Here is a 57671-nt window from a genome sequence, read left to right as displayed (position 1 = left end):
TCACCGCCACGGGTCAGAAACACCACTTGGCAGCGATGCTGCAGCCAACCTTCCATAACCCGCGCCGGATCCTGCTCGGGGTACAGCAGGTTCAAATCCTCGTCGCTGACTTTGATCAGGTCCACCAACGGCACCAGCGTGGCGATCCGCTCGCGCCACAGGTCGATGTTCGGCTCGGGGTTGAGGCGCACGTTCGGGTCGAGGCTGATCAGGCGTTTACCGCTTTCGCGTTGCACCAGCGCAAGCAACGTATCGGCAACCGGTTGCACCACCAGCGAGAACGAACCGAAGTGCAAGCCGCGCACTTCCGGGCCCAGCGATGGCAGATGGGTCAGGCTCAGCTGACGGTCGGCGCAGCCTTCACCCCGGAAGCTGTAATGCGGCGAGCCGTTGGCACCCACCGCGACCATCGCCAGGGTGGTCGGCGCAGCGAAATCCACCAGATAGTCCGGGCGCACGCCTTCATCCTGCAGCACTTGATGCAAGCGTCTGCCGAGGTAGTCGGTGGACAACCCGCCAAACAGCGCCGAATTCACGCCCAGACGGCGCAAACCCACCGCCACGTTGAACGGCGAGCCACCGGCAATCGCCTTGAAATTGACTTTCGATGCCTGTCCGCCGGCATCGTCTTCGCTGAAGAAGTCGAACAGCGCTTCGCCACACACCAGGTACATAGTTGTTTGCTCTTTATAAGGTTGCGACATGCAGTCGATAGCGTTCATAGGCCTGCTGGAAGGCCGCGACATTCGCGGCAACCGGCAGGGTTTCACTGTTCAGGTCGAGCTTCACGCAGCGCTGACACAGGTCGGCCAGGGTGTCTTCGTGGCCGTTCGACCACGATTTGCACCACGCCGCCTGAATCGCCGCGCCCAGGGCTGCGGCTTCGCTCTGCTCGGTGCAGATCACCGGGGTGTTCATGATGTCGGCGACGATCTGCCGCCACACCGCGCTTTTCGAGCCGCCGCCGATCAGGCAAATGCTGCGGCTTTGTAAACCATTCTGGCGCAACAGATCCAGTCCATAACGCAGGCCGAAGGTGGTGCCTTCGACGGCGGCGCGGCACAGATTGGCCTGGGTCAGGTTATCGATGGTCAGGCCATGCAGGCTGCCGGTGGCGTGGGGCAGGGGCGGCACGCGTTCGCCGTTGAGGAATGGCAGCATGCTTACGCCTTCGGCACCAATCGGGGCCTGGGCCACCAAGGCGTTGAAGGCGTCGAGATCGAGGTTGAACAGTTCGCGGATCGCGCCGGTGGCGTTGGTCAGGTTCATGGTGCAGATCAATGGCAGCCAGCCGCCGCTCGAGGAACAGAAGGTCGCGACCGACGCATCCGGGCTGACTTTCGGTGCCTCGGCGTAGGCGTATACCGTGCCGGAAGAACCGAGGCTCATGGTGATCGCCCCCGGCTGAATATTGCCGGTGCCGATGGCGCCCATCATGTTGTCGCCGCCACCGCTGGACACCACCGCGTTGGGGTTGATGCCCAGCTGTTCGGCAATGGCGGGAAGGATCGTGCCGACCGCTTGATGGGCGTCGATCAGTTCCGGCAGCGCGGATTGCAGACGACCGCTGGCGTCGATGTCGCGCAGCAGCTGCAAATCCCATTGGCGGGTGCGCACATTGAAATAGCCGGTGCCGGATGCATCGCCGTATTCGCTGCACGCACGGCCGGTGAGCCAGAAATTCAGGTAGTCGTGGGGCAGCAGGATCCGTGCGATGCGGGAAAACACATCCGGATGTTGCTCCTTGGTCCACAACAATTTGGAGACGGTGTAACCCGGCGCGATGACCACGCCGAGGCGTTCCAGCGAACCTTGTTCACCGCCCAGATGAGTCAGCAGGCGATCGTTTTCAGGCGTGGTTTCGGTGTCGCACCAGAGCTTGGCCGGGCGCAGGACCTGGCCTTGATCGTCGAGCAACACCAGGCCGTGTTGCTGGCCGGAAACGCCGATGCCCTGGATTGACTGACCGTCGACATTTGCCGCCAATAAAGCGCGGCGGGTGGCGAGGGCGAAGGCTTCCAGCCATTGCGCGGTGTCTTGCTCGCGACGGCCGTTGGCGCCGCTGATCATCGTGTGGGCGGCGGCGCCCTGGCCGAGAACCTGACCGCTGACAGCGTCGAGGATAATGGCTTTGGTGCCTTGGGTGCCGCAGTCGATGCCGAGGAACAGTTGCTGTGTTGTCATGTGCGCTCCACACAGATCGAGGGACGCGGAGCGTCCCGTGCTGCATTCCCACGCAGAGCGTGGGAACGATCAGGTCAACAGGTGTTCGAGGGTGCGAGTCACGCCTTCTTCTCGCAAGCTGTTCAGGCACCACTCAAACGCTGCCACAAACTCCTTCGAACGCGGTATCGCCGTACCGAAGATTTCTTCAACCCCCAACAACCGCTCAGTGATCAAAGCATCCTCCGCCACCAACCCCTGACAGAACGCCGCCCGAGGATCCGGAATCGAGTAAGTGTCGCCATTCTCGTCCACGCCCTTCAAGTAAAGTGCCCAAGCCGCCACCACCAAAGCCGCGCGTTTGGTCTCGCGTCCATCGGCAATCAACCGATTGATCGTCGGAATGGTGAACTTGGGAAACTTCGACGAGCCATCCGAGCAAACCCGCTCCAACTGATCGGCAATCGCCTGATTGGAAAACCGCGCCACCAGCGTGTCCTTGTACTCGGTCAGGTCGATGCCCGGCACCGGCGCCAGTTGCGGGGTCACGTCCAGGTCCATGTAGGCGCGCATGTAGCGCACGAACAACGGGTCGTTCATGGTTTCGTGAACGAAGCGGTAGCCCTTCAAAAAGCCCAGGTAAGTCAGCGCCAGATGGCTACCGTTGAGCAGTTTGATCTTCATCTCTTCGTAGGGGGAAACATCGTCGGTGAACTGCACGCCGACCTTTTCCCACGCCGGGCGGCCGTTGACGAACTTGTCCTCCAGCACCCATTGCACGAAGGGTTCGCAGACCACCGGCCAGGCGTCGTCGACGGCGTGTTTGTCCGCCAGTTGCAGGCGATGCGCGGTGCTGGTCATCGGCGTGATGCGGTCGACCATGGCGTTGGGGAAACTGACATTGGCGTCGATCCAGCCACGCAGGTCCGGATCGAGCAGCGCGGCGAAGGCCAGCAGTGCCTTGCGGGTCACTGCGCCGTTGTGCGGCAGGTTATCGCACGACATCACCGTGAACGCCGGAGTGCCCGCCGCACGCCGCTTGGCCAACGCCGCACAGAGGAAACCGAACACGGTTTTCGGCTGTTGCGGGTTCGTCAGATCGTGCTGAATCTGCGGCAGGTGCGCCATGAATTCGCCGTTGCTGTCGTCGATGCAGTAACCGCCCTCGGTGATGGTCAGCGAGACGATGCGGATCTGCGGTTCGGCGAGTTTGTCGATCAGCACCTGGGCGCTGTCCTCGGCCAGCAGCATGTCGCGGATTGCGCCGATGACGCGGACTTCGGTGTCGTCGCTGTCGCCCAGTTCGAACAGGGTGAACAGGTAGTCCTGCTCCTTGAGATCGTCGCGGGCGCGGCGGTCTTCGGCGCGCAGGCCGACGCCGCAGATCGCCCAGTCCAGCGCTTCGCCGGTGTTCATCAGCGCGTCGGTGTAATACGCCTGATGCGCGCGATGGAAACCGCCGACGCCAATGTGGGCGATGCCTTGGCGGGTGTCGCTGAGGCTGTAGGCCGGCAGTTTCACTTCGGTGGCCAGGCGGTTGAGGTTTTGCTTGTTCAGTTTCATCGGGTCAGTCTCGAAATCAGGCGGCCGCGCGCAACGGGCGGGTCAGCGCCACGCCGTCGGCATCGAACAGATGGCAGTGGGCAGCGTCCAGGTGCAGGTTCAGTTGTTCGCCGTAACGGCTCGCCAGATCACCGCGCACACGCATGGTCAGGGCTTCGCCGGCGTTGGTCTTGACGTGGCAGAAGGTGTCGCTGCCCAGCCGCTCGCTGACGTCGGCGATGACTTGCAGGGTGCAGTCGCCCGCTTGTGCCAGCTCCAGATGTTCCGGGCGAATGCCCAGGGTCACGGCGCTGCCGACACTCAGGTTCGCCGCGTTGAAGGGCAGGGTGATGCGGGTGCCGGCATCCAGCGAGACTTCGCAACTCGCGCCGTCGATGCGCGCGATCTGCCCTTTGAGAAAGCCCATTTTCGGCGTGCCGAGAAAACCGGCGACGAACAGGTTGGCGGGGTTGTGATACAGCTCCAGCGGCGAGCCGACCTGCTCGATCTTGCCGCCATTGAGCACCACGACCTTGTCGGCCATGGTCATGGCTTCGACCTGATCGTGGGTCACGTAGATCATCGTGGCTTTGAGGTCCTTGTGCAGGCGCAACAGTTCCAGGCGCATCTGCACCCGCAGGGCGGCGTCGAGGTTGGACAGCGGCTCGTCGAACAGGAAGATTTTCGGGTTGCGCACGATCGCCCGGCCGATGGCCACGCGCTGACGCTGGCCGCCGGACAGTTGTTTCGGCTTGCGTTCCAGCATCGGGCCCAGTTCCAGAATGCGCGCCGCTTCGCCGACTTTCTTCTCGACTTCGGCTTTCGGTACGCCGGCCAGGTCGAGGGCGAACGACATGTTTTTCTTCACGGTCATGTGCGGGTACAGCGCGTAGGTCTGAAACACCATCGCCAGATCGCGCTTGGCCGGGCTGACTTCGGTGATGTCGCGCCCATCCAGTTCGATGGTGCCGCCACTGACTTCTTCAAGGCCGGCGATCAGGCGCAGCAGGGTGGATTTGCCGCAGCCCGACGGGCCGACGAACACCACGAATTCCTTGTCGTTCACCTCAAGGTCGATGCCCTTGATGATGGAAAAACCTTCGAAGCCTTTTTGCAGATTCTTGATTTTCAGGTTGGCCATGGTGGCGCTCCTCATGCGAATTCTTATTTCACGGCGCCGAACGACAGGCCGCGCACCAGTTGTTTCTGGCTGATCCAGCCGAAGATCAGGATCGGCGCGCAGGCCAGCGTCGAGACGGCCGACAACTTGGCCCAGAACAAGCCTTCGGGGCTTGAGTAGGAAGCGATCAACGCGGTCAGCGGCGCGGCTTTGGACGAGGTCAGGTTCAGCGACCAGAACGCCTCGTTCCAGCACAGGATCAGCGACAGCAGCACGGTCGACGCGAGGCCGCCCTTGGCGATCGGCAGCAGCACGCGGAGCATTTCCTGAGCCAGGGTGGCACCGTCGAGGCGGGCGGCTTCGAGGATGTCTTTGGGGATGTCCTTGAAGTAGGTGTAAACCATCCAGACCACGATCGGCAGGTTGATCAGCGTGTAGATCACGATCAGCGCGATGCGCGTGTCGAGCAGGCCGAAACTCTTGGCCAGCAGGTAGATCGGCATCAGCACGCCCACCGGCGGCAGCATCTTGGTGGAGAGCATCCACAGCAGCGTGCCCTTGGTGCGCTGGGTTTCGTAGAACGCCATCGAGTAGGCCGCCGGCACCGCGATCAGCAGGCAAAGAGCCGTGGCGCTGAAGGAAATCACCACCGAGTTCCAGGCAAAACTGAAGTAATCGCTGCGCTCGTTGATGTGCAGGTAGTTCTCCAGTGTCGGCGTGAAGATGAACTGCGGCGGCGTGGCGAAAGCGTCGATTTCGGTCTTGAAACTGGTCAGCACCATCCAGAAGATCGGGAAGAAAATGATGATCGCGATGGCCCAGGCCAGCGTGCCGAGCAGCAGGCTTTGCAGCCGGCGGGATTGTTGAAGAGTCATGGCAGGCCTCAGGCTTTGTCAGTCAGGTTTTTGCCGATCATCCGCACCAGAATGATCGCGGCGATGTTGGCGATGACCACGGCGATCAGGCCGCCGGCCGAGGCCATGCCGACGTCGAACTGCACCAGCGCCTGGTTGTAGATCAGGTAGGCGAGGTTGGTCGACGCGTAGCCGGGGCCGCCGTTGGTGGTGGTGAAGATTTCGGCGAACACTGACAGCAGAAAGATGGTTTCAATCATCACGACTACCGCAATCGGCCGCGCCAGATGTGGCAGGGTCAGGTGCCAGAAAATCGCGATCGGGCCGGCGCCGTCGAGGCGGGCGGCTTCCTTCTGTTCCTGGTCGAGGGACTGCATGGCGGTCATCAGGATCAGGATCGCGAAGGGCAGCCATTGCCACGACACAATGATGATGATCGACAACAGCGGGTAGTGGGCCAGCCAGTCCACCGGCTGCGCGCCGAACAATTTCCAGATGTAGGCGAGGATCCCGGACACCGGATGGAAAATCAGGTTCTTCCAGATCAGCGCACCGACCGTGGGCATGATGAAGAACGGCGAAATCAGCATCACTCGCACGATGCCGCGACCGAAGAATTCGCTGGCCTCCAGCAGCGCACTGATCAACACGCCGAACACCACGCTGATCAGCAGCACGCTGCCTACCAGCAGCAACGTGTTGGTGGCGCCAGGCATGAAGCCGGAGTCGGTCAGGAAGTAGGTGAAGTTTTCCAGCCCGACGAATTCGTTGGTGCCCGGATCGAGCAGGTTGTAGCGGATCATCGAGAAATAGACGGTCATGCCCAGCGGCACGATCATCCACAGCAGCAACAGGGCCACCGAAGGGCTGACCAGAAACCAGCCGGGATTGGCCACGCGGCTTTTGCGCCGGGGCTGCGACAGGTCGATGTGGGCTTTGGCAGTTGAAGTATTCATGGCGTTTACAACCGAGTCATACAGACCTATGGAGATCCCATGTGGGAGCGACGGTGCGACGATTCGACTTGCTCGCGAAGGCGTGGTGTCAGACAACAAATGTTTCACTGATACACCGCTTTCGCGAGCAAGCCCGCTCCCACAGAAGGCAGGAGAGGCTTTCGCAGGATTACTTCGGATAACCCGCGCGCTTCATCTCGCGTTCGGTGGTTTGCTGCGCGGCGGTCAGTGCCTGGTCGACCGTGGTCTGGCCGATCAGCGCCGCCGAGAACAGCTTGCCGACCTGGGTGCCTACACCCTGGAATTCAGGAATGGTCACCAGCTGGATGCCGATGTACGGCACAGGTTTGAGGGTCGGTTTGCTCGGATCAGCCGCTTTCAGCGATTCCAGCGTGACCTTGGCAAACGGCGCGGCGCTCATGTACGCGTCGCTGTAGGTCGAGGCGCGAGTGCCCGGCGGTACGTTGGCGATGCCGTCGGTCTTGGCGACCAGTGCGCCGTACTCTTTTGAGGTGGCCCAGGCGCTGAATTCCTTGGCGGCATCCTTGGCCTTGGAGCTGGTAGGGATCGCCAGCGCCCACGAGTACAGCCACGCCGAGCCTTTGTCGGTGACCTGATGCGGCGCGTAGGTGAAACCGACGTGATCGGCGACCTTGCTTTGGGTCTTGTCGGTGACGAACGAGCCGGCGACGCTGGCATCGACCCACATCGCGCATTTGCCGCTGTTGAACAGCGCGAGGTTTTCGTTGAAACCATTGCTGGAGGCGCCCGGTGGGCCGGACTTCTTCATGGTGTCGACGTAAAAGTTCAGCGCGTTTTTCCACTCTGGACCGCTGAATTCGGGTTTCCACTGCTCATCGAACCAGCGTGCGCCGTAGGCGTTGGCGATGGTGGTGATCAACGCGATGTTTTCACCCCAGCCGGCCTTGCCGCGCAGGCAGATGCCGTACTGTTCCTTGTCCTTGTGGGTGAGTTTTTCGGCGAAGCCAGCGATCTGTTCCCAGGTCGGACGTTCGGGCATGGTCAGGCCGGCGTCCTTGAACAGGTCGGTGCGGTAGTAGGTGATCGAGCTTTCGGCGTAGAACGGCAGGGCGTACAGCGAACCTTTGACTGACAGGCCTTCGCGCACCGATGGGAACACATCGTCGAGGGCGTAGCTGGCCGGCAGATCCTTCATCGGTTCAAGCCAACCCTTGGCGCCCCAGAGTGCAGCTTCGTACATACCGATGGTCAATACGTCGAACTGTCCGCCCTGAGTGGCGATGTCGGTGGTCAGGCGCTGACGCAGGACGTTTTCTTCCAGCACCACCCAATTGAGCTTGATGTCCGGATGCTCGGTCTCGAAGGTTTTCGAGAGCTTTTGCATGCGGATCATGTCGCTGTTATTGACGGTGGCGATGGTCAGGGTCTGGGCGCCAAGGCTGACGCTGCTGAGGGTCATGCAGGTGAGGGCCAGCAGAGCTTTTGCAGTGGGTTGCATCGTGCACTCCTTTTCTGACCCGGCGGGGGCAGAAGGACAGTTATTGTTTTTGTGTTCTTCCAGCGGGGAAGAATGTGCACTGATTACAGCCTTCTGACGCAGGGCTGACAAATCATCCGTAGCACTTGAATCGATACTTTTTTGCACTCGGGATTGGTGCGGCAAACGCAGGGAAGGGCGTTTCAGAAGGACGGCCTGCATTAATCCGTACAGGTTTTCCGGCGTCAGCCGTGGTTTTGCTCGGTCAGGCGCTGTACCACCAGTCGCCGATAATGCGAAGGCGTCATGCCTTTGAGCTGCTGAAAGCGCCGATTGAAATTCGAAATATTGTTGAAACCCGACTCGAAACACACCTCGGTCACCGGTTTGTCTCCATCCGCCAGCAGTTCGCAGGATTTGCTGATGCGCAGGCGATTGACGAATTCGATGAAGTTGCGCCCGGTGGCCTGCTTGAACACGCGGCTGAAATAGGTCGGCTTCATGCCCAGGTGCTCGGCGACTTCCTCCAGCGGCAACTCACGGGCGTAGTGGGCGAAGATGTAATCCACTGCGCGGTTGGTGCGGTCAATGTTGTGCTCGTCGGCCAGTTGCGGGGTGGTTGCGCCGGACAGCAGCTGGTAGTCGTCGCAGGCCGCCAGCAATTCCATCAGGATGAAAAAGTGCCCGAGACGGGTGATGCCGTTCGAATCGGCGATACGTTGCATCAGGGTCATGGCCTGGCGGATTGTCTGTGGGGAGCGGAATTCGATGCCGTATTGCGCACGCTCGAGCAGCGGCGCCAGGGTCTTGAGTTCGGCGAACACCTGATGACCGCTTTCGAACAACTCATCGGTGAAGTTGACCAGCATGTCGCGTTTCTCGACCACTTCGTCTTCGGCCACCTGGCTGATCCAGTTGTGCGGCAGATTGGGGCCGGTGAGAAACAGGGTCTGCGGGTAGAAGTTGCCGATGTAGTCGCCGATGAACACCTTGCCCGAACTGGCGACGATCAGGTGCAGCTCGTACTCCTTGTGAAAATGCCAGCGCACCAGCGGGCAGGGGAAGCCATGCTGGCGATAGATGATGGACAACCCGTTGTGGTCATCCATCAGCTCATAAGAAGGGTCGGTGACGCGGGCGGTTCGGGTCATGGCAGAGCGCTTTTATTGTTATCGCCCGGTGATCATGCCTCTTGTCACGTCGGTTGCGCCAGTTTCCATTGCGGCTCAGAGCGAGCGTTGTTCGGCCTTAATCACGTTGGCGACTCGGCAAAACTCCATCAGGTCGGACTCTTCCATGAAGTCGACGTTAATGATGTTGCACTTCAATGCCCAATCACTTTTATCCAGGTCGAACCACTCATTCAGCTGGTCATGAATGTCGACGGGACCACCAATGGAGGTATAACTGGTGGCGGATAACGACCAGGTATTCCACGTGCCTGGAGGGTTTTTCATCACTTTTTCAATGAATTGGCGCAATTCATCAGGACTGGTGATGTCGTTTTCCGACCATTTATGACTGATTTGATCGTGAAACACTCTGTAGTCGAGTTTCCAGTGCGATCTTGCAGCCGCAAAAACTCGCTGTTTCGGGCTGACGCGTTTTAGTTCTTGAAGAGTGAGAGACTGGTTGATACGGGGTACAAGGCGGTCTCCCAGCAAGTTGATGATCGTGTTGTTGAAGTATTCGAAATCGAAGTCATTACCCTTCAGTTCGTGAAAGTCCAGGATGATGAACTCATCCGGATTCTTTGCAAGGAAGTTGTTTATGTCATTGGCCAGGTCTTCCAGTGTTCGGGAGTTTGTATAGCCGCCGTGGTGCATGACGAACTTTCGCGCACCTTTACCATTGGCTTCATATTTCAGACGAATGTCGAGCGCACGGGCGCCGTGGTTCAGTTGCGCGTGAAAAGTATCGTGCTGACACGCCAGCCAGTGACGTGGAGGGCTAAAAAGCGGATAGGTGGCGCGCCAGTCACTGCCCGCGTTGTGAGTGCCGGGCAGTGTCAGTTCGCAGATGTTCAGCGAATCGATGTCGGGGGTCGTGCTCATCCAGTTGTAAGTTGCCATTAATGCGTCCTGCATAAGTGATCGAAAAGAGTGGCGATATGCTGATTGTTTAAAGAGCCACTTGCAGGATGTTTATAAGGTTTAAATCAGTGACGGGCTACGTGAGTGTTGATGCAATTTATTGACGATTGTTTGTAGAGTTTTCCGATGGTGCTATTTATTCCGGTTTTTAGCCTCGATCCACTGAGACATGTATTGTGTGCTCTTGTGTAAATGATGGCGCAACATGCTGCCGGTGAAGTTGTCGAGTCTTCGTTGTTGAATGTTTTTTCGGCATTCAAGCAACTTGTCGATCAGTGCCGGCCCATGAACGGCTCGCTGATAAATGTCTTCGAGCAGCGTTTGTCCACGGGATTGGGTTGCTTGCCAGAGTATTTCGTCGCGATAAAGCTGGACCGCGGCATTGGCGAAATCCTGCGCGGTGCGGCAGATTGCCCCCGGCCAGGGTTGGTGGGTATGCATGCCTTCAGCCCCTGTCGGCGTCGTGACACTTGGCGTTGCGCAAAGCATTGCATCGATCAATTTGCCCTTGATTCCCGCGCCGAAACGCAGGGGGGCCAGACAAACACGCGCATCAGACATGACCTGCAAGGCGTCTTCCGCCCAGTTCATGATATGGAACCCCTGTGAGGGATTGTGCAGGGCTGCTGCCTTGGGGGGCGTGTAAGCCCCGTAGATACGTAGCTGCGCCTTGGGCAGTTGCTCGCGGATCAGCGGCCAGATTGTCGATTTCAGCCACAACACGGCATCCCAGTTCGGCGCGTGACGGAAATTGCCGATACTGAGGAAGTCGACGCGTTCATCAAACTTTTTTGGCGATGCGCTGGGCGGTTCGACCATCAACGGGCACCAGTGCAACAGTTCGGGTGGCAACTTGAATTGCTGTACGAGCAGGTCGATTTCCACTGGCGAGATCATCAGATTCAGATCACAGCGATACAGCGCGGCAATCTCGCGCCTGGCCAGGTCGGTGTCAGCCATCAGCCTGAACTCTTCATGCAGTGCAGGCGCGAACAACGCATTAAAGTCGTTCGCGTCATCGCTGGCCTTCAACCGGTCCCTCAAACGCTGATGCCTGGCATGGCGCAAGCTCTGCAAATCCGAGGTTTCCAGAACACGCAACGCGTCGGGACAGTGTTTTTCTACCCGCCAGCCGAATTGTTCTTCAATCATGAATTGATCGAAGAGCACGATATCCGGGCCAAGTTCGCTGATGAATGTGTCGAAACTGCTGTTGTTCAGTTCGATCGGGACCGTATGGATCCCAAGTTCGCCCAAATCGGCCGGATGTTCGCCAACGCCGGCAGGGCTGGCAAAGGTGATTTGCCAACCCTGGTGCAGGAACGTTTCGAGAATTTGCATCACATGCCCGCTTGCCGCAGAGGAACGAGGTTCCGGCCAGACGTAACCAATGACGAGGACTTTGGTTGCGGGCTGACTCATGAGAAACGGTTCCTGGAACGAAGTGACGGAAAAAAGGCGCGCGGATTAGACCATAACCCAGGCATCGGGTGATCCGTTTTTATCGGGTTTGCATCGGATGAGGCCGAGGGAGAAGGCGATCGACAGGGCGCGTGAAAGCTTCATTCAGACATTGAAGTCTCGTGCTCAGGATTGCCCGAGAACGGCTTTGACCTTGTCTCGCAGTTGATCAATGGAAAATGGCTTGCCGATCACATGCATGTCCACCGGTACTTCAATGGTCTCGGCATAACCGCTGGCAAACAGAATCGGCAGTGCGGGGCGAATATTGCGGGCTTCGGTGGCCAGTTGACGGCCATCCATGATCGGCAAGCCGACATCGGTCATCATCAGGTCGATGTGCTGATTCGTATCCTTGAGGATTTCCAGCGCCTGCTCGCTGCCATCTGCCTCCAGAACCTTGAACTCCAGCTCCTCCAGCACATCGACGATCAGCATGCGCACGATGGCATCGTCTTCTACTACAAGGATGGTGGACACAGGGTTGGACATAATGGCGGCTCTCAAGAATGGGGGACGGGGCGCCGGTCGATCAAAAATGCCGGGCTCTTGCATGAGTAAGTGGCGCATAGCCACAAGTTCCCGACTGCATACAAAAAAAGGATAGGCGCAAACGGGCGGGCAAGGATAACTGTTGGGCCCCGATTCGGCGTAGGCAAATGTAGGAAAACAGTATTAAAGCTGTGAGAAAAATGGATCCATGGTGCCGTTTTGGGGCAAACTCCCTGGTTTTCAACAGTTCGACAAGGCTGCCACATGTCCTCTCCGTCTTCGGTTGATGAGCAACGGTTTCGCAAACTCCTGAGCCGCAACGTCAGTTTGCCGTTGGGCGTCGGCGTCATCAGTGCCGTGTTCTTCATTTCATTGATCACCTATTTGTTGTCTGTGATCCAGTGGGTGGAGCACACCGACCGGGTGATCAATAACGCCAACGAAGCGGTGAAACTCACCGTGGATCTGGAAACCGGCATGCGCGGGTATCTGCTCAGCGGCGACGAGCATTTCCTCGATCCGTACGAAACGGCCAAGCCTCGCATCGCCGTGGCTCTGAATACCTTGCTCGAACTGACTGCGGACAATCCGGCTCAGACCGATCGCCTGCGTCGACTTCAGGCGCTGCAAATCGAGTGGGCGACCTATGCGCAGTCGATGATCGATCTGCAACGCGCCAGTGGCGATTACAAATCGGCGGTCAAAGCGGGGAAGGGCAAGCGCCTGACCGACGAAATACGTAAACAGTTCGAAGATGTGATTGAAACCGAACAGTTGCTGCGTGCCTCCCGTAATGAGGATGTGCGCCGCACCACGGTCTGGAGCATCAGCCTTTATCTGCTGTTCGTGGCGGGCATCAGCGGTCTGTTGGCCTATGTCGGTCGGCGCGATCTGCTCAACCTGTCGCAAAGCTATGGCGCGACCCTGGCGGCGCAAGAGGCCAGTGCAAAGCGTCTGGAACAGCAAGCCTGGTTGCGCAACGGCCAGACTCAGCTCGCCGAGCAAGTGCTGGGGCAACTGACGGTCAATCTGCTGGGGCGCAATATCCTGCAATTCTGCGCCCAGTACCTCGGCACCGCCGTGGCCGCGTTGTATGTGCGCGAGGAACATGGCGGCCTCAAACGTGTGGCGAGTTACGGTTTCTCCCGCGAACAGGAACAACAGGATCAATTGATCGGCAGCGATGAAGGCATCGTCGGGCAGGTCGCCCAGCAGGCTCGGCTGATCCGTCTCGACTCGGTGCCATCCGATTACTTCAAGGTCAGCTCCGGTCTGGGCGAAGGCCTGCCGCACAGTGTGCTGGTGGTGCCGACCAGTGATGACGACCGGGTCAACGGCGTGATCGAACTCGGGTTCCTGCGTCCGCTCACCGACCGTGATGTGGCGCTGCTGGAACTGATCGCCGGCAACATCGGCACGTCCATCGAAGCGGCGCGTTATCGCCAGCGTTTGCAGGAAGTGCTGGCCGAAACCCAGCAACTGAATGAAGAGTTGCAGGTGCAGCAGGAAGAGCTGAAGACCGCCAACGAAGAGCTGGAGGAACAGTCGCGGATTCTCAAGGAGTCCCAGGCTCACCTGGAAACCCAGCAAGTCGAGCTGGAGCAGACCAACGAGCAACTGGCCGAGCAGGCGCAGACCCTGGCCGAGCAGCGCGACGCCATGGATCAAAAGAACAACGAGCTCAATCGGGCCCAGGTGCAGCTCGAAGAGCGTGCCGAGGAACTGCAGCGTTCGAGCAAATACAAGTCCGAGTTCCTGGCCAACATGTCCCACGAACTGCGCACGCCGCTGAACAGTTCGCTGATCCTGGCCAAGCTGTTGGCAGAAAACCCGCAGGACAACCTCAGTGCCGAGCAGGTGAAGTTTGCCGAGTCGATCTATTCCGCCGGCAACGATTTGCTCAACCTGATCAACGATATTCTCGACATTTCCAAGGTCGAAGCCGGCAAACTCGAAGTGATCCCGGAAAACACCAGCGTGGCACGTCTGGCCGACGGCTTGCGCGGTATGTTCGAACCACTGGCGGCAGACAAGCAACTCGCATTCAGTGTCCAATTGCAGCCCGATGCGCCGATTACGCTGTTCACCGACCGCCAGCGTCTGGAACAGGTGATCAAGAACCTGCTCTCCAACGCCGTGAAATTCACCGAGCAAGGCGCGGTCAGCCTGACCATCGCCGGCCAGCCGGACGATCACATTGCCTTTATCGTGCGTGATTCGGGGATCGGGATCGCAGCGGATCAACAGGAAAGCATTTTCGAGGCCTTCCGTCAGGCTGACGGCACCACCAACCGCAAATACGGCGGCACCGGCCTGGGTCTGTCGATTTCCAGGGATCTGGCGACGCTGCTGGGTGGTTCGATCAGCGTCACCAGTGCGCCGGGGCAGGGCAGTGTCTTCACCCTGGTGCTGCCGCAGCAATACCGCGAGCCGGGCGACGCGCCGGTCGCGCCGCTGACGTTCAGCCCGCCCGCTGCCGCTCCGGTCATTGCACCCGCCGTGACGGTTTCGCCGCTGGCCTCTGTCGACATTCCGCGTTTCAACGATGACCGCAATAAAGCGCCGTTTGATACCCGCTGCATTCTGGTGGTGGAAGACGAGCCGAATTTCGCCCACATCCTCTATGACCTGGCCCATGAACTGGGCTATCAATGCCTGGTTGCCCACGGTGCCGACGAAGGTTATGACCTGGCCAAAGAGTTCGTGCCGGACGCGATCCTGCTGGACATGCGCCTGCCGGATCACTCGGGCCTGACCGTCCTGCAGCGTCTGAAAGAACACGCCGAAACCCGGCACATCCCGGTGCACGTAATTTCCGTGGAAGACCGCGTCGAAGCGGCCATGCACATGGGCGCCATCGGTTACGCGGTCAAGCCGACCACTCGCGAAGAGCTCAAGGACGTGTTTGCCCGTCTCGAAGCCAAGCTCACGCAGAAGGTCAAACGTGTGCTGCTGGTGGAGGACGACGATCTGCAGCGGGAAAGCATTGCCCGCCTGATCGGCGACGATGACATCGAAATCACCGCCGTCGGCCTGGCGCAGGACGCGCTGGAACTGCTGCGCACGACGATCTTCGATTGCATGGTCATCGATCTGAAGCTGCCGGACATGCTTGGCAACGATCTGCTCAAGCGCATGTCCACCGAGGACATCTGCTCGTTCCCGCCGGTCATTGTCTACACAGGGCGCAATCTGACCCGCGACGAAGAAGCCGAACTGCGCAAGTACTCGCGTTCGATCATCATCAAGGGCGCACGCTCGCCGGAACGTCTGCTGGATGAGGTCACACTCTTTCTGCACAAAGTCGAATCACAGTTGTCCCATGAACGGCAGAAGATGCTCAAGACCGCCCGCAGCCGCGACAAGGTCTTCGAAGGACGCAAGGTGCTGCTGGTGGACGACGATGTACGCAACATATTCGCCCTGACCAGCGCGCTGGAAACCAAGGGTGCCGTTGTGGTGATCGGCCGTAACGGCCGCGAAGCGATTGAAAAACTGAATGAAGTCGAGGACATCGACCTGGTGCTGATGGACGTGATGATGCCGGAGATGGATGGTTTTGAAGCCACCATCGAAATCCGCAAGGATCCGCGCTGGCGCAAGTTGCCGATCATCGCGGTGACGGCCAAGGCCATGAAGGACGATCAGGAGCGCTGCCTGCAGGCGGGCGCCAATGATTACCTGGCCAAGCCTATCGACCTGGATCGTCTGTTCTCGCTGATTCGCGTGTGGTTACCCAAGATGGAACGCATTTAGTGGAACGTAGTAATTCCGTTGAGCGGAACAGTGAAATCGAACTGCGGTTGCTGATCGAAGCGATTTATCTCAAGTACAGCTACGATTTTCGCGATTACTCCGGCGCCTCGATCAAGCGCCGTGTGCAACATGCGTTGAGCCAGTTCGAGTGCGCGACCATCTCGGCCTTGCAGGAGAAAGTCCTGCATGACCCGACGGCGTTCATGCAGTTGCTGCAATTGCTGACGATCCCGGTCAGCGAGATGTTCCGCGATCCATCGCACTTCCTGGCAATCCGTCAGGAAGTGGTGCCGCTGCTCAAGACTTATCCGTCGATCAAGATCTGGATCGCCGGTTGCAGTACCGGCGAGGAGGTCTACTCGATGGCGATCCTGCTGCGCGAAGAAGGCCTGCTTGATCGTACGATCATCTACGCCACCGACATCAACCCGCGCTCGCTGGACAAGGCCAAGCAAGGGATCTTTTCGATGGAAAACGTGCGTGCCTACACCGCCAACTATCAGCAGGCAGGCGGCCAGCGTTCGTTCGCCGACTACTACACTGCGGCCTATGGCTACGCGATTTTCGACAAGAGCCTGTGTGAGAACGTTACGTTCGCCGATCACAGCCTGGCGACCGATAGCGTATTCTCCGAAACTCAATTAATTTCATGTCGTAATGTATTGATTTACTTCAATAAAAAACTTCAGGATCGAGCTTTCGGGTTGTTCCATGAATCGTTGTGTCACCGTGGATTCCTGGTGCTGGGCAGCAAGGAAACACTCGACTTCTCAGGCTATGCCAACCAGTTCGAACCCCTGGTTAAACAAGAACGGATTTACCGCAAATCATGAACAGTGCCGCGGATTTGCCTCGGGTCGAGGCGATTGTGGTCGGAGCTTCCGCCGGTGGCGTCGAGGCGTTGCTGACCTTGCTTGGTTCGCTGCGGGCCGGGTTCGGGCTGCCGATCATCATCGTGCTGCATCTGCCGGAAGAGCGTCGCAGCCAGCTCGTCGAGGTATTCGCCCGGCGGCTGGCGCTGCCGGTCGCTGAAGCCATCGACAAACAGGACATCATGCCCGGCACCGTGTATTTCGCCACGCCGGGTTATCACCTGTCGGTGGAGCAGGATCGCAGCCTGTCGCTGAGCCTTGAAGACCGTTTGCATCATTCGCGGCCTTCGATCGATTTCCTGTTCGAATCCGCCGCTGATGCCTACGGGCCGGCGCTGGCCGCCGTGCTGCTGACCGGCGCCAACCATGATGGCGCGCGAGGCCTGGCCCAGGTCAAACGCCGGGGCGGCCTGACCGTCGTGCAGGATCCGGATGACGCACAGGTCGATACCATGCCTCGCGCGGCACTGAAAACGCATCAACCGGATTACATACTTCCCATACACGGCATCGGCCGTCTGCTTGTCGAGCTGGAACGAATCGCATGCTGAGTAATATCCAGGCAAAACTGCTGATCGTCGACGATCTGCCCGAGAACCTGCTGGCCCTCGAAGCGCTGATCAAACGTGAGGATCGCACCGTCTACAAAGCATTGTCGGCGGACGAAGCACTGTCGCTGCTGCTGCAACACGAATTCGCCATGGCCATTCTTGACGTGCAAATGCCCGGCATGAACGGCTTTGAACTGGCCGAATTGATGCGCGGTACCGAGAAAACCAAGAACATTCCAATCATCTTCGTCAGCGCCGCTGGCCGCGAACTCAATTACGCGTTCAAAGGCTACGAAAGCGGGGCAGTGGACTTCCTGCACAAGCCGCTGGATATCCATGCGGTAAAAAGCAAGGTGAACGTGTTTGTCGATCTGTACCGCCAGAGCAAGGCGATGAAGCAACAGGTCGAAGCGCTGGAGCAGAGTCGTCGCGAACAGGAGGCGCTGCTTCAGCAACTGCAAAGAACCCAGGGCGAACTGGAGCAGGCGGTACGCATGCGTGACGATTTCATGTCGATCGTCGCCCACGAAGTGCGCACGCCCCTTAACGGTCTTATCCTCGAAACCCAGTTGCGCAAGATGCATCTGGCCCGGGACAACGCCGCCGCGTTCACCCTCGACAAAATGCACGCGATGGTTGACCGCGACGAACGCCAGATCAAAAGCCTGATCCGGCTGATCGAGGACATGCTCGACGTCTCGCGGATCCGCACCGGCAAGCTGTCGATCCGACCGAGTCGTTTCGATCTCGCGCAGTTGGTGAGCAACTTGCTGCAAAACTTTGCGCAACAGATCGAGGCGGCGGAAACCACCGTTTCCTTCGAAGCGGAGAGTCCGGTCGAAGGCTGCTGGGATGAGTTTCGCATCGAACAGGTGATTTCCAACCTGCTGACCAATGCCTTGCGTTATGGCGCTAGAAGCCCGATTCAGGTGCGCGTCTATCGCCAGGGCAACCACGCACGGGTCGAGGTTCAGGATCACGGCATCGGCATCAGTGAGGAAAATCAGAAACGCATTTTTCAACAGTTCGAACGGGTCTCCGCCAAGACAGTGGTGGCCGGCCTCGGACTGGGTCTGTTCATCTCCGAACAGATCGTCGCCGCCCATGGCGGCTTCATCGTCGTCGAAAGCAAGATCAACGAGGGCGCCCTGTTTCGCGTTTGTCTGCCGCTCCAGGAAAACGGCGAAACAAACGCAACCTCTGAGTGACCGCACGGTCGTATCAGCAGCTATTGACCGAACAAAGGCTTCCCATGAGCGTAGATGCACAAGATGTAGTACTCGTCGTCGAGGACGAACCGGTGATCCTGATGGTGCTGACAGACTATCTGTCAGGGCAGGGCTATCGCGTATTGCAGGCCGAGAACGGCGAGCAGGCGTTCGAGATTCTGGCGAGCAAGCCGCATCTGGACATGTTGATTACTGATTTCCGCTTGCCTGGCGGAATCTCCGGCGTGCAGATCGCCGAGCCCGCCGTCAAATTGCGCCCTGATCTGAAGGTGATTTTCATCAGCGGCTATCCGCAGGAAATCCGCGAGACCGGCAGCCCCATCACCCGCCGGGCGCCGATCCTGGAAAAACCGTTCGATCTGGATGTGTTGCAGGAGAAGATCCAGGAACTGTTGGCCTGAGGCGTGCNGCAGCACGCCAGTATTGCTAATGAACCTGATCCGCAGCGCTGTAGGTGAACGCAGCATCGGCATCAGTCGTAGCGGGTAACGTCAGCTTTATGATCGGGACGACTTTCCCTCCCGTCTTGTTGAAGAAATCCTTTTGATCATGCTGAGCGCCCGCCAGTCCACCTGGCAGGTAGTAAAACGCCTCAATGGGAAGTTCTTCCGGGATATTTTGTGGCCAGTTGGCGAGAATCAATTCACTGTAGTCGTATGCACCTGCGAAGTAGTTTTTCAGGTTGTGCGCGCGAATGGTCTGATAAAACGAATCGGCCGCCAGGTTGTTCATTGAGTCTTGAACATCGAATGGACATATGTTCCATTTTCCAGAGTTGATATTGGCCACCCACTGCTCTGCGGTGGTGATGCCGATGGTTTGGCAACGACGACTCCTGTCAGGTGAATAAGGGTGTGCTCCACAACCAGGCTTTTCTCTCAACTGCGTTGCTCCATCCCGCGGGTAGGCACACAAAATTTGAATTTGTCGGCTGCCTACCGGACGGGACAGAACCGGGTAGAAAATAAACCCGCTGGTTTGTCCAAAAACGAGGCTTTTGAACTTCATGTCTTTTCTCAGGTAGGTAAACGACACGCCTCCACTTGTTTGTGAGTGGGGGCTAGGATTCCAGGTGGAATATGCGTTTGTGAACGAGGGTACGGTCGAACGCAGGACAATCCCTGTGCATAGAAAGGAGGGCATCGATTCGGAGCCACAATTGCGTCTGAGGTCGTTGTAACGTGCGGTCAGATCAGACGCAACCTGTCTGCCTGTTTGCGCAGAACTGGAAATCGTATTGACAGCACCCATTGTGCTTTCAGGTTCTTTTACCTGTGCTTGTTCCCGGCTCTCACACCCCCCCAAAGTCAATACAAACACCAATGCCAGTAAACAGTGCTTGTTCATTTTTTTGCCTCTCATGCTATAGGGCGTTTTTTGAGAGAACAGCTCTCTCGAAGGGAGAACCAAAAAGCATTTAGGTGAGTGATTCAAACAGGGGCAAGTGCAGTTGAACAGCTGTCAAAGTTGACAGGTTTCAAGCATGAAAAAGCGGCCTATGCTGCACAGTTGGCCGCTTATGAGAATTTACCGTCCGTCAGGATGGACAAGCAGCAAAGCGTCACCCGCGAATCATCTCCCGCACCTTCGCCGTCAGCAGATCGAAGGTGAACGGCTTGGTGATCATCTGCATCCCGGAATCAAGGAACCCGCCGCGCACAGCGGCGTGTTCAGCGTAACCGGTAATGAACAGAACCTTCAGGTCGGGCCGGTATTGCCGGCCGATTTCCGCCAGTTGCCGGCCGTTCATGCCCGGCAGGCCGACGTCGCTGATCAGCAGATCGATGCGTTGCTCCGAATCCAGAATCGGCACGGCACTGTCGGCATCGCTGGCCTCGACAAATCCATAACCCAGTTCGCTCAACACTGCACTGACCAGCACCCGCACCGCCGGGTCGTCTTCAACGATCAATACGGTTTCGCCTTCCACGGCGTCGGGGGCCTGTTCAATGTCCAGCGGCTCATGCGGCAATGTCTCGCCTTTGAACCGTGGCAGATAAAGTTTGACCGTGGTGCCCTTATCAATCTCGCTCTCGATCGAGACATGACCACCGGATTGTTTGCTGAAGCCATAGATCATCGATAAGCCGAGCCCCGTGCCCTGGCCGATCGGCTTGGTGGTGAAAAACGGATCGAACGCCCGGTTGATGACGTTTTCCGGCATGCCGCAGCCGTTATCGCTCACGCTCAATACGACGTAATCGCCGGGCTCCAGATTAGTGTAAGCGGCAGTAAAGTCGCGCCCCAGCACCTGATTACCGGTCTCGACCACCAGATGGCCGCCGCTGGGCATCGCGTCGCGGGCGTTGATTACCAGATTGAGCAGGGCGCTTTCCAGTTGATTGGGGTCAGCCTCGGCTACCCATAGCTCCTGGTGCAGGCGCATTTCCAGATGAATGCTTTCGTTGAGGCTGCGTTGCAGCAACTCGCCCATCGATTGCACCAGATCGTTCATTTTTACGGCTTTGGAGTCCAGCGACTGGCGTCGGGAGAAAGCCAGCAGGCGATGAGTCAGGCCGGCGGCACGGTTGGCCGAGGTCACGCCGAGATCGATCAGGCTGTCGAGATCCTCCGTCCGGCCACGCGCCAGTCGACGGCGGATCAACTCGAGGCTGCCGATGATGCCGGTCAGCATGTTATTGAAGTCATGGGCGATACCGCCGGTCAATTGCCCGACCGCTTCCATTTTCTGCGACTGGCGCAGCGCTTCCTCGTTGTGCCGCAGCTGGGCGGTGCGTTCTTCGACTTGTTGCTCAAGGGTTTCCAGGGTCGATTGCAGGCGTCGTTCGCTTTCGCTCAGATCGATCAGGCGGTCGCGGGCTTCGTACTGTCGTCGTCGACCGCGAAGGGCGGTGGAGATCAGGCTGACCAGGGTCACCGGATGGAAAGGACGTTCAAGAAACGTCACGTTGCCCAGCAATTTGCTCAACTGCGACGAGGGTCCCTGTTGGGATCCTCCGTGGTGGGTCAACAACACAATCGGCAGATCCGACCAGGCGGGCTGTTGATCCAGATACGCCAGCAGGGTTTCCAGATCCGGGCCCAGCAAGGCTTCGGACGCAATCAACAGCAACCCGGCACCGGGTTCGAGTTCGGTGCAAAGCGTTCTGAGGTCGGGAGTGATCAGGCCACCGTAGCCCGCTTCGTTGAGGATCATCAACGCAACCTGACTGTCGCGCCCGAGGGGGGCGAGGATCAACGCCCGTTCCGACAGTGGTACGGTGACTGTCACAAGAAATCGTCCTTAAGCAGCGGATTGCTCGCGCCGAGGTAGGTCGGTACGCCGCGCAGCACCCCCTGAAAGGCTTCCAGTGGTTCGCCGATGGTCATGCCTTTCGTGGAAATGCGGTATTCGCGAATGGTCGATTCATGGCTGCCGGTACGTTTCTTGATGATCGAGATGGCTCGGCGCACCTTGCCGATCGCTTCGAAGTAGCGCAGCAGAATTACGGTGTCGGCCAAATAGGTGATGTCCACCGGCGCCTGCATGTCGCCAACCAGACCGTGTTGGGCGACGGTCATGAAGGTCGCGGCGCCCTTGCGGTTCAAGTACAGCAACAGTTCGTGCATGTGCAGCACCAAGGCGTTTTCTTCCGGCATCGCGGCCTGATAACCGTTGATGCTGTCGATCACCACGGTCTTGATGTCTCTTTCATCGACGCAGCGCCGCACACGGTGGGAGAACTCGCCGGGGGACAGTTCGGCGGCGTCGACCTGTTCGATCAGCAGATTACCGGTGGCTCGCAGAGCCTTGAGGTCGATGCCGATGTTTTTCATGCGCTCGAACAGCTGCTCCAGCTCTTCATCAAAGATGAACAGCGCGGCTTTTTCCCCGCGTGACACCGCTGCGGCCGCGAAGATCATCGAGATCAACGACTTGCCGGTGCCTGCCGGGCCCAGAATCAATGTGCTGGAGCCGGTTTCGATGCCGCCGCCCAAGAGCGCGTCCATCTCTTTTATGCCGCTGGACAGCTGCAGACGCGGGTAATCGCCCCGGTGCTCGGCCGCCACCAGACGCGGGAAAACATGCACGCCATCGCCCATGATGGTGAAGTCATGGTAGCCACCACGATATTTCTGGCCGCGATACTTGACCACCCTGACGCGTCGGCGTTCGGCGCCGTAGTTGGGCGTTAATTCCTCGAGCCGGATCACGCCGTGGGCAACGCTGTGCACGGTCTTGTCGAGGGATTCGGTGGTCAGGTCATCCAGCAGCAGCACCGTGGCGTCATAGCGCACGAAGTAATGCTTGATTGCCAGAATCTGTCGACGGTAGCGCAGGGAGCTTTGCGCGAGCAGGCGAATCTCTGAAAGGCTGTCGAGTACCACCCTGGTCGGCTTGAAGCGTTCGACCACCTCGAAAATCTGTTTGGTCGCCTCGCCCAGCTCCAGATCCGATGAATACAGGAGACTCTGCTGATGCTCGGCGTTGAGCAGGTTTTCCGGGGGAGTCAGCTCGAAAATTTCGATATTTTCGCCCAGCTCCCATCCGTGGGAGGCCGCGCCCTGACGCAGCTCATGCTCGGTTTCGGAGAGCGTAATGTACAAAGAGCGCTCACCGGCACGGGCGCCGGCCAGTAAAAAATGCAACGCGACCGTGGTTTTACCGGTTCCAGGCTCACCCTCCAGCAAGAAAACGTGACTGCGGGACAGGCCACCGGCGAGGATATCGTCCAGCCCTTCGATGCCGGTGGCGGCTTTTGCACTGATCAACGCGTTCGATGTAGACAAAAAATGCCCTCTCATGACTAGGGGAAACGAGGCAGCGGGCGCCGGACGCCGATTGGTACTGCTTGATTACTTGACCCTTTGCGGAGACTGCGGTTCCGAGTTTCTTGCCGGATGTGTCTGGAAGGCGGCTAGAGGCCTTGCTGCAACGAGGGATCGTCAGGGTTCATCTGCTCAAGCTGAGCCAACAGGATCTGCACATTCTGCAACTGACCGCTTTCTTTCCAGTAGTTGATCAGCAGCACCCGCGCCTTGCGGTCGGCAGGGTGACGCTGGACGATTTCCTGTAACTGCTTTTGCGCCGCTTCGAGTTCTTCGGCGCCATGCAGAGTGGTGGCGAGGTCGTAGCGGTAGTCCTTGTTGTCGGGCTCGAGCTCCACGGCTTTGGACAAACCGAGCAGGGCGTACTCGCGTTGATCGTGATGCAGCAGCCAGAGGCCCAGGGCATGTTGCAGATAAGCCGAATCGGGTTGGGCCTTCAATTGTCGGGCGAGCAACTGACGCGCGGCGTCGCTCTGGCCCTGGCGATCGAGTACTTCGATCTGCATCACCAACGCCGGCAGATTGCCGGGATCCAGGCGCAGGGTCTGCTCCAACGCTTGCTGCGCCTGCTTGAACTCCGCATTGTGCAGATACAGGCGCGCCAGTTGGGCATAGTTGGCGGCGCTTTCCGGCTGGCTCTTGAGCGCCTCTTCCCACATGTCGATGCCTTGCTGCAACGGCGCGAAATACAGGCCCAGTTGATCCGGAGACAAACCGAGCAGGGCGTTGATTGCAGCAAAGCGTACGGTTTGATCCTCATCATCGAGCAACGGGCCCAACAGCAAACTGCGCTGACCGCCAGGCACCAGGCCCGTCACGCTTTTGATTGCGGCCAGTCGAACGTCCGGCGATTCGTTTTGCAGATCGGCGTCCGCCAGTTTCAAGGCCTGCGGGCTCGGGTAGTTGGGCAGCTCGGCGTGCAGCCAGACACGCCGTTTGACCGACAGATCCGGGCGCCCCAGCTGTTGGTATAAAACCCGCGCAGCCCCCGGTTGACCAGCACGCGCGGCGGCCAGCGCTTCGCTGTAACCGTGTTTGATCGCTTCCGGCACAACCGGCGCAGTGCTGCGCAAAGACAGCCAGGCGACGATCAGGACCAGCGCAAGGCCGAGGCTGATGAGCAAATAGCGGCGAGACTGAGGCATGCGAATTTCCGAAACTTTCGTTTTGCAGCGGAGGTCGCAAGCTTCTGTCAGCTCGCGCCGTGAGTCAAACACTGTGCCTGATATGACCTACTACAAGTGCTGAAACGCCCTACGAGCTTTGTGGCTCCCGTAAACCATCAAATCCTTAATACAGTGACTACGCTTGCAGAAGTTGTTTCGACGAGGCTATCCATGCAGTCCCTGCTCATTTATTTCAAGGCGCTGATCCACCCCGGTCAGGCAGTGCTGCTGTTTGGTCTGCGCACCATCGTCGCCGGATTGCTGACCTTGTACCTGGCGTTTCTGTTCGATCTGGATCAACCGAAGTGGTCGATCATGGCCGTCGTTATCATCAGCCAGCCACTGGCCGGGATGGCGCTGGCACGCAGCTTCGGGCAAATCATCGGGACGACCCTTGGCGCGGTGGTGGCGGTGGTGCTGATGGCAATTTTTCCCCAGGCGCCGTTGCCGTTCATCACGACCCTGGCCTTATGGCTGGCGCTGTGCACGGCGGGCGGCACGCTACTGCGCTACACCAGTTCCCAGGCGTTCGTGCTTAGCGGATATACCGCTGTGGTAGTGGCGCTGCTGGCGATTCCGGATCAGGACGGCACCTTTTTGCTGGCGGTGACCCGGGTCACCGAAACCTTGTTGGCGGTAGCGTGCGTGTGCGTTGTCAGTCTGTTGACGGCGCGGCCCGAGGCGGTGTCGCGCAACTATTTTGCAAAGGTCGATCAGGTGATCAGGCTGGTTGCCACCCATGCCGCCGCTGTACTTCGCACCGAAGAAAGCGAAGCGGACTTTCAGCGCCGGCAAATGCAGTTGTTGGGGGAAATCAGCGCCCTTGAAGGCCTGCGCCGGCATTTGTATTTCGACGCCCCGCGTCTGCGCAGTGCCAACAATCTGGTGCTGTTGCTGGGTAATCAACTGATGCTGCTGACCTCACGCCTGACCGCGCTGCGTCACCAGCGGGAGCTGCTCACCGAGCGATGGGAGGGCGATCTGCCGCTGGAGATCCAGCAATTGCGTGCAGAAGAACTGGCACTGCTCGACCAGCTCGCACTGCAAGGGCGCTCATTGCCGGCCGATGCGCGGCACCAGTTCGTCGCGCTGCAACAGCAGTTCGAAGGGCTCGCCTACAGGGCCGAACAACTGACCGAAGACATGAGTGCAACCCTGCGTTCGCTGGCGTGGGCACTGCGCTGGGAGCAGGCGCGGCTGTTGCAGCAGCTGGAGCAGATTCTCGAACTGAGCGACGCGATACAGGAAGGACGCGAAGCCAGTTGCATGTTTCGTGGCCAGTCCAGCCCCTTGCACCTGGATTTCACCCTCGCGACGATGAATGCCATCCGCGCTTTCAGTGCGTTGCTGGTGGCTGGGCTGATCTGGATCGAGACCGCTTGGGACGGCGCGCGCGGCGGCATGATTCTGGTGGGGATTCTGTGTTCGTTGATGGCGACATTTCCGCGTCCCTTGATCGCTGCACAGAGTTACGCCCGAGGATTGGGACTGGCCTTGGTCGTCTCAGCGTTCTATCAATTCATGCTGGTCCCGGCGATCAGTGATTTCGAAATGCTGGCCTTGCTGCTCGCGCCTCTGCTGTATGTGATCGCGGTCGGACTGGCCAACCCGGCCACCACCGGTATCGGCATGGGCCTGGGGCTGTCGAGTTTCCTGATGCTCGGGCCGCAGAACGTCGGCTCCGGGCAGAACACCGCCATTCAATGGTTCGAATTTGCCGGAGCCTACGTGAGTGCGGCGATGCTGGCTCTGATTGTTTATGCCTGGATTTTCCCGTTCCGCCCGGCTCTGCGCATCCGGCGCTTTTACAACGAAGCGCGGGAGCAGGTCTACCAACTGACCAAGAGCCCGGCCACCGATGAACAGCAATTCGCCTTCGAAAGCCGCATGGTTGATCGCCTGACCTCGATGCTGGGCGTGTTGCCGGCCGACAACGAACGGGACATGCAGCGCCTGTATGAAATCAGCCTCGCCTGTGTAGCGCTGGGCGTGGCCATGCACCAGCTCAGGCAACAGGCGCAAAACAATGCTCTGCTTACGGACGATTTGCATAGGCAGCTGTCGACGGCATTGCGTCAGACCGGCCGTTTCGTCGCCGGCCGACCGGATGTACGCCTGACACCTTTACTGGCTACGCTGCATGCGCTCGGCGATGAGCTGGATGCCTTGCATGTCGCCACCCATGAGCACTTGTGGTCGGTATTTCGCATGCGCGTGGCCCTGTTGATCGTGGTGTCGTTTCTGGAACGACATGGCGAGCATTTGCAGCCCGACCGTTCTGAAGGAGAGCCCATTCTTGCCCATTGATTTCGAGATCGGCGGCGTTTACCTGCCGCCAATCGCTCAGGCCTTGTTGCTGGCCATACCGGTTTTTCTGCTGCTCGACTGGGGTTTGCGCCGGCTCGGCGTCCTGCGTTTTGTCTGGCATGAGGCGCTGTTCGAAGGCGCCCTTTATGCCTGTGTGTGCGCCGCACTGATTCTGCTGATGGGAGCCTGAAACCTTGAAGACGTTGCTCACTCGATTGACGACATTGGCGGTGGTGCTGCTGGCCATCGTGCTCGGCTGGTTTGCCTGGGAACATTACACCCGGGCCCCGTGGACTCGGGATGCGCGGGTGAGGGCGGATGTGGTGACACTCTCGGCGGATGTCTCGGGCCGCATCGTCACGCTGGCGGTGCAGGACAACCAGTATGTCGTCAAGGGCCAGTTGCTGCTGGAAATCGATCCGGCTCGCTACAGTCTGGCCGTCGAGCATGCGAAACGCTCGGTGGAGGTCTCCAAGGCTACGCTTGGGCAGTCGCAAGCGGCCATTGTCGCCAGCGAGGCATTGCTCAAACAACGCCAGAGTGAAGAGCGCCGGCGACGTACGCTCAAGCAAGGGTTCGCGATTTCCGGGGAAGAGTGGGAGAAGTCCAGCACCGATGTGGCGGTGGCCCAGGCCGATCTGTTGCGCAATCAGGCCAATCTCGGTCTCGCCGAAGCCAACGTGCAACTGGCGATTGCTGCATTGACCCAGGCTGAACTGGATCTGCAACGCACCCGCGTCGAAGCACCGGTCAGCGGTTATGTCACCAATCTGCTGACCCGGCAGGGGGATTACGCGGTAGCCGGCAGTGCCTTGCTGGCGCTGGTGGATAGCGACTCCTTTTACGTCAGCGGCTATTTCGAGGAAACCAAGCTGCCACGGATCGAGGAGGGCGACCGGGTGCGTATCGAACTGATGAGCGGGGAAAAATTTGGCGGCACCGTGCAAAGCATCGCCTTCGCCATTGCTGATCGGGAGAACGCGCCGGGCAGCCGATTGCTGGCCAACATCAACCCCAGCTACACCTGGGTGAAACTGGCGCAACGGGTGCCGGTGCGGATCGGCATCGATCCCGATTACGCGGGCAAGGACCGACTCAGAGCCGGTACCACCGCGACGGTCACGGTGCTGGAAAACCATGAAAGACAGAGACAAAAAAGCCCCGCGACCGAATGATACGCGGGGCAAAAAATTTGGTTGGTTGCGGCCAACCAAAGGAGCTCTTTAAAAAAACGATTACTTGCTGGCGACCGTTTCTGGCTGCCAACCGCCACCAAGGGCCTTGTAGATCGCGACGATGCCGCGATACAGATCCACTTCGGCCTGGGCCTGGCTGTCTTCAGCGTTCAAACGCTCACGCTGGGCGTCGAGCAGGACCAGGAAATCGGTGGTGCCTTCGCGGTAGCGGATTTCAGCCAGATCGGCAGCCTTGCGGCTCGATTCGCTCTGGCGGATCAGCGAGATCAACCGTTGCTGACGTTTGCCGTAATCACTGAAGGCGTTTTCCGACTCTTCCAGCGCCAGCAATACTTGCTGTTCGTAGGTCGCCAGTGCGCCTTCCGCATCGGCATCGGCGCCGCGCAGACGGGCCCGCACGCTGCCAAGGTCGAACGCCGCCCAGGTGATGCTCGGGCCCAGCGCCCAGGCGTTGGCCGCCGAGGAACCGATCTGCGAACCACGCCCGGCTGTCCAGCCGAGGAAACCGCTGAGGCTGACCCGTGGGAACAGGTCGGCCTTGGCCACACCGATACGCGCCGTGGCCGAAGCCAGTCTGCGCTCGGCGCTGAGGATGTCCGGACGACGCTGCAGCAGTTCGCCCGGATCACCGATCGGCAAGGCCTTGGCAATCGCCGGCAGGTCTTTCGGACTCAGGTCGACGGTCAGCTTGTCCGGACGCTCGCCCAGCAGGGTGGCGATGCGGTTTTTCTGCCGGGCCTGTTCTGCCTGCAGCTGCGGCACGCTGGCTTCGACCGATGCCAGACGTGCATCGGCACGTTCGACATCGAGCTGATCGCCAACGCCGGCGTCACGCAGGCTGATGGTGATCTTGCGCGATTCCTGCTGGTTGTTCAGGTTGGCCAGCGCGATCTTTTCCCGCAGTTGAGCACCGCGCAGTTGACCGTAAGCGTCCACCAGTTCGGCAATCATGGTGACTTGCAGTTGGTACAGATCGGCTTCGGCCGCTTGCTGGTCGGCGTCGCTCGCTTCCAGATTGCGCTGGATACGTCCGAACAGGTCCAGTTCCCAGGCCATGTCCAGGCCCAGGTCATAGCGTTCACTATTGACCCGATTGGTGGTCTGGCCCGGGATCTGACCTTTGGCCAGATCGCTGCTGGCGCGGCTGGTGATGGTCGGCATTGCATCGTTGCTGGCGTCGTCGCGGATCGCCCGGGCGGCTTTCCAGCGGGCGAATGCCACGCGCAGTTCACGGTTGCCTTGCAGCGATTGAGTCACCAACTGGTTAAGGGTCGGATCGTCGAACTGCTGCCACCAGATGCCTTCGAATTTCGAACGGTCGAAGTTCTTCTGGCCGGCGGCGCCGTCGGTGGCGGACGTAATGTTCGCCGCCTCCGTCGTCGGGGTCTTGTAGTCAGGGCCGACGGCGCAGGCACTCAGGGCCAGCACCAGCAGGCTCGGCAGGAAGACTTTCAGACTCATTGGTGCGCCTCCAGTGGCTTTTGAAGATTTTGCGCCTTGGCCGCTTTGCGAGCTTCGCTGCGCTCCACGAAGTTGCGGATCAGCACATAGAACACGGGGGTCAGCAGCAGACCGAAGAAGGTCACACCGAGCATCCCGGAGAACACCGCCACACCCATGGCATGACGCATCTCGGCACCGGCACCGCTGGAGAACACCAGTGGCACCACACCCATGATGAACGCGAACGAGGTCATCAGGATCGGCCGCAGACGCAGACGGCAGGCTTCCAGTACGGCGGCCAGCGGATCGAGGCCTTCTTCCTGCTTATCCTTGGCGAACTCGACGATCAGAATCGCGTTCTTGCACGCCAGGCCCACCAGTACGATCAGGCCGATCTGGGTGAAGATGTTGTTGTCGCCGCCAGAGATGATCACACCGGTGATGGCCGACAGCAGGGTCATCGGTACGATCAGGATCACCGCCAGTGGCAGGCTCCAGCTTTCGTATTGAGCCGCGAGCACCAGGAACGCCAGCAATACGCAGAGCGGGAACACGAACAGCGCTGTGTTACCGGACAGAATCTGCTGGTAGGTCAGGTCGGTCCACTCGTAGGTCATGCCGTTCGGAAGTTCATCCTTGAGCAGTTTCTCGATGGCTTTTTCGGCCTGGCCGGAGCTGTAGCCCGGGGCTGCTGCACCGTTGATTTCAGCGGTGATGAAGCCGTTGTAGTGCATCACACGATCCGGGCCCGAGGTGTCGCTGACCTTGATGAAGGTCGCCAGCGGGATCATTTCGCCCTTGTTGTTGCGTACTTTCAGCTGGCCGATCTGGTCGGACTCGAGGCGGAACTGCTGCTCGGCCTGAACGTTGACCTGATAGGTACGACCGAAGCGGTTGAAGTCGTTGGCATACAGCGAACCCAGGTAGATCTGCAGGGTGTCGAAGATGTCGCTGACGGCCACGCCGTGGGTCTTGGCTTTTTCCCGGTCGATGGCGGCATCGACCTGCGGCACGTTCACGGTGTAGCTGGTGAACAGGTTGGCCAGTTCCGGAACGTTATGGCTCTTGGCAATAATGTTCATGGTCTCCTTGTACAGCTCTTCGTAGCCCAGGTTGCCCCGGTCTTCGATTTGCAGGCGGAAACCACCGATGGTGCCCAGCCCCTGTACCGGCGGCGGCGGGAAGATCGCCATATAGGCTTCCTGAATCCCGGCGTACTGGCCGTTCAAGGCACCGGCAATCGCACCGGCGGACATGCTCGGGTCTTTACGCTCGTCGAACGGTTTCAGGGTCACGAACACGATGCCGGCGTTCGGGCTGTTGGTGAAGCCGTTGATCGACAGACCCGGGAACGCTACGGCGCTTTCCACGCCTGGCTGTTTCAGTGCCAGGTCGGACATGCGCTTGATGACGTCTTCGGTGCGGTCCAGGCTCGCGGCGTCCGGCAGTTGCGCGAAGGCCACCAGGTATTGCTTGTCCTGGCCGGGTACGAAGCCGGTCGGGGTGCTGGAGAAACCGAAGAAGGTCAGCACCATCAAGCCTGCGTACAGGAAGAGGGCGATGCCGCTGCCACGGATGACCCGGCGCACGGTACCGACGTAACCGTGACTGGCGCGGTCGAAGAAACGGTTGAACGGACGGAATAGCCAGCCACCGAAGATCTTGTCCAGCACTCGCGAGAACCGATCTTTCGGCGCGTCGTGGCCCTTGAGCAACACGGCGGCCAGTGCTGGTGACAGGGTCAGCGAGTTGAACGCCGAGATCACCGTAGAGATCGCGATGGTCAAAGCAAACTGCTTGTAGAACTGACCGGTCAGGCCCGAGATGAACGCGGCGGGTACGAACACCGCACACAGCACGAGCGCTGTCGCAATGATCGGGCCGGTCACTTCACCCATGGCCTTTTTGGTCGCATCGAAGGGGTTGAGCCCCAGTTCAATGTTCCGCTCGACGTTCTCCACCACCACGATGGCGTCGTCCACCACGATACCGATCGCCAGTACCAGGCCGAACAGCGACAGGGCGTTGAGCGAGAAGCCGAACAGGTGCATCACCGCAAACGTACCGATCAACGATACCGGCACCGCCACCAGCGGAATGATCGAGGCGCGCCAGGTCTGCAGGAACAGGATCACCACCAGAACCACGAGAATCAGTGCTTCGAAGAGGGTGTGAACCACCGCCTCGATGGAGCCGCGCACAAAGATCGTCGGGTCATAGACGATGCTGTAGTCCATGCCTTGCGGGAAGCTTTTCTTCAGCTCTTCCATCTTGCCGCGAACTTCGTTCGAGATTTCGATGGCGTTGGAGCCCGGACGCTGGAAGATCGGGATCGCTACGGCTGGCTGGTTGTTCAGCAACGAACGCAGGGCGTACTGACTGGAGCCCAGTTCGACGCGGGCGATGTCCTTCAGGCGAGTGATTTCACCGTTGTCGCCGGCGCGAATGACGATGTTCTCGAACTCTTCCTCGGAGACCAGACGGCCTTGAGTGTTGATCGACAGCTGGAAGCTTTGCGCAGTCGGGGCAGGGGGCGCGCCCAACTGGCCGGCGGCCACCTGACGGTTCTGTTCGCGAATGGCGGTCACCACATCAGTCGCGGTCAGATTGCGCGAAGCGGTCTTGTTCGGGTCGAGCCATACCCGCAGCGAGTAGTCGCCCATACCGAACAACTGCACGTCACCGACACCACCGAGGCGAGCGAGCTCATCCTTGATGTTGAGAATCGCGTAGTTGGACAGGTACAGCATGTCGTAGCGTTTGTCCGGCGAGGTCAAGTGCACAACCATGGTCAGGTCGGGCGAAGCCTTGTCGACGGTGATACCGATGCGCGTCACTTCTTCCGGAAGCTTCGGCTCGGTCCGGGTCACGCGGTTCTGCACCTGCACCTGCGCGTTGTCCAGGTCAGTACCCAGGGCGAAGGTGATGGTCAGGGTGATCTTGCCGTCAGCGGTGGATTGCGAGGACATGTACAGCATGTTCTCGACGCCGGTGATGGCTTGCTCCAGTGGAGCCGCCACGGTTTCACCGATGACTTTTGGGTTGGCGCCCGGGAAGTTGGCACGCACCACCACGGTCGGTGGCACGACTTCCGGGTATTCGCTGATCGGCAACTGGAACAGCGAAATCGCACCGGCGATCAGGATCAACAGCGACAGCACCGCTGCGAAGATCGGCCGTGAAATGAAGAATTGGGAAAAATTCATCGGAGTTGTCGTCCCTTAACCGCGTGGGGTCGCAGCAGCCAGTTTCACAACCGAACCCGGCGCGCCTTTGGCAGGTGCGACTTTGGGCAGGTTGCTGGCTTCCAGCGCTTGTCGTTGTTGAGCGAGAGCGGCAATGGTTTGCTCGCTGGCCATCGGGATCACTTCAGGCGTAACCGGGGAGCCAGGGCGAACCCGTTGCAGACCCTTGACGATGATCGTGTCGTCCTTGTTCAGGCCGCTGCGCACGATACGCAGGCCTTCGATCTTCGGACCGAGTTCAACGGCGCGGTAGACGGTCTTGTTGTCGCCATCCATCACCAGCACGAACTTCTTGCCGAGGTCGGTACCGACCGCTTCATCGTTGATCAACATGGCGTTGTAGGTGCCGCTGCCGACCAGTTTCAGACGTGCATACAGGCCCGGGGTGTAAGTGCCGTCGCTGTTGTCGAACACGGCGCGACCACGGATGGTGCCGGTTTTCGGGTTGACCTGGTTGTCGACGAAGTTCATTTGGCCCAGGTGCGGGTTGCCGTCTTCATTGGACAGGCCCATGTACACCGGGGTAGTGGCGCCGCGCTGACCCTGACGGGCGAGCTGGGTGTATTTGAGGAACACACGCTCGTCGGCGTCGAAGTAGGCGTAGACCTTGTCGGTGGACACAACGCTGGTCAGCGGGGTGGTGTCGGCGGTCACCAGGTTACCGGCGGTAATCTCGGCACGGCTGACGCGGCCACTGATTGGCGCAGTGACGCGGGTGAAGCTCAGGTTCAGCTTGGCCAGGTCCAGTTGCGCTTGCAGCGCGCCAACAGCCGCACGGGCTTCTTGTGCAGCGCTGGTACGCGAGTCGGCCAGTTCGGCGGAGATGGCGTTGCTGGTACGCAGACGCTCACCGCGTACGGCTTCGTTTTCACTGCGAGTGGCGTTGGCACGGGCCTGGGCAACCAGGGCTTCGAGGCGGCGGACCTCGGCCTGGAACGGACGCGGGTCGATCTGGAACAGCAGGTCGCCTTTCTTGACCAGAGCACCTTCGGTGAAGGCGACTTCGTCGATCTGGCCGGAGACCCGCGGACGGATTTCAACGGTTTCCGGCGCTTCGAGGCGTCCGGTGAATTCGTCCCACTCGTTGACCGGTTGTTCCAGCACCTTGGCCACGCTGACCTTGGCAGCAGGCATGGCCGCCGCGGTTTCCGGAGTCTTGCCGCAGGCGCTCATCACCAGCATGGCCAACAGAGCCAACGGGAAGCGCAAATGTTTGAGTGATTGTTCCATGGATGCATCCGCCAATGTATTGAAGATGGGCGGATGATGCTCGGCGGGTCGATAGCAAAACGAATCGAATGACACGAAGGTAACTATCATTCGGAATGATATAAGCCGAGCGAAAGCCCCCTAGCATGCGCCTTTCGTTAGGGGGCTATCAATTGGCTTGATGACAATTCTGTGTTGCGCGATCGGCAACTGTCGCGATGAAATTGCGCGGTGAGGATTACGCGCCGATTAAATGCCCGGCCGAAGTGACCAGGCCTTGGCGTCCCTCACGCTGAACGCTCAGCCCACGCTGATGTTTGCGTGCTGCGCAGATAGCGTGCGGGTGAGCTACCCAAGGTTTTGCGAAACATGCTGATGAAGGAACTGACGGATTCGTAGCCCAGCGCTTCCGCCGTCCTTTGTACTGATTGCCCCTCGGCCAGGTTTTGCAGCGCGACGATGATCTGCCATTGCTTGCGCCACTGGCCAAAAGTGAGCCCGGTTTCGGCTTTTATAAGCCGGGCCAGCGAGCGTTCGCTCATCGCCACCTGCTGTGCCCAACTGGCCATGGTGGCGCGGTCGGCGGGGTCCTGGGCCAAGGCCCGAGCGATCGCGCGCAGCGGTTTTGAGGCGGGCAGCGGCAGGTAAAGCTGTTCGGTCGGCGCCTGTTCAAGCTCTTCAAGCAGTACACCGGCCAGCCGCCAGGTGCGCGAGTCAGCAGGGTAATCCTGCGCCTGATCGCTCAGGTGCAGGATCAACTGCAGAATCAGCGGCGACAGCGCCAGAGTGCAGCAGTGATGGGGCATTGATGCGGCGCCGGGTTCGATGAACAGGAAACACACCTGACCATTGGCAGTAACGCGGTTGCTGTGCGAAATGCCACCGGGAATCCAGACGCCGAACCCTGACGGGACCATCCACACACCATCTTCTCCCGTACAGACAATGCCGCCGCGATACGCCACGACCAACTGGCCTTTGCGGTGCTTGTGTTCGGCGGACTCACTGTCGTTGCGCTGGGGTGCGAGCATCAAGGCGACGGCAGGTTGCGCGAGGTTGTCGTATTCGAATTGATCGACTTGCAAGAGGTGAGCTTCGGCCATGGGGGAGGTCGCCGGTTGTCTGGATTTGATTATCTTTTGGCAGTCTACTCAATATCGGCAAGCGCGGTGATTCCTTAGCATTTTCAACACGCCCGACACGGCCGGGCGAACGCTGAAAATCTGGATTCGGGTGCTTGCCATGCTTAATGAAGTTTCTATTGCCAACCTCTACTTTCCTCCGTTGTTCATATACCTCGGCGCGACATTTCTGGCCTACAGAGTCATTGATCGTGTAACCCGTCATTGGCTGGACAGCGTGTGGCACCCCGCGCTGGCACGTTTCTTCGTCTCGCTCATCGTTCTCTCGGCGCTGGTCGTCCATTACTGAGCGAGGGTCACCATGTCTATCGTCAAAATTCTCAAACCTGCCGCTACTCTCGTTCTGGGTTCATTGGCGCTGATGTTCTGCCTGCAACTCTGGCGCGCCTATGTACTGGCGCCCTGGACGCGGGACGGGCGCGTGAGTGCGCAGGTTGTGCGGATTGCACCGGAGGTGTCCGGGCAAATCAATCAATTGGTGGTCAGCGATAACCAATGGGTGGCCAAGGGCGATTTGCTGTATCGCATTGATGCGCGCTCTTATCGACTGGCACTGCAGCAGCGCATGGCGGAGTTGGCCGAATCACGCAGTGTGTTCGACCAACGCAACGCTCAATTCAAGCGTCGTGCACAACTGGCCGGGGCCATCGCTCGTGAAGAGGTCGATAACGCCGCGCGTGACCTGGCGGTGGCCCAATCGCGGCTGGACGCGGCACGCAGCCATCTTGCCCAGGCGCAACTCGACCTTGCGCGCACGACGATCCGTTCGCCGGTCGATGGCTACGTCACGCAACTGCGACTGCACCCGGGCGATTACGCAGAGGCTGGGCATACCAACCTGTTTGTGGTCGACGGTCACAGTTTCTGGATCACCGGTTATTTCGAGGAGACCAAGTTGCCGGGTGTGCGTATCGGTGCGCCGGTGTCGATCAAACTGATGGGCTTCGCGCCGTTGCTCGAAGGCCATGTCGCAAGCATGGGCAGGGGAATTGCGGACTCCAATGAGGTGCGCAACGACAGCGGTTTGCCCGAGGTGAGCCCGACCTTCAGCTGGATTCGCCTGGCCCAGCGTGTGCCGGTGCGCATTGAACTGGACAACGTACCGGAGGGCGTGGAGTTGGCAGCGGGCATGACCGCCAGCGTCGAAGTCACGCAGCCCGACGAGGTGCCGCGCTGGCGCCTCATCCATTGGTTGCAGGCATTTATGTGATGACCAGTCTGGTAATACGGCTGTTCGCGGCAATCCCCCGACCCTGGACGTCTGCCACTTTCGCCTACGTATCGCGCAGCGTCCTGGCGGCAGGATTGGCGCTGTGGCTCGGCTTTGAGCTGCATCTGGACTCGCCGTTCTCGGGCGCTTCCACGGTGTTGTTGCTGGTGCAGCCGGTACAAGGCGCGGTTCGCGGCAAGGGCTTCTACCGGATGCTGGGGACTTTGGCAGGTTTGTTCGCGGCTTGCGTCCTGACCGGGCTGTTCGCCCAACAGATGTTGCTGTTCTTGCTCGGCATCGGCCTGTGGCTGGGCTTGTGTGTGGCGGCGATGACCGTGTTGCGACATTACCAGGCCACCGCCGCCGTGGTGGCCGGATATACCGTCTGCCTCGCGTTGGGTCCGGCCATCGTCGCGCCGCAAAAGGCCTTCGAGCACATCGTGACCCGTGGCACAGCGGTGGCACTCGGCGTGCTTTGCCTGAGTCTGGTGGTCACGCTGTTCAGCTCGAGGACCATGGAGAACAAAGTCAGACGCACGCTCGCCGAGGTCTGTGCCCGCAGCGCCAGGCTGCTCGCGATGCGCCTCTCGGGCGAACAGCGCGCCGAGCGGTTTACACAGGCTCATGAGCTCGCCATCGATATCGGCAAAGTGGACGATCTGTTGGGGCTCGGACGCGGTGAGTCAGCGCTGCTTCGCGCGCGGCAATCGGCGATTCAGGCAGGGCTGGCGCATTTACACGCCGTGGTGCTCGACATGCATTACGACCGTTACCGTATGGAAACCGAGCCGCCGTTGCTCGTCCAAACAAGCGCAGCGTTGCTCGCGCTGAGTAACCGGATAAGCGCCGACGATGACGACTATCACGCCTGTGCCCAGACCGTGAGCCAGCTGCGTGTTCAGGTGGAGGCTTGCGCGGAGGCAACCCCCGGCGTACGACCATTCTGTGACCAACTGGACGAAAAACTGGCCGACCTGAGCGAAGCCTTGCAGCACTTTTCCAGCCTCGATCACCCTCGCCGGCAACCGGTAAGGCTCGTGAGTTTCCACCGCAACTACGCCGATGCCGCGCGCAACGGCTGCAGGGCATTGCTCGCCATACTGGCCGCCGGCGCCATCTGGTATTTCAGTGGCTGGGACCAGGGACCCACGCTGCTGGCGGTCGTTGGACCCTGCTGCACACTGCTGGCGACCGTTTCCGCGCCTGAACAAGGCATGGCCGGTTTTATCCGGGGTACGTTCTACGCCGTGGTCGCAGCTGCGCTGTGCAAGTTTCTGCTGCTGCCGCAGATCAACGATTTCCCTCTGTTGCTGCTGATGCTTGCGGCATTCTGGTCATTCGGGATTCATGCGACGAGCCAGCCTCGCCACGGGCTGCAAGGGGTTGCTTACCTGATCGGCTTCAACACCTTGGTGAGTACTGGCGGTACGGCGGTCTATGATTTCGCTGATTTTGCCAATCAGTCACTCGCCTGGTTCGTGGCCATGGCCGTCTGCCTGTTGGCGTTTCAGTTGATGCCGAGAGACAGAGCACGGGATATTCAAGCCCTGAAGCGCTCGATTCACAGGGGCATCCGGTCACTGCTGCGTCGTGCAGGCACTATCAATCACCCGCAATGGCAAGCGAAACAGCAACATCGGATCGTTACATTGAAAAATCTGCTTGGCACCGACACCACGCTTGATGACCGAGCTGGATGGCTGTCGCTGCAATTGAGCAAGCAATTGAACCGGATTCAACGGAGCACGGACGACATTGCCCCTGATTCTGCCGTCGCCCAATGTGCGCGGGCCGGCATTCGGCGGATGGCTCGATGCGCGGGTGAACCGGGGATCAATGCGGTACAGGCACGGCGCACAGCAAAAGCGATGAACCGGCTCGGTGCGGAACATCTGGCGATTGTTTACAAAGAGCTCGCCTGGCTGCTGGAGCAATACGCACTCATCGCGAGTCCCGTTATACGCAGGAAGCAACCAGCGAACTTTCGCTCTAACATGACTTGATATTCATACCTCGATGTTTGGCCAATCCCGGACCCTTTGTTTATGAGAGATCTGCCCCCGACCGCAACCTTGCGTGCTTTCGAAGTGTCTACCCGGCACCCGACGTTCACAGCCGCTGCGCAGGAATTGCATGTGACCCAAAGCGCGGTCAGCCATCAGCTGCGGCATCTGGAAGAACTTTGGGGCCTGCAGCTGTTTGAGCGGGGCAAGTCGTTAAGCCTTACGCCCGCGGGCGCTACCCTGGCGCCGATTGTGCGCGAGTTCTTCATGAGCCTTGAGGCGACGCTGGCCGACTTGCGTGAGCAAAAGGGCAGGGTCCGGCTCAGCGTCAGCACGACCTATTCCTTTGCGTTGAAATGGTTGCTGCCACGCTTGCCGAGCCTGGCCCGCCAGCACCCGGAACTGTTGGTGTCGCTGGATACCACGGACAAGGTCATCCATTTCGCCAGCAGCGAAGCCGATGTCGCGATCCGCTTGGGCAAGGGCAACTATCCCGGTCTGTATTCACAGTTTTTGTTCGGTGAGCAGGTTTTCCCGGTGGCCAGCCCCGAACTGCTGCAACGCGTCGGAATGCCGAGCAGTCCCGCCGATTTGTTGCAGTTGCCGCTGCTGGCTCGTGACGGCGCCGAACTGGCGCCGAAATGGGAAGCGTGGTTCCAGTCCGTCGGGCTGGCATTTTTGCCGCTACGGGAAAGCGTCAGGTTTGGCGATACCAATATGACGGTGGAGGCGGCTTTGCTCGGCCATGGCATTGCCCTGGTACGCAGCGGGCATGTCGAGAAGGAAATCGGCGATGGCCGTCTGGTGCGGCTGTTCGATGTGCCTTTTCAGTCACCGCTCGCCTATTACTTCGTTTGCCCCAAGGGCGTTGAGACGCAGCCGCACATTGAGAGTTTTCGCGAGTGGTTGCTCGGTGAGGCGCTCAAAGTGCAAGGCGGGCAGATTTGAGGCATGAAGAATCGCTCATGGTGCAATGAGAAGCCTTCTCTGTAATCCGGCCGTTCGGGCTGCCTAAAATGGCCAATGCCTACTCATCTCGTCCTCCTTGTCCTGTTCGCCGCGCTGCTGCACGCCGGCTGGAATGCATTGCTGCGCGGCGGTGCCGATCGGCTCTGGTCGATGACGGTGATGTGCGTTGCAATCGCCATAGTCTGTGCAGTTGCCGCGATGTTCATGGTGGCGCCTGCGCCTCAGAGCTGGGGGTATGCGCTGCTGTCGGCATTGCTGCACGTTGGCTACAACCTGTTTCTGGTGCGCAGTTACCGGGTCGGCGATCTGGGACAGATTTATCCGATTTCGCGCGGTTCATCACCCGCGTTGATTACGCTCGGCGCCGCGTTGTTTGCCGGCGAAACCATCACCCCGGGCGAAATGCTCGGCATTGCGCTGGTGTCAGGCGGCATCATTTCGCTGGCTTTCCGGGGACGCAGCCTGTCGGTGCCCAGCCTGCCTTACGCATTGGGAACCGGTTGCTTTATCGCGGCTTATAGCGTGGTCGACGGCATTGGCGCGCGGCTGTCCGGTGCGCCGCTGGCCTACACGGTGTGGATGAGTGCCTTGTGGGGCGTGCTGATGCCGGTGGTCTACATCGGTCTGCGCGATGCCCGCAGCCTGTTTTCGATTCGGCCCGGTATGTTCGCTGCGGCAATGGGCGGGCTGGTTTCTCTGCTTGCCTACGCAATCGTTATCTACGCGATGAACGAAGCCCCGCTGGGCGCGGTGTCAGCCCTGCGTGAAACCAGCGTGCTGTTCGCGGCGTTGCTTGGCTACCTGTTCCTCGGTGAAACACTTACCGTCCGCCGGATGCTGGCCTGTGTGGTGATCGCCAGCGGCGCGATCATCATCGGCTGACTCGGCATCATCTGCTAAGGAGTAGTTTCATGGTTAACGTCTCGCAAGCTCCGCTGATTCTGATCACGGGTGGCAGTCGTGGAGTAGGCGCCGCCACCGCCCGACTCGCCGCTGCACAAGGCTACGACGTCGCGATCAGTTACGTTGCCAATGAGTCCGCCGCGTTGGCGGTGGCGGCAGATGTCGAAGCGCTGGGGCGCAAGGCGTTGGCGATGCGCGCCGACAGTGCCGATCCCGAGCAGGTCGCGAGTCTTTTTACCGCGATCGACCGCACGTTCGGGCGCATCGATGTCCTGGTCAATAACGCTGGCGTGCTGGCGCAACAGTCACGCCTGGAGGACCTGGGCTTCGCCCGCATGCAACGCATCTTTGCGGTCAATGCTCTCGGGCCGATACTGTGCGCCCAACAGGCCGTGAAGCGCATGTCCCTGCGGCACGGCGGTGCGGGCGGCGTGGTGATCAATGTGTCGTCGGCCTCGGCGCGTCTGGGCAGTCCGAATGAATATGTCGACTACGCAGCATCGAAAGGCGCACTGGAAACGTTCACCATCGGGTTCGCCAAAGAGGTGGCCCGTGAGGGCATTCGCGTCAACTGTATCCGCCCGGGGCACATCTATACCGACATGCACGCCAGCGGCGGCGAGCCGGGGCGGGTCGATCGGGTCAAGGACTCGATCCCGATGGGGCGTGGCGGGCAGCCGGAGGAAGTGGCGCGGGCCATTTTGTGGCTGGCTGGTGCAGAGGCATCATTTGTTACCGGTACATTCCTCGACGTAACGGGTGGTAAATGAGTCAGAGGCACGGATCGTCGACTCCTTGCGCTCGACTTCAAGTAATCGCGGGCTGCCTCGCCTTGCGACTCAAGCCCGGTGTCCTGCCCGTAATGCGCTTGAATGCACGACTGAACGCAGCCTGGGAGGTATAACCCAAACGCTGCGCCACCTCTTCGATCGGCAGCCTTTCGAGCGTCAGCCACTGGCTTGCAAGCCGCATCCGCAGTTCGGTCACGTAGCGCAGTGGAGTCATGCCAATCGTGACCTGGAAGCGCTCCGCAAATACAGAGCGCGAGGTATTGCAATGCTCTGCCAACTGCGCAACGGTCCATTCGCGGCCCGGTTGTTGGTGGAGCGCAAGCAATGCACCGGCCAAGCGTGGATCGCGTAAGGCGGCGATCAGCCCGGAAGCATTGCCGCAGGCGCACTCCACCCAGCCGCGAACGACCATGGCGGCCACCACGTCGGCCAACCGCGCGAGGATACCGGCGAAGCCGACACGGGCGGCGCTGACCTCCCGTTCCATAGTGGTCAGGATCGGCACCAGCCCGGGGTAACGCTGGCCACCGGCATCAATCAGCATCAGGCCAGGCATCAGCCGGCCAAGGCCATGGATACTGCCCAGTTCGAACTCCATGCAACCACTGAACAAAAGAGTGCTCGGCGTTGGGCTGGCATCGGCTCCGGTATCCACCGTGCTGACGGTGTCACCCAAGGTTTCGCCGTCTAGACCGTCGATGTCTTGAACAGGCGCGTCCGGATGGGAAAACAGTTGATGAGCCGCGCCATGGGAGATGAACACGGCGTTGCCGGCAGACAGCGCGTACCTGTTGCCGTCCTCCATTCGCAATTCCGCATTGCCGACGGCCATAAAGTGGAACCAGGCGTGCCCAGGTTTTTCCGCGAAGCTCAATCCGAACGTTGGACCCGCCTGGATACGCCGGTATTCAACGCCTCGCAGGCGCATGCCACGCAACAGCTCGTTGATGAGGTCCGAGGAAAGAGCAAACTGGTCTGCAGACATCGTTCAGGGGGTTTTGATCAAAAAGTAGAGACTTTGGATCATAGATCATCCAGTTTTCAGCGCCTAGACTCGGCTCGCAATGAACATTGGGAGATCCGTGCAATGAATGAATGTGTATGTAACGCCGTATCCGACCGCCATTGCGGCGCCGGTGCGGATGTAGAGCCTGCGACGCCCGCGTGGATGGCCGTCTTCTCATTGGCAATGGGTGTGTTCGGGTTACTCACCGCTGAGTACCTTCCCGCGAGTTTGTTGACGCTGATGGCTACCGAACTGGGAGTGTCCGAAGCGCTGGCTGGCCAGGCGGTGACGGTAACAGCCGTGGTGGCGCTGTTCGCTGGCTTGTTGGTGCCAGGTCTGACCCGCAGCATCGACCGACGTTGGGTGTTGCTGGGCTTTTCCACGTTGATGGTCGCCTCGAATCTGTTGGTCGCCGTTTCTTCCAGCTTCGTGGTGCTGTTGTTGATGCGCATCTTGCTGGGTATTGCCCTTGGCGGGTTCTGGAGCATGGCGGCAGCGGTAGCGATGCGCCTGGTGCCGAATGCTCTGTTGCCTCGGGCGTTGTCGATCATTTTCAGCGGCATAGCCATAGGGACGGTCGTGGCAGTGCCGCTGGGCAGTTATCTGGGTGGGTTATATGGTTGGCGCAGCGCGTTCCTGGCAGCGGCGGCGGTAGGCATGGTGACCCTGGCTTTCCAGTCGCTCACTCTGCCGCGCCTCGCGCCGCGCCGGCCGGCAAGACTGCGCACCGTTCTGGAGGTATTGCAGCGTCCGGGCATCGCCATGGGCATGTTCGGTTGTGTACTGGTGCACAGCGGGCATTTTGCGATGTTCACTTATGTTCGGCCATTCCTTGAAGGGACTACCGGCATCGGCCCGCAAGGGTTGTCGCTGATGCTGCTGGGCTTCGGTGTGGCGAACTTCGTCGGCACATTGTTAGCCGGGAGGCTGCTGGAGCGCCACCCGCTGGCCACTCTGGTGTTGATGCCCGCGCTGGTCGGCGTCGCAGCACTGGCGTTGGTGCTGTTGCCGACGTCGGTGCCGGGGCAGGCGGTATTGCTGGCGATCTGGGGGCTGGCCTTTGGTGGTGTGCCGGTGGCGTGGTCGAACTGGGTCGCCAATGCGGTACCTGATCAGGCGGAAAGCGCCGGAGGCATGGTGGTGGCCTCTGTGCAGTCCGCTATCGCAACAGGCGCGGCCGCTGGCGGTGCGGTATTCAGCCTCGGTGGCAGCGCAGGCGTATTCGTCGCAGCGGCCGCGCTGATGCTACTGGCCGCGTTGCTGATTGCGCTGCGGGTCCGCGTCCCTTCTGGCCATGACGTTCGCCAGGCCAAACCCGCGTTGCACCTTTGATCCGGTTTGCCAAACCGTTTCGAACGCGTTCGTAATCAGGAGATACAACAGAATACGATGTCTCACGGAGCGATTTATGGAATCTTGATACCCAACGCATTCAACGATGGCGTATCCATCCGGCCATTCACGGTCAGCCCACTGTCCATCTGAAAGGCCATCAACGCACCACGTGTCGCCTTGCCCATCACCCCATCAATGGTGCCTTGGTAATACTGGCGCACCATCAGCGCGGTCTGCACACGGGTGACCAGGTTGCTTTTCTGCTCATTGGTCGCGCGGCTCTTTGAAGTGCTCGAACTTGTCCCGCTGGTAGTGCCAGACGACTGATAAAGGCTGTTGCTGCTTGACGTGCTGCTCGAAGCACTCGGCGCGCTGTAGCTTCGGGTACTGGTAGCGGGTGGGCTGTAGTAGCGAGGTGCGCTATAGCCACTCGAGCCGCTGTAGTGAGAACTGTGCGAACTGTGGGATCGGTGCGAACTGTGCGAGCGATGTGCCGCATAGATGTTGACGGTGTCTGGCGCATTGAGCGTATCGGCAAATACCGGGGGCTGTAGCTTGTCTTTGGGTTGCCAGTTCGCATCGGCGAGCGACAGATGGCCCGCCTGTGCCAGGGTGGTACCTGCCATTGGCAGCAAGCTGATCCCACTGATCAGGACTTTCCAGCGGTCGAGCAATTTCACTGTGCACTCCTTGCATAGGCGCTAAAGGCCTCGGTCGATAGTAGTTGGACGCCGCGGCTCTGCCAGCGGTCAGTGTGGGATCTGAAGAAGCCAGAGCAATGTTTGACGGCAGCGCATTGCTGGCAGGTATCGATGAACAGGTTCTTCCAGTCCGAGATGCTTTGGCGGGCGAAACGCGAGAGGTGGGCCGGGATCAGGCACAGGGGCAAGTTGTAGATCGAAACCGGCACTCCGCGGTTGAACAGGAAATACACGGCCTGGCTCAACGACTCTTGATAGTCCAGCGGGTCAACCCATAGTTCTTCGTAGTTCTTCCTGGCCAGGCCGGTACTTTCGATACCCATCAGCGCAACATGCCGCACGAAGGGCAGGTTCCTGAACACGTAGTGGGCGAGTTCGGGCAAGCGTGGCGTGGTCAGGCGATTGAGCACCACGCGTATCTCGATGATCTGGTTTGCGCGCGCCAGGTTGTAAAGACCTTGCAGGGTTTCGCTGAACGCGCCTGGAGCCTGCACCACATGGTCATGGTCTTCGGCATTGTCGGCATACAGCGGGATGCCCCAGCTCAACTGAGGGTGGCCGATGGCAGAGAGCGCTGCGATCCAGCTCGGGTCTTGGAACAGACGCCCGTTGCTGAGCACATGAATGGGTTTCTGCGGCAAAACGGCTTTGCACTTGGCCAGGATTTCGAGCAGGCCGTCGCGATAAAGCGTTGGTTCTCCGCCGCTGATTCCCAGATTTTCCTCGCCCGGGTCCATCAGGTCGATCAGCCGTAGGTTCTCCTCGATGTGCCAACGGTCATCGATATCTTTGGGCGGCTGCGAGCACATCAGACAGAGGCTATTGCAACGATCGGTCATGAACAGCAGGTTGCTGTCTGAGCCTCGTCGATAGAGCACTCGCACCATCGCGTTGCCTGGTGTGATGGCAATGACATCGCCGGGCTGCACGACATCCGCATCTTTAGGGGTGTGCAGGTGTGGCCGCGCGCTGTCGAAGTCGCCAATCAATGGCTCCGGGATCAGGAATCCACCCACTGGTAATGAGAGCAGATGCGGGTTCCGTAGCCGTTCTTCGTTTGGCAGCCAAAGCAGCAGGTCACCGAACTCAGCGCTTCCGGCACAAACAGCCAGGCCTTGTTCGATGAACTCATCCAGAGTGATGACCTTGAGCAGTTTCGGCTCATTCAGGTGATGGATTTCGAAGTGGGTATCTTTGCGCAGCATCGCCATCAGCCCCTGTAACCCGGGAACCGGACATCGTTGTAAGAGCGCCTGTTCAACCAAGACAGCAACACTCTCTGCACGTTGTCGTCGCCATCGCAAAGCAGGCCGAAAAGATGCTTCAGCAGCCCCATGTTCTTCTTGCAGAAGCTGCTGAACACTCGGTGTCCGATCGGGTCAGCTTGGCGGGCATAGTGTTCGACGGGATCAGCACCACAGTACGGGACAAGTGCGCAATCGGAGCAGCCCGGCAGCGCCTCTGCTACACCACTGGCGAGCAACGCATTCATAACGGGCGATGCGAGTAATTCAGACAAGGGTTGCTGCACGGTGCCGAGCCTCAAGCCGTCTTCACCCATCTCCAGCAACATTCGGGCTTCGTCCGAGGGATAGACGTAACCATCATAGTTGTAGACCAGCGCCGCAGTGCCTGCGCCAGTGGGGGAGCGCAGGTCTACATAGCCGGAGGAGAAGGGTGTCAGGATATTCTTCAGCAACAAGCTCGTATAACTCTCTGAGAGGTATACGCCCTGTTGGTTGATATGCAGCAAATAGGCCAGCGCCTTCTTGTAGAAGGCCAGGTATCGCTCAATAGGGTAATCAAGTCGATGGGCACTCTTGGTGGCAAACCCATAAGGGCTCAGAGGCCGAAGCGAGATGCTGGAGAAGCCCTGGCTTACATACTCATCGATGATCGCTTCAGGTTGTTCGAGGCTTCTTGAAGTCAGCGTGGTCAGCGCGGAAACTGCATCATGGCCAAGGCGCTCACGGACCCACTGGATGCCTTTTACAGTGCGTTCGTAGGAGTCTCGTGACGGGGTAGGGCGGTTGGCATTGTGCAAGGGCGCCGGCCCATCGAGCGAGGTCGAAAACTGGATGCGATTTTGTTCTGCGAAATCGAGTATTTCCTCCGTCAGGTGGTGCAGCGTGGTGGTGATGACGAACTGGATATCCCGTTGTTCGACCACGTTCCGTTCAACGACCCATTCGACAATCTGGCGGACGCGCTCGAAGGCCAGAAGCGGCTCGCCACCCTGAAACTCCACAGTCAGGGCGGGAGCGTTCGATTCGAACAGGCGATCGACCGCCGCCAGTGCATCCGCTTCCGACAGGTCGTGGCCGGATCCTCCCAGAGGGGCCCGCGACACCTGGCAGTACAGGCAGGTGTGGTTGCAGCGCAATGTAACCACGAACAAGTGCAGTACAGGGCCCTGGAAGATGAAGTCCTTGCGGCTGCGATACTGCGCGGCCATTTCCGGGAACGGGTCGTGGCGGCCTGGTTCGTAGATGAAGTGGCGGGCCAGCAGGTCCTTGTAAAAAGGCGTACTTGCTTGAACGTCGAAGTAACTGAGGGCTCGTAATTGCGCGTCGTTCACGTGCATGTACTCACCGGTATCGGAGGTGAGTAGGATGTCACGGTCATGTCCCGTGTTCATGCGCATGAAACGAAAAGGCAGCAAGCGGTAGTGCTTGGCGTCTGTCGCAATCAGTGTCACTGCGAAACCCCACATCCAGCGAGCGCGGCTCGGGCCAGGACTTCGCGCAGCCCTGCTGTTTCGCGGTTGATATGGTCGCGGAGGGCGAAGTCGTTCAGATGCTGAAGGATCAGCGAGTGAGCCTGCTCCGGGGAAAGCGTTAGCCTTGCTTCAGCGGGGTGGGCCGTGAGGCTTATCTGATTGGCTTCAATACCGACCTGGATCGTGACAGTGTCGGCCAGGGAATAAGCGGCGCGTTGCACCACGCTGAGCGGGTAGGCTGCGTTGTCGAGTTTCAGCGTGACTGGCCATGTCATCGGAACCGGTCCTTCAAATCCGTTGGGAACGTGTGGATATTGCCGGTTTCCGAGGCATTGTGCCATCATAATTTTTTACATTTGCACGCATTTGTCCAGCGTGGTGGGTGGTGCGCTAACTACGGCTCGGAATGATACGGGGTAGGGTCGAGGGTTCATATCTCCCTCAGTCAACCCATCCTCATCTATAGCCTGCTTGGCCTTCAGGCTGGGGGCATCCTTTTCAACCCATCCAAAGCATGTCCTCAGATATGCCCCCAATGTAGCAATCCATTGGAAGTGAATGGAGCTCCATGGTTTGTGGAAAGGCAGAAATGATCAGCCGAACAGCCTATCAGGCGGCGCCTAAAGACTATCCGGATCCCCGAAAAACATTTTGACTGGGCTCTAGGACAGTACTTTCAGCTTGTAAAAATCTATTTATGCCCCCAGTCATGCCCCCAGTTGCGCTGAGTGTGCAAGCGATCGCGATTTGCGACTTCTGGCGCGGACCTCGGTGGCCATGGCTGGCATTCAGTGCACCCCCGTATACCGGATGACCAATCCGAATCCGGCAAATCCTTGGTGGTTCGATGAGTCGAAATCCTTATTCGAAGTTGCCCGGGCTATCTTTCAGCACCTGTCCTGAAATAAGTTGGCTGGCAGAGTGGGGGGCTAGAGGGAGCGTCTCACCTTCGTTGTTCTTGGGCAGTCATGTCTGTGTCTTGGATCGCTGATCAGTCATCAGGCAAGTGCAACTGCACGTCCATGGCGTCATGAAGGAGTCGGACGACCTCGATCACCTCGTCATTTGCTACACGATAAAATACAACGTGGCGTGGGCTTTTGACCGTCCCATGGGGATGTTTGGCCTGCTGGCATGAATAGGAGAGATGATAACTGCGAAGGCCCGGTGCAACCTCACCGCGCTCGTGGCTGCCAATGCGATAAGGCGTGTCGGCAAGCGCTTGCAGCGCCGCGAGGATTAGCGCCTGGTAGCGCTGGCGTGCTTGATCGCCGAACTGCGTCTGGGAGAGCCTGAGGATGTCGACAATGTCGGCGCGCGCCGCGTTGGAAATCCGATGCTGCGGCATGTTCAGTGTTTCTCGCTCGCGAGAGTGGTGGCCTCCAGGCTCAAGCCCTCTAGGTAAAGCTCCAAATATCCTTCGTTCAATTGAGTAAAGCGCCCGTGTTCAAGATCCATGATGCCGATCGAGGTCGCCAGACGCAGCGCCTCAATTTTGGCAGTGTCTTCGGCGACGCGCTGCTCCAGTAAACGCAAACCTTCTCGCATCACTTCGCTGGCATTTTGATAACGGCCGGACTGGACCAGGTCCTGGATAACCTGTTCTTGGTGAGGGGTGAGCACAACGTTTCGCGTCGCCATCATTAGCTCCAACTCTGGGCAAACATATTGTTTCGATCGTTGGCATATTATGCCATTTTACATAAAAGCAGGGAGTTTAGGATTTGTATCTGACGAACTGTAAAGTGTGGGGTCATCCTTTGCGCCGAACAGATGGCCCGGACTGTAAGCGCACAAAGTCCAAGCAAGGCTGTCGCATGCGGGACGTCGTGGACAGCTTAATTAGTGTGGGCCTCGGGCCTTCAGTTTTGCCAAACCTTGTTTGATGTGTCCGGCGTTCTCTCCAATCGTTTGTAGCGCGCCGCGGATATTGTCGCCTGTGTCCGTCGTACCCTTGCGCTCAATCCACAACGTCAACTCCATCACCGCCGCCTCTAAGGCGAGCTGGTTTTGGTACAGACGCTCAAGGACATCAGGCAGTGAATATTCAGTGGGCATTGTTTCGACTCCAATGAAGGAGCCGAAAGCGTAGCAGCGGGGGAGGCGGATGTCCTGAGCCACCCGTGAGTTAAGTGCATGAAACGGTTTAGAGTGAGGGCCAGCATTCGCCAAAAACTGCCGTTGCGACAGGCAGCAGACGGCCAAAAGTGGACGTTTGTCCCATTGAACCTAGTGAAACCTAGAATTGTGCTGATTTTCTAATAGTTACTCACAGAAAATTTAGTGGCGAGGAGCTGCTACACGCCCATGTTAACGCCAGGGTAAGTTTTTATGAGGTGACGAGTGTTATAAATATTCTATGATAAATGCAATTTCACCGTTGGCAGTACCCGGTCGGATGCCTGTCGAAGAGCCGGCGCTCAAGGGGGCGCGAACATACTTGGCCGATAGTGGGATGTTGAAACTACCCCCACTAGATGAATAGGTTTTAAATGGGTACTTTTTGTCAAGCACCATCGGCGTCCCAGAAGTATCATTAATCTGTATAGCGGCGCCTATAGCTGTCGACTGCGGATTTAGCGCAATTATTCCTTGACGAGCATCGAGCGCCGGGCTGGATGCGACCGGAGTCAAACTGTAGGTAACGCCATTAATACCTTCGGGACAACGATTCAAGGGAATCTGAAAATCTGTGACCGTAGCTAATCCTGCGTCCGAAATGAGTGCGCTGATTACTTCACGACCCATTGTGACCTTGACGTCGGGTGTCTCACATGACAGTGTTTGGATAACAAAATTATTCATGTGGAGCGTCATAGGAATCAACCCTTGGCCGACTTTCCAGCTCGCCAATAAGCCACCTGGTCCACCGATTAGGGTACCATTTTTTATGGGCCCTATTTTTATCAGCTTTAGCTGATGGTAATCCGTAATTCCATATTCTCCCTTAACCCAAAGCGAACTTGGCCATCCATATAGAGCAGTAGGCACAGCACCGACGAACCATTGAAACGCTACACCAGAATTACCAATTCTGAATGTATACGTGTTTCCGACCTCAGCGCTGCCTGAAACTACTCCCGTAAGAAAACTTTCTGAGCATCTATACTTGGCTTCAAGATAACCAAAGGACAAATTCGGAGACTCGTAAATAATTCCGCCAATAGGAAAGTCGTCCGGAACACTCATTGTGGACGGCACTTTAAAGATGATTTGCTTGGAGTCATTCCCAGGAAGAAACGAACAATCAGCGTACGACACGGCACTATTCATAAGTGCGGCTAATAAAAAAAACCAGAATCGTTTTGACATGATGGCCTCAGCTAAGCAGTAGAGTAGATAGGGTAATTTGCATTCGCAATATTACTTATTTCAATTCCAGACTTGCAGAGATGGATCAAGGTTCAGGTGGTGTTGTCTTATCTTGGCAGGCGGTGAAAGGGCGAGCGCGGCAATCCGCGAACTGCTTCTGATAGAATTTAAGTAACATTTCCGCATCGTTTTCACGAATGTCACGCAGCCGGAAGAAGTCATCACGATTGAACTGGCGTTCTATTATATTAATGTTCTGAACAATTATCCCCTATGTGCGCCTTCAACATCTTCAGCATAGGGCGACTCAACCAGTAGTTTCAATTCGACCCCCTTCACTGCTGCTTCGGCCTCCCCATCTTCCTGGAAGCATCGAGATCGGCTTCAAACTTTAGTATTTCGCACAACCGCATCAGTTTTGCTTCCGAAAGCACTTGAATTAGCTTGCTTCTCTATCACTAAAAGATTTTAAATTCATTCTAGAGATAGAACAGGTTGATCTCTTTAGGAAATGTCTCAATTAGCTTGAATGGTTAACTGTCTCCTAGCGTGAAGCCATGCTTGCAGATAAGATCTTTAAATCAGACAATTCTTATTTACAGGTGATTCGTAAGTGCTGAGAATTATCATGTGCGACTACTTAGTCGGAAATAATACAGTCTGCGTCCAATGAATTAATAATAAGTATCCGAATTTTTCCAATATATTTTTGGTGTTTTTTATATCTAGAAGTCTGCCACATTTTCTGAGTGGCTTTTGCGCTCGTACTTGAATTAATTAAGTGTATGAATGCAAGTCGCGATGCGCAAGCATGGTGTCGCGCCTGCACCAAATAATGCGCAAAATTTCACCTACCCGCTGAGCAATTTTTCAATTTTATGCCAAAATCCACAGGCTCCTAGGCGCTTCCCGGTAATATACCAACGGCGCTGAGGGTATAAGTGCCCATTCGGACAGTGATATCCGGTGCTTCGCAGTTTGGCAGTATGAGGGCGGTTCCATTGGACTGGAATGATAATGGAACGACTTCTCCAATCTGAAATTAACCGAGAACACCAGCAGGAATTATCGTGTGATAGTGCTCCTGGTGTGGTGTTTCCTACATTATTCTTGATGCCCCGAGTATAATTTGTCGTGCATTCAATAGAACTATTGGTTGGCCCCAATAAAATGTCAGGAGATTTAAGTGTCACAGTTCCAACTGGAGCGTCGAGGGGTATGGAAAGAGTTGAAGTGATCACATAATTTACTGGGCTTTGTTGGTGTCCTTCGACAAACGAACAAACTGCCAAGGCATTGAAGGACCAACTTAGCAATACCAAGAAGGCGATAGTTTTTTTTAATTCCCGCAGAATATTATCTCAATTAAATAAAGGTGCGCTTGTGTGAGATAAACCAGAAAGGGGCGCGAAGTTGTCAGGAATGAGAACAGGCTCATTTTCTTAGCATGTGATAGGCGGTAGCAGTCGGAGGATTTAAAATTTTGCCTGGGCGTGGGCCTACACAATGTTCGGTTTTGATTTTGATTAGTCGTCCGACACCTCGACCTAGGGTGGCATTCTCGTCCAAATGGATACCTCGTCCGTGAAATCGGAGGGGGATATCAGATTCAGTCGAGCCTCCCTCGCTCAGTTTTCCGTAACACGCATCATGGTAGGTTTTTTGCATGTACACTGAGTGGCGCAATGCCATTAAAGATCTTGATGCGACGGGCGATATGGTGGTTAACAACCACGGAGGTTCCCGATGAATATTCAACGTCAGCTCATGATTGCTTGCTTTCTCCTGATAGGCGTGGAAGCTGCCAATGCTCAGCAATCAGAATCTGTTAATGGAGTCATTCGATTTCGGGGGAATATCGTCGAATCGAGCTGCATGGCGGGAGGAGCTAGTGAATCCTTCGTGGATCTGGTGGAGTGCCCCCAGGCCAATACGGGCCAAGTCATCAGCGTGCGAAATGTCAGCCTTGTAGATTCAAATGCGAATAACCCGCAGACGAATGTAACTGCGCAGTTGATAGCATATGCAAACAAGCGTGATCACTACTATACGCAGAGATATATGCTCAGGGATGGCGCAGGCAAACCAGTCAACTCCGGAAATTACCTGGTGACGCTAACGCTGCCGTGACCTAATTGTGATGATCCAAAATGCGTTCTTGTTTGCAGATTACGTGTAAGCCAGGACACAAAAAATGAGAATTGTCTTGAATGGGTGTAAGAGACCTTGGGTTGTGAGTGAAATCAGCAAATCGTGACGAAACGTCTCGTAATTACGTATCTTGTTGATAGAACTGCCGACCAGGTGATCCTGGCACCTGGCATAAAACCTTATATGTATTACTGCTTTGCGAAAGGATAAAAGGCATCACTTGTTTAAGACTTGTCCTAAAGTACCTGTGTGATCTCGTCGCTAGAATGCCTTATTGACAAAAGCGACGAGAGCTCCTATGAACACAGTTATTCATCCCCTCAACACTCCAGCCTCTGGACGAAATAAACACGCGGCCATCTACTGTTTGACCCTGTTGTCTTTGACATTGATTGGGCTCAGCGCTGGTGCCTGGTATCAAGTTGTTGAGTTGATTCCGCTCAAAGCCACCGTTCACCAACAGTCGCGAGAGCTGATCGAAAGTACCGAGATTGTAAGGAAGCTGAAATACGAAAACCGGGCGCTATCAAGTCAGCGCGAAAGTCTTGAGACTGATCTTATTTATGCAAAGAAGAAGATCAGTGAACTCGAAGCGCTGGAAGTCAATCACCAAGACGAGAAGAATTCTTATGATAATGCAATCGAGGAAAGCGACAACGGGTTATGCGCGATCATTGTGGAGAATATTCGACAGGTGGAAAAGCAGTTGAATCGCGACGATTTCCTCCGCTTGCGTGACGAACGGGAGGCTGAAGCAGAAGCGGTTCTTGAGGTCTATGAAGAAGAACTGACCGCGTGCCTCGCTCGAGCGGTTGAGAAAAGCAATCACTCGACTGACGAACCTGATCCGGTACCAGCGCAAGATTCTTATACGCAGTAAGATTTTTACACTCCGCGTTATAATATTCTCAGCAGTGGCTGAATGTGCTATCGCATAAGGCCACGCTATTCCGTTGATTCTGTCGCTCCTTCAGAAATGACAGAATCAACTTTTTTCTGAAAGCTTTCATTGATAGACAATTATTTTATGGACCTGTGGAGAAGTTCGAGGGTTACCTGGAAGGCCATTGGTTTGCGCTTTATAGCTGGAAAAGTGTGTGTCTGGTCTGTTCATTGTGTTTCAAGGGTGCGATATCATTCTCAATACGCGGCGTTAGATTCACGCTAACTTGGTTGTCTTGTTTGAGTTTTAACAGAAGTAAACAATATGGTTGCGATGCTCATGCATTGGCGGGAGCCAATGTGGTGCTGAATGATAGGGAGATGCCTGTGTCTATAGATATTCAATGGCGTACATTATTTCCGCATTTGCAGTACCGGGCTTTAATTCGCTATCCTTTACACCTGGGATTTTAGTGTACTTCGCGCGAAGTTCGATGTAGATGACGGCTTGTCCTGAAACGAAGTGAGATACTTCATGTTTCTTGGTTAAGTTGAATTCGCTTGTGTCGGGATGCTTGATTTTGATCGCGAACCCCTCTGCCGTTGAGGTTGAATTCAAACGTATAACGCCTTGGGATGGGTAGATGGCAGGGGAGTCTGCAGTGGTTAATAAGCTGTATTGAACTTTGTTGATACCTTTAGGGCAGTTTCTCAGCGGGATCGAGATAGTTGACCAGTTGTTATACTCCGACGGTTGAAAATCACTCAGGCTTGGTTTTCCAAGGTTTACTTTTATGCTGCTCGGTGTTTCGCAGGATTGTGCGATCACATTCGTACTGGTAATGGTTATGTTGATCACTTTTAGGGTGTCAGCAGTAAAGTAGCCTAAAATTCCAGAGGGTATTGTTGCACCTGCCTTAATGTCACCTGTCTTGATTAGATTAAAACCGAGTGCAGCATAGAAGAAACCCCAACTGCCGGCATTAAAAAAGTCGGCTGGATACTGCTTTCTAGGTGTGCCATTGTATATCCACTGCCAAGATATTCCTGAATCACCTATTGGGTAAACTCCTGCGCTGTTTTTTTGCCCTCGACCATCGAGTGAGCCACTATAAAAACTTGTCGAACATTTGAACTGGTTTGTAAGGGCTTCCTTTTTTTCTGCGCTATAGATTATTGTTCCATTAGGAGTATCTCTCGGAATGGAAATGCTCGAAGGTAGGGTGAAATTTAGGGTTGATTGTGAGTGTCCTGGTTCAAAGGCGCAGGATGCGCTTGCCGCCTGAGAAAATGAAAAGGCTGTAATGAGTGCTACGCTCGTTTTCATAAGTTCCATGATTAACTCTCAAGGTGATAATTTTTTAATGGTAGAAAGTGCATAAGGCTTGTAAGGGTATTATGTGTGGGTAGCTCGAGAGTCGCGCGCAGGGTGGTTGCCCTGCGCACTGATACACTAGATGAATTGAGCAGGAGTATTTTTAAACTAGGGTGCGCATTTTAGTTGGTATCGCTCATAATTCACGTTAACTTCCTTCTCTGGTAGTGAGTAAGGAGCATTGCACTGCTTGCCCTGCCATTTGATAACGATAGTACTTTGTTCTTTTGTAATTAGAGCTAGAGCCTTGCCTGTAGGATCAGACAGAGCAAGTTGCTTACCTTCTGAATCTTCCAATGCGGCACCGAACGGAATCGCCTTGCCGTCTTTGTCAAAAATTTCAAACTGAACGCGCCGGCCTTTACTGCCCTCAAAACTTGCCCGAACGATTGACCCGCGACGAGGAACCAATTGCTGTGTCGCATTATCGAGTTCGATTTCGCCACCCAGATTACGAGTGTCCAAAGAAACCCAGTTAACGCGGTAAGGTTGGGCATTTGGCAGTACGGCATAACCATTAAATCCCGTTTTGACACCTGAATAGCTGCTGACTTCTACACCCGAAATTCCAGGCACTTCTACCAACGCAAATGTCTCACCGACCGTCTGCCCCAGATTAATTCCGCCTGCATGGGCGACGATAGAGCCTGAAACGTTGAAGTTCTGTGAGTTATAGTCACTGCCTCGGCTATACCCCATGCCTATGTCGCCCATTGAGGTACGACTGCTCAAGCTCATCGAACCCGATCGTTCGCCGTCAACGCTTCGTCCGGCTTGGACGGAATAGTAGGTGTTACTGTCTTCTGTCACGTATCCGTTTAGGCCGGCTTGCGTACTAGTCCCGGTGTTCTGCTTGTTAGTAGAGATATACGCGCGCGGAGCACGTGGGGTCGAACCAAGAGGAAAGGAAATCGATACGCTTAATTGCGTATCATCGGTAGCACCGCCAAATTTTCCCAGTTCTATCGTCTTACTTAAGCTAATGTTGTAGTTCAAATTTTGCCAGTCATTGCTGTACCCGGCAGAAAAGCTGCGAGACCCGCCGCGATCCCAGTAGCGCTGGTCACTGGCGTTCATATACAACGAACCGAATTGGCGAGAATCACCCAGGGTTTGGTTGACCGTCAGATCGGTACGGGTTTTGGAGTTACCAGAGCGGCGCGTGGCACCCACGCTGATATCCTGTACGTGGTCAGTCAATGTACGGTAACCCTCAGTAGAATAACGGTACGCCGCGAGGGTGAAGCTTGTATCTGTACCCGTAAATGTCTTGGCGTACAATGCGCGCACGCTGCTACCTTGAGTCGTTACGCCGAATGCCTTACTGGATGACTGAGTGATGTCTAGCGACATCGCGCCTATAGAAGTGTTTTTTGCCGCACCCAGTGAAAAAGCCTGGAAACCGTTACTGGCCTGCAAGCCAGTGATTGCCGTGAGGTTGCTGGTCAAGCCATAAGCGAACGTGCTGCTTATGAAGGCTGGCTTGTCATAACCTTCAGAGTTGTTATTGAATTTCCCCCCAGAGACGCTGTATTTCAATTGCCCCTCACGCACCATTGTCGGAAGAGCCGAAAATGCCTGTTTTGACACTTTCCGCCGACCGTCCGCTTCGACAATTGTAATTTCAAGGTCGCCATTAGATCCCGAAGGATAGATATCGCTGATTTCAAATGGACCCGGTGGAACGTTGGTCGTGTAAAGAATATAGTTGTCCTGACGGACTTCAATGGTTGCGTTGGTCTCTGCAACACCGCGAATAGTTGGCGCGTATCCTCGTTCGCTGTCGGCACGCATGCCTTCATCTGACGAAACCTTTACACCCTGATAGCGGACGCTATCAAACAGGTCTGAATCGGAAAAGATTTCGCCCGCGCTGAGCTGTCCCTTGATTGAGGTAAGATCGTGTTGCACAAATGTGCGATTGCTGACGAAGCGATTTGGTCGACCTGTCGAGCTGCTGAAGTTGGACTCATTGCGCAGTCGCCAAGCGCCAAGATTAATTCCATTGCGCAAACCCAGATTTTTAGATATCTGCGTACCATAGCTAGTGCTATTGCGAGTCGTGCTCAGCTGATAGTTGATGAAACCCGCCGCCACACCCTGATCCCATAATTCGGGATCAACATAGCCACGCATGCCCCGTGACATAGCCACTTGTGGCACGCTGACAAGCAAGCGCAGCCTGTTGGAGTCGAAGCTGAGACTGGCTTGGTCGATCATTGATTCCAGGTCGTAATGATCAGCGGGGTGTTCTTCATCGACCAGCTTCTGGTCATGCAGTTTCTGCATGTCTATGCCCAGTTGGAGCAGTAGATCGAGCGTTATGCGAGGTTCGACTTTGCCGGTAAGTTCATTTTTTTCGAATGTGACGTCACGACGACCTACCAGGGTTCCATTACTGTAAACGTCCACCCGGTATTGACCCGGCAATACGTTGTTGGCGTTCAATAGTGGTTGCAGATCGACAGCAGAGGCGCCTTGCAGAAACAGTGTGTTAAACGATTCGCCAGGCGCCGCGACTTTTGCCTCAGCGTTTTGGGTAGCACAACATAGCGCCATGGTGATTGCCAAGTACAGCGGGTGCAAGCAGCCCAGCGCCGCTTTCCTTTTTATGTGTGCAGAGTGAGGGTTGCGGTTCTTAACACAAACTGCAGATGTGTAGGGCTGGGAGAAAAACATGCAATTTGCCTTTTCAGTTCCAGTTGCTGAAATCCGGAGAGTGGAGCTAATTGGAAACCATTTGAAACTAGAAAGGATTACTTGAAAGTTATCGACTTAATTAGTCTTTGGTGCGTCCCGCAAAACTTCCAATATCCGTCAAAGGTGCGTCAAATGACTGTTGGGCGCCATAGTCGTTAATAGCCGAAAACGTTAGACGTGGCGAGGCGGCCTGTGGTCGGGATTTCAGAGTAAATGCTTTTACTTCGCCAGGGCTTATCATCGTGGAGTCCATCACGAGTTCAAATTTTTGACCCGAACCAACTTTGAGGTCGGCGAGGGATACATGATAGTTTCCTGTATTCGTAACGACCAACGAGGATTTGCCGGAGGCGTTTTCGAGTTTCCATGAAAGTAGCTCTGGCGCCTTCGCGGCGTCGCCAGATAGTCCGGCAGGGCGGAAAAACATCTTGATGCGTTGACGCACTGCCAGCTGTAATGTATTCACATCGGCATCGGTTGCTTGAGGAATTTCTTGCACATTCAGCCACACTACCGATTCTCTATCAGCTGGCATACCTTTGCCTTCATAGAGAATTCTAAGTAGCTGTTGCTGATTTGCTTCCATTC

The 57671-nt window shown here is 57.4% G+C and carries 48 protein-coding genes (2 of these 48 running past the window's edge); 17 read left to right on the top strand and 31 right to left on the bottom strand.

The window, feature by feature from the left end; genetic code table 11:
- The 11 genes from ACTJK9_RS05905 to ACTJK9_RS05855 form a co-directional block, all read right to left on the bottom strand.
- Positions 1-674, bottom strand: the 5' portion of a protein-coding gene (locus ACTJK9_RS05905) for a carbohydrate kinase family protein (protein WP_440812817.1). The gene continues 265 nt to the left of window position 1, outside the view; 674 of the gene's 939 nt are visible here — the first part of the coding sequence; it begins with the start codon at positions 672-674; the stop codon falls past the left edge of the window.
- 13 nt (positions 675-687) lie between these two features.
- Positions 688-2184, bottom strand: coding sequence for a xylulokinase (xylB, locus tag ACTJK9_RS05900; protein WP_440812815.1), 1497 nt, complete (start codon positions 2182-2184; stop codon positions 688-690).
- A gap of 69 nt (positions 2185-2253) precedes the next feature.
- Entirely contained in the window at positions 2254-3726 is a 1473-nt protein-coding gene (locus ACTJK9_RS05895; RefSeq protein ID WP_440812813.1) for a mannitol dehydrogenase family protein, read from the bottom strand.
- Between the two features lie 16 nt (positions 3727-3742).
- Positions 3743-4846, bottom strand: coding sequence for an ABC transporter ATP-binding protein (locus ACTJK9_RS05890; protein ID WP_221397295.1), 1104 nt, complete (start codon positions 4844-4846; stop codon positions 3743-3745).
- Between the two features lie 23 nt (positions 4847-4869).
- On the bottom strand, positions 4870-5700 hold the full coding sequence (locus ACTJK9_RS05885) for a carbohydrate ABC transporter permease (protein ID WP_007957423.1): 831 nt from the start codon (positions 5698-5700) through the stop codon (positions 4870-4872).
- 8 nt (positions 5701-5708) lie between these two features.
- Positions 5709-6635, bottom strand: coding sequence for a carbohydrate ABC transporter permease (locus ACTJK9_RS05880; RefSeq protein ID WP_039768250.1), 927 nt, complete (start codon positions 6633-6635; stop codon positions 5709-5711).
- Positions 6636-6804: 169 nt separating this feature from the next.
- Positions 6805-8115: an ABC transporter substrate-binding protein gene (locus ACTJK9_RS05875; protein ID WP_085610234.1), complete on the bottom strand. Its 1311-nt coding sequence runs from the start codon at positions 8113-8115 to the stop codon at positions 6805-6807.
- A 224-nt stretch (positions 8116-8339) separates the two neighbouring features.
- A complete protein-coding gene (locus tag ACTJK9_RS05870; RefSeq protein ID WP_085610235.1) occupies positions 8340-9245 on the bottom strand; it encodes an AraC family transcriptional regulator in 906 nt (301 codons plus the stop codon).
- A gap of 75 nt (positions 9246-9320) precedes the next feature.
- Positions 9321-10166: a phosphatidylinositol-specific phospholipase C domain-containing protein gene (locus ACTJK9_RS05865; RefSeq protein WP_085610236.1), complete on the bottom strand. Its 846-nt coding sequence runs from the start codon at positions 10164-10166 to the stop codon at positions 9321-9323.
- Positions 10167-10319: 153 nt separating this feature from the next.
- The gene (locus tag ACTJK9_RS05860; protein ID WP_085610237.1) at positions 10320-11609 is read right to left on the bottom strand and encodes a glycosyltransferase; all 1290 of its coding nucleotides are present in this window, start codon (positions 11607-11609) and stop codon (positions 10320-10322) included.
- Between the two features lie 165 nt (positions 11610-11774).
- Positions 11775-12140, bottom strand: coding sequence for a response regulator (locus tag ACTJK9_RS05855; RefSeq protein WP_085610238.1), 366 nt, complete (start codon positions 12138-12140; stop codon positions 11775-11777).
- 264 nt (positions 12141-12404) lie between these two features.
- Between ACTJK9_RS05855 and ACTJK9_RS05850 the strand changes: the two genes are divergently transcribed.
- The 5 genes from ACTJK9_RS05850 to ACTJK9_RS05830 are packed head-to-tail and all read left to right on the top strand — an operon-like array spanning position 12405 to position 18949.
- Positions 12405-15896, top strand: a complete 3492-nt coding sequence (locus ACTJK9_RS05850) for a response regulator (RefSeq protein ID WP_221397299.1) — start codon at positions 12405-12407, stop codon at positions 15894-15896.
- A complete protein-coding gene (locus ACTJK9_RS05845) occupies positions 15896-16729 on the top strand; it encodes a CheR family methyltransferase (RefSeq protein WP_064596454.1) in 834 nt (277 codons plus the stop codon). The genes ACTJK9_RS05850 and ACTJK9_RS05845 overlap by 1 nt, the downstream gene beginning before the upstream one ends.
- Positions 16726-17319: a chemotaxis protein CheB gene (locus ACTJK9_RS05840; protein ID WP_064596456.1), complete on the top strand. Its 594-nt coding sequence runs from the start codon at positions 16726-16728 to the stop codon at positions 17317-17319. Before ACTJK9_RS05845 ends, ACTJK9_RS05840 begins: the two co-directional genes overlap by 4 nt.
- A complete protein-coding gene (locus ACTJK9_RS05835; protein WP_085610240.1) occupies positions 17313-18527 on the top strand; it encodes a hybrid sensor histidine kinase/response regulator in 1215 nt (404 codons plus the stop codon). The genes ACTJK9_RS05840 and ACTJK9_RS05835 overlap by 7 nt, the downstream gene beginning before the upstream one ends.
- 44 nt (positions 18528-18571) lie before the next feature.
- Positions 18572-18949: a response regulator gene (locus tag ACTJK9_RS05830; protein WP_007954537.1), complete on the top strand. Its 378-nt coding sequence runs from the start codon at positions 18572-18574 to the stop codon at positions 18947-18949.
- A 25-nt stretch (positions 18950-18974) separates the two neighbouring features.
- Here the strand turns inward: ACTJK9_RS05830 and ACTJK9_RS05825 are convergent, their stop codons facing one another.
- The 4 genes from ACTJK9_RS05825 to ACTJK9_RS05810 form a co-directional block, all read right to left on the bottom strand.
- The gene (locus ACTJK9_RS05825; RefSeq protein ID WP_256575321.1) at positions 18975-19556 is read right to left on the bottom strand and encodes a hypothetical protein; all 582 of its coding nucleotides are present in this window, start codon (positions 19554-19556) and stop codon (positions 18975-18977) included.
- A 553-nt stretch (positions 19557-20109) separates the two neighbouring features.
- The gene (locus ACTJK9_RS05820) at positions 20110-21780 is read right to left on the bottom strand and encodes an ATP-binding protein (RefSeq protein WP_440812805.1); all 1671 of its coding nucleotides are present in this window, start codon (positions 21778-21780) and stop codon (positions 20110-20112) included.
- Positions 21777-23279, bottom strand: coding sequence for an ATPase domain-containing protein (locus tag ACTJK9_RS05815; protein WP_064596462.1), 1503 nt, complete (start codon positions 23277-23279; stop codon positions 21777-21779). Before ACTJK9_RS05815 ends, ACTJK9_RS05820 begins: the two co-directional genes overlap by 4 nt.
- A gap of 128 nt (positions 23280-23407) precedes the next feature.
- Complete coding sequence (locus tag ACTJK9_RS05810; RefSeq protein ID WP_440812803.1) at positions 23408-24463, bottom strand: tetratricopeptide repeat protein; 1056 nt, start codon at positions 24461-24463, stop codon at positions 23408-23410.
- Between the two features lie 192 nt (positions 24464-24655).
- Between ACTJK9_RS05810 and ACTJK9_RS05805 the strand changes: the two genes are divergently transcribed.
- Genes ACTJK9_RS05805 through ACTJK9_RS05795 form a run of 3 tightly spaced genes read left to right on the top strand, consistent with a single transcriptional unit; the run spans position 24656 to position 27966 of the window.
- Positions 24656-26791, top strand: a complete 2136-nt coding sequence (locus tag ACTJK9_RS05805; RefSeq protein ID WP_440812801.1) for an FUSC family protein — start codon at positions 24656-24658, stop codon at positions 26789-26791.
- Positions 26781-26981, top strand: a complete 201-nt coding sequence (locus ACTJK9_RS05800) for a DUF1656 domain-containing protein (RefSeq protein ID WP_039768281.1) — start codon at positions 26781-26783, stop codon at positions 26979-26981. Before ACTJK9_RS05805 ends, ACTJK9_RS05800 begins: the two co-directional genes overlap by 11 nt.
- A 4-nt stretch (positions 26982-26985) precedes the next feature.
- The gene (locus ACTJK9_RS05795; protein ID WP_085610246.1) at positions 26986-27966 is read left to right on the top strand and encodes an HlyD family efflux transporter periplasmic adaptor subunit; all 981 of its coding nucleotides are present in this window, start codon (positions 26986-26988) and stop codon (positions 27964-27966) included.
- 60 nt (positions 27967-28026) lie between these two features.
- Here ACTJK9_RS05795 and ACTJK9_RS05790 read toward each other — a convergent pair whose 3' ends face one another.
- The 4 genes from ACTJK9_RS05790 to ACTJK9_RS05775 all read right to left on the bottom strand — a co-directional run bounded on the left by ACTJK9_RS05790 (position 28027) and on the right by ACTJK9_RS05775 (position 34987).
- On the bottom strand, positions 28027-29448 hold the full coding sequence (locus ACTJK9_RS05790; RefSeq protein WP_039768284.1) for an efflux transporter outer membrane subunit: 1422 nt from the start codon (positions 29446-29448) through the stop codon (positions 28027-28029).
- Positions 29445-32636, bottom strand: coding sequence for an efflux RND transporter permease subunit (locus ACTJK9_RS05785; RefSeq protein WP_064596472.1), 3192 nt, complete (start codon positions 32634-32636; stop codon positions 29445-29447). Before ACTJK9_RS05785 ends, ACTJK9_RS05790 begins: the two co-directional genes overlap by 4 nt.
- Positions 32637-32651: 15 nt before the next feature.
- On the bottom strand, positions 32652-33905 hold the full coding sequence (mexE, locus tag ACTJK9_RS05780) for a multidrug efflux RND transporter periplasmic adaptor subunit MexE (RefSeq protein WP_221397303.1): 1254 nt from the start codon (positions 33903-33905) through the stop codon (positions 32652-32654).
- A 266-nt stretch (positions 33906-34171) separates the two neighbouring features.
- Positions 34172-34987, bottom strand: coding sequence for an AraC family transcriptional regulator (locus tag ACTJK9_RS05775; RefSeq protein WP_085610248.1), 816 nt, complete (start codon positions 34985-34987; stop codon positions 34172-34174).
- 139 nt (positions 34988-35126) lie between these two features.
- Here ACTJK9_RS05775 and ACTJK9_RS05770 point away from each other — a divergent pair, with 139 nt between their 5' ends.
- From ACTJK9_RS05770 to ACTJK9_RS05745, 6 genes are all read left to right on the top strand, one after another.
- Positions 35127-35315 (top strand): DUF1656 domain-containing protein, encoded by a 189-nt coding sequence (locus ACTJK9_RS05770; protein ID WP_085610249.1) that lies wholly within the window; start codon positions 35127-35129, stop codon positions 35313-35315.
- 12 nt (positions 35316-35327) lie between these two features.
- Positions 35328-36236: an efflux RND transporter periplasmic adaptor subunit gene (locus ACTJK9_RS05765; protein ID WP_085610250.1), complete on the top strand. Its 909-nt coding sequence runs from the start codon at positions 35328-35330 to the stop codon at positions 36234-36236.
- Positions 36236-38239, top strand: coding sequence for an FUSC family protein (locus ACTJK9_RS05760; protein ID WP_221397304.1), 2004 nt, complete (start codon positions 36236-36238; stop codon positions 38237-38239). Before ACTJK9_RS05765 ends, ACTJK9_RS05760 begins: the two co-directional genes overlap by 1 nt.
- 42 nt (positions 38240-38281) lie before the next feature.
- Entirely contained in the window at positions 38282-39187 is a 906-nt protein-coding gene (gcvA, locus tag ACTJK9_RS05755; protein ID WP_440812794.1) for a transcriptional regulator GcvA, read from the top strand.
- 75 nt (positions 39188-39262) lie between these two features.
- The gene (locus tag ACTJK9_RS05750) at positions 39263-40090 is read left to right on the top strand and encodes an EamA family transporter (protein ID WP_064596476.1); all 828 of its coding nucleotides are present in this window, start codon (positions 39263-39265) and stop codon (positions 40088-40090) included.
- Positions 40091-40119: 29 nt separating this feature from the next.
- Positions 40120-40881 carry an SDR family oxidoreductase gene (locus ACTJK9_RS05745; protein ID WP_414881694.1) on the top strand — a complete coding sequence of 254 codons (762 nt, stop codon included), beginning with the start codon at positions 40120-40122 and terminating at the stop codon, positions 40879-40881.
- Positions 40882-40918: 37 nt separating this feature from the next.
- Here the strand turns inward: ACTJK9_RS05745 and ACTJK9_RS05740 are convergent, their stop codons facing one another.
- The gene (locus ACTJK9_RS05740; protein WP_085610255.1) at positions 40919-41887 is read right to left on the bottom strand and encodes an AraC family transcriptional regulator; all 969 of its coding nucleotides are present in this window, start codon (positions 41885-41887) and stop codon (positions 40919-40921) included.
- Positions 41888-41989: 102 nt separating this feature from the next.
- Between ACTJK9_RS05740 and ACTJK9_RS05735 the strand changes: the two genes are divergently transcribed.
- A complete protein-coding gene (locus ACTJK9_RS05735; RefSeq protein WP_440812790.1) occupies positions 41990-43240 on the top strand; it encodes an MFS transporter in 1251 nt (416 codons plus the stop codon).
- A gap of 74 nt (positions 43241-43314) precedes the next feature.
- Here ACTJK9_RS05735 and hxsA read toward each other — a convergent pair whose 3' ends face one another.
- The 8 genes from hxsA to ACTJK9_RS05695 form a co-directional block, all read right to left on the bottom strand.
- Positions 43315-43923: a His-Xaa-Ser repeat protein HxsA gene (hxsA, locus tag ACTJK9_RS05730; protein WP_221397309.1), complete on the bottom strand. Its 609-nt coding sequence runs from the start codon at positions 43921-43923 to the stop codon at positions 43315-43317.
- Positions 43920-45155: a His-Xaa-Ser system radical SAM maturase HxsC gene (hxsC, locus tag ACTJK9_RS05725; protein ID WP_236188327.1), complete on the bottom strand. Its 1236-nt coding sequence runs from the start codon at positions 45153-45155 to the stop codon at positions 43920-43922. The genes hxsA and hxsC overlap by 4 nt, the downstream gene beginning before the upstream one ends.
- Positions 45155-46642: a His-Xaa-Ser system radical SAM maturase HxsB gene (gene hxsB / locus ACTJK9_RS05720; RefSeq protein ID WP_221397311.1), complete on the bottom strand. Its 1488-nt coding sequence runs from the start codon at positions 46640-46642 to the stop codon at positions 45155-45157. Before hxsB ends, hxsC begins: the two co-directional genes overlap by 1 nt.
- On the bottom strand, positions 46639-46938 hold the full coding sequence (hxsD, locus tag ACTJK9_RS05715) for a His-Xaa-Ser system protein HxsD (protein WP_221397312.1): 300 nt from the start codon (positions 46936-46938) through the stop codon (positions 46639-46641). The genes hxsB and hxsD overlap by 4 nt, the downstream gene beginning before the upstream one ends.
- Before the next feature lie 716 nt (positions 46939-47654).
- Positions 47655-48011, bottom strand: coding sequence for a type II toxin-antitoxin system RelE/ParE family toxin (locus ACTJK9_RS05710; RefSeq protein ID WP_440812786.1), 357 nt, complete (start codon positions 48009-48011; stop codon positions 47655-47657).
- 2 nt (positions 48012-48013) lie between these two features.
- Entirely contained in the window at positions 48014-48304 is a 291-nt protein-coding gene (locus ACTJK9_RS05705; RefSeq protein ID WP_068932061.1) for a type II toxin-antitoxin system ParD family antitoxin, read from the bottom strand.
- Between the two features lie 201 nt (positions 48305-48505).
- Positions 48506-48721 (bottom strand): hypothetical protein, encoded by a 216-nt coding sequence (locus ACTJK9_RS05700; protein ID WP_058426048.1) that lies wholly within the window; start codon positions 48719-48721, stop codon positions 48506-48508.
- 288 nt (positions 48722-49009) lie between these two features.
- A complete protein-coding gene (locus ACTJK9_RS05695) occupies positions 49010-49975 on the bottom strand; it encodes a fimbrial protein (protein WP_440812783.1) in 966 nt (321 codons plus the stop codon).
- A gap of 1746 nt (positions 49976-51721) precedes the next feature.
- Here ACTJK9_RS05695 and ACTJK9_RS05690 point away from each other — a divergent pair.
- Both ACTJK9_RS05690 and ACTJK9_RS05685 read left to right on the top strand, forming a co-directional pair.
- Positions 51722-52105, top strand: a complete 384-nt coding sequence (locus ACTJK9_RS05690; protein ID WP_440812781.1) for a type 1 fimbrial protein — start codon at positions 51722-51724, stop codon at positions 52103-52105.
- Between the two features lie 319 nt (positions 52106-52424).
- Positions 52425-53006, top strand: coding sequence for a hypothetical protein (locus ACTJK9_RS05685; RefSeq protein WP_440812778.1), 582 nt, complete (start codon positions 52425-52427; stop codon positions 53004-53006).
- A gap of 393 nt (positions 53007-53399) precedes the next feature.
- Here ACTJK9_RS05685 and ACTJK9_RS05680 read toward each other — a convergent pair whose 3' ends face one another.
- The 3 genes from ACTJK9_RS05680 to ACTJK9_RS05670 all read right to left on the bottom strand — a co-directional run.
- Positions 53400-54344 carry a fimbrial protein gene (locus ACTJK9_RS05680; protein ID WP_440812776.1) on the bottom strand — a complete coding sequence of 315 codons (945 nt, stop codon included), beginning with the start codon at positions 54342-54344 and terminating at the stop codon, positions 53400-53402.
- A 147-nt stretch (positions 54345-54491) separates the two neighbouring features.
- The gene (locus ACTJK9_RS05675) at positions 54492-56942 is read right to left on the bottom strand and encodes a fimbria/pilus outer membrane usher protein (protein WP_440812841.1); all 2451 of its coding nucleotides are present in this window, start codon (positions 56940-56942) and stop codon (positions 54492-54494) included.
- A 220-nt stretch (positions 56943-57162) separates the two neighbouring features.
- Positions 57163-57671, bottom strand: the 3' portion of a protein-coding gene (locus tag ACTJK9_RS05670; protein ID WP_440812774.1) for a fimbrial biogenesis chaperone. Its footprint extends 232 nt past the window's final position; the window shows 509 of its 741 coding nt (coding positions 233-741); its start codon lies beyond the right edge, outside the window — the gene reads right to left on this strand; it ends in the stop codon at positions 57163-57165.

Source organism: Pseudomonas sp. 22082 (assembly GCF_052046055.1).
In the GTDB taxonomy this organism is placed as follows: domain Bacteria; phylum Pseudomonadota; class Gammaproteobacteria; order Pseudomonadales; family Pseudomonadaceae; genus Aquipseudomonas; species Aquipseudomonas pharyngis.
The sequence above is the reverse complement of the archived record's forward strand: the minus strand, read 5'-3'. Positions and strand labels throughout refer to the sequence as shown.

What these genes read in the sequence shown, in the direction of transcription:
- gcvA (WP_440812794.1), top strand. Translation starts at nt 38,282, where the DNA reads ATGAGAGATCTGCCCCCGACCGCAACCTTGCGTGCTTTCGAAGTGTCT.
- xylB (WP_440812815.1), bottom strand. Translation starts at nt 2,184, where the DNA reads ATGACAACACAGCAACTGTTCCTCGGCATCGACTGCGGCACCCAAGGC.
- ACTJK9_RS05675 (WP_440812841.1), bottom strand. Translation starts at nt 56,942, where the DNA reads ATGGCGCTATGTTGTGCTACCCAAAACGCTGAGGCAAAAGTCGCGGCG.
- ACTJK9_RS05865 (WP_085610236.1), bottom strand. Translation starts at nt 10,166, where the DNA reads ATGGCAACTTACAACTGGATGAGCACGACCCCCGACATCGATTCGCTG.
- ACTJK9_RS05810 (WP_440812803.1), bottom strand. Translation starts at nt 24,463, where the DNA reads ATGCCTCAGTCTCGCCGCTATTTGCTCATCAGCCTCGGCCTTGCGCTG.
- ACTJK9_RS05805 (WP_440812801.1), top strand. Translation starts at nt 24,656, where the DNA reads ATGCAGTCCCTGCTCATTTATTTCAAGGCGCTGATCCACCCCGGTCAG.
- hxsD (WP_221397312.1), bottom strand. Translation starts at nt 46,938, where the DNA reads ATGACATGGCCAGTCACGCTGAAACTCGACAACGCAGCCTACCCGCTC.
- ACTJK9_RS05750 (WP_064596476.1), top strand. Translation starts at nt 39,263, where the DNA reads ATGCCTACTCATCTCGTCCTCCTTGTCCTGTTCGCCGCGCTGCTGCAC.
- ACTJK9_RS05835 (WP_085610240.1), top strand. Translation starts at nt 17,313, where the DNA reads ATGCTGAGTAATATCCAGGCAAAACTGCTGATCGTCGACGATCTGCCC.
- ACTJK9_RS05680 (WP_440812776.1), bottom strand. Translation starts at nt 54,344, where the DNA reads ATGGAACTTATGAAAACGAGCGTAGCACTCATTACAGCCTTTTCATTT.
- ACTJK9_RS05885 (WP_007957423.1), bottom strand. Translation starts at nt 5,700, where the DNA reads ATGACTCTTCAACAATCCCGCCGGCTGCAAAGCCTGCTGCTCGGCACG.
- ACTJK9_RS05775 (WP_085610248.1), bottom strand. Translation starts at nt 34,987, where the DNA reads ATGGCCGAAGCTCACCTCTTGCAAGTCGATCAATTCGAATACGACAAC.
- ACTJK9_RS05695 (WP_440812783.1), bottom strand. Translation starts at nt 49,975, where the DNA reads ATGTCAAAACGATTCTGGTTTTTTTTATTAGCCGCACTTATGAATAGT.
- ACTJK9_RS05770 (WP_085610249.1), top strand. Translation starts at nt 35,127, where the DNA reads ATGCTTAATGAAGTTTCTATTGCCAACCTCTACTTTCCTCCGTTGTTC.
- ACTJK9_RS05700 (WP_058426048.1), bottom strand. Translation starts at nt 48,721, where the DNA reads ATGCCCACTGAATATTCACTGCCTGATGTCCTTGAGCGTCTGTACCAA.
- ACTJK9_RS05830 (WP_007954537.1), top strand. Translation starts at nt 18,572, where the DNA reads ATGAGCGTAGATGCACAAGATGTAGTACTCGTCGTCGAGGACGAACCG.
- ACTJK9_RS05710 (WP_440812786.1), bottom strand. Translation starts at nt 48,011, where the DNA reads ATGCCGCAGCATCGGATTTCCAACGCGGCGCGCGCCGACATTGTCGAC.
- ACTJK9_RS05790 (WP_039768284.1), bottom strand. Translation starts at nt 29,448, where the DNA reads ATGAGTCTGAAAGTCTTCCTGCCGAGCCTGCTGGTGCTGGCCCTGAGT.
- mexE (WP_221397303.1), bottom strand. Translation starts at nt 33,905, where the DNA reads ATGGAACAATCACTCAAACATTTGCGCTTCCCGTTGGCTCTGTTGGCC.
- ACTJK9_RS05690 (WP_440812781.1), top strand. Translation starts at nt 51,722, where the DNA reads ATGAATATTCAACGTCAGCTCATGATTGCTTGCTTTCTCCTGATAGGC.
- ACTJK9_RS05685 (WP_440812778.1), top strand. Translation starts at nt 52,425, where the DNA reads ATGAACACAGTTATTCATCCCCTCAACACTCCAGCCTCTGGACGAAAT.
- ACTJK9_RS05705 (WP_068932061.1), bottom strand. Translation starts at nt 48,304, where the DNA reads ATGGCGACGCGAAACGTTGTGCTCACCCCTCACCAAGAACAGGTTATC.
- ACTJK9_RS05895 (WP_440812813.1), bottom strand. Translation starts at nt 3,726, where the DNA reads ATGAAACTGAACAAGCAAAACCTCAACCGCCTGGCCACCGAAGTGAAA.
- ACTJK9_RS05825 (WP_256575321.1), bottom strand. Translation starts at nt 19,556, where the DNA reads ATGAAGTTCAAAAGCCTCGTTTTTGGACAAACCAGCGGGTTTATTTTC.
- ACTJK9_RS05745 (WP_414881694.1), top strand. Translation starts at nt 40,120, where the DNA reads ATGGTTAACGTCTCGCAAGCTCCGCTGATTCTGATCACGGGTGGCAGT.
- ACTJK9_RS05860 (WP_085610237.1), bottom strand. Translation starts at nt 11,609, where the DNA reads ATGAGTCAGCCCGCAACCAAAGTCCTCGTCATTGGTTACGTCTGGCCG.
- ACTJK9_RS05735 (WP_440812790.1), top strand. Translation starts at nt 41,990, where the DNA reads ATGAATGAATGTGTATGTAACGCCGTATCCGACCGCCATTGCGGCGCC.
- ACTJK9_RS05765 (WP_085610250.1), top strand. Translation starts at nt 35,328, where the DNA reads ATGTCTATCGTCAAAATTCTCAAACCTGCCGCTACTCTCGTTCTGGGT.
- ACTJK9_RS05760 (WP_221397304.1), top strand. Translation starts at nt 36,236, where the DNA reads ATGACCAGTCTGGTAATACGGCTGTTCGCGGCAATCCCCCGACCCTGG.
- ACTJK9_RS05890 (WP_221397295.1), bottom strand. Translation starts at nt 4,846, where the DNA reads ATGGCCAACCTGAAAATCAAGAATCTGCAAAAAGGCTTCGAAGGTTTT.
- ACTJK9_RS05840 (WP_064596456.1), top strand. Translation starts at nt 16,726, where the DNA reads ATGAACAGTGCCGCGGATTTGCCTCGGGTCGAGGCGATTGTGGTCGGA.
- ACTJK9_RS05875 (WP_085610234.1), bottom strand. Translation starts at nt 8,115, where the DNA reads ATGCAACCCACTGCAAAAGCTCTGCTGGCCCTCACCTGCATGACCCTC.
- hxsC (WP_236188327.1), bottom strand. Translation starts at nt 45,155, where the DNA reads ATGGCGATGCTGCGCAAAGATACCCACTTCGAAATCCATCACCTGAAT.
- ACTJK9_RS05855 (WP_085610238.1), bottom strand. Translation starts at nt 12,140, where the DNA reads ATGTCCAACCCTGTGTCCACCATCCTTGTAGTAGAAGACGATGCCATC.
- ACTJK9_RS05880 (WP_039768250.1), bottom strand. Translation starts at nt 6,635, where the DNA reads ATGAATACTTCAACTGCCAAAGCCCACATCGACCTGTCGCAGCCCCGG.
- ACTJK9_RS05870 (WP_085610235.1), bottom strand. Translation starts at nt 9,245, where the DNA reads ATGACCCGAACCGCCCGCGTCACCGACCCTTCTTATGAGCTGATGGAT.
- ACTJK9_RS05785 (WP_064596472.1), bottom strand. Translation starts at nt 32,636, where the DNA reads ATGAATTTTTCCCAATTCTTCATTTCACGGCCGATCTTCGCAGCGGTG.
- ACTJK9_RS05850 (WP_221397299.1), top strand. Translation starts at nt 12,405, where the DNA reads ATGTCCTCTCCGTCTTCGGTTGATGAGCAACGGTTTCGCAAACTCCTG.
- ACTJK9_RS05740 (WP_085610255.1), bottom strand. Translation starts at nt 41,887, where the DNA reads ATGTCTGCAGACCAGTTTGCTCTTTCCTCGGACCTCATCAACGAGCTG.